The organism is Paenibacillus profundus, assembly GCF_021369635.1.
GTDB classification, from domain to species: domain Bacteria; phylum Bacillota; class Bacilli; order Paenibacillales; family Paenibacillaceae; genus Paenibacillus_B; species Paenibacillus_B profundus.
In genome coordinates this window covers 32,579-90,249 of the sequence record NZ_JAJNBZ010000014.1, presented here as the reverse complement: position 1 = coordinate 90,249, position 57,671 = coordinate 32,579, and the positions used below count along the sequence as shown (strand labels likewise).

General features: G+C 49.1%; 51 protein-coding genes and 1 other RNA gene (1 of these 52 cut by a window edge). 40 read left to right on the top strand and 12 right to left on the bottom strand.

Features of this window, described 5'->3' with window-relative positions; translation table 11 throughout:
• Positions 1-594, bottom strand: partial view of an MFS transporter gene (locus LQV63_RS17080; protein WP_233697635.1) — the beginning only. It extends 603 nt beyond the left edge of the window; only the first 594 of its 1,197 coding nucleotides appear in the window; its start codon is at positions 592-594; its stop codon lies beyond the left edge, outside the window.
• Between the two features lie 395 nt (positions 595-989).
• Between LQV63_RS17080 and LQV63_RS17075 the strand changes: the two genes are divergently transcribed.
• From LQV63_RS17075 to LQV63_RS17060, 4 genes are all read left to right on the top strand, one after another.
• A complete protein-coding gene (locus LQV63_RS17075) occupies positions 990-1,307 on the top strand; it encodes a hypothetical protein (protein ID WP_019424265.1) in 318 nt (105 codons plus the stop codon).
• A 106-nt stretch (positions 1,308-1,413) separates the two neighbouring features.
• Positions 1,414-2,496, top strand: a complete 1,083-nt coding sequence (locus LQV63_RS17070; protein ID WP_019424266.1) for a tetraprenyl-beta-curcumene synthase family protein — start codon at positions 1,414-1,416, stop codon at positions 2,494-2,496.
• A gap of 21 nt (positions 2,497-2,517) precedes the next feature.
• A complete protein-coding gene (pfkA, locus tag LQV63_RS17065) occupies positions 2,518-3,489 on the top strand; it encodes a 6-phosphofructokinase (protein WP_019424267.1) in 972 nt (323 codons plus the stop codon).
• 1,262 nt (positions 3,490-4,751) lie between these two features.
• Complete coding sequence (locus tag LQV63_RS17060) at positions 4,752-8,396, top strand: glycosyl hydrolase family 18 protein (protein ID WP_233697634.1); 3,645 nt, start codon at positions 4,752-4,754, stop codon at positions 8,394-8,396.
• A 155-nt stretch (positions 8,397-8,551) separates the two neighbouring features.
• On the opposite strand, the gene LQV63_RS17055 is transcribed toward LQV63_RS17060, so the two are convergent.
• Complete coding sequence (locus tag LQV63_RS17055; RefSeq protein WP_233697633.1) at positions 8,552-8,722, bottom strand: hypothetical protein; 171 nt, start codon at positions 8,720-8,722, stop codon at positions 8,552-8,554.
• Positions 8,723-9,340: 618 nt separating this feature from the next.
• Here LQV63_RS17055 and LQV63_RS17050 point away from each other — a divergent pair.
• Positions 9,341-9,625, top strand: coding sequence for a hypothetical protein (locus tag LQV63_RS17050; RefSeq protein ID WP_233697632.1), 285 nt, complete (start codon positions 9,341-9,343; stop codon positions 9,623-9,625).
• A gap of 10 nt (positions 9,626-9,635) precedes the next feature.
• Positions 9,636-9,773 carry a carbohydrate-binding protein gene (locus LQV63_RS31810; protein ID WP_407672936.1) on the top strand — a complete coding sequence of 46 codons (138 nt, stop codon included), beginning with the start codon at positions 9,636-9,638 and terminating at the stop codon, positions 9,771-9,773.
• A gap of 124 nt (positions 9,774-9,897) precedes the next feature.
• On the opposite strand, the gene LQV63_RS17045 is transcribed toward LQV63_RS31810, so the two are convergent.
• Positions 9,898-10,281 (bottom strand): DUF3899 domain-containing protein, encoded by a 384-nt coding sequence (locus LQV63_RS17045; protein ID WP_233697631.1) that lies wholly within the window; start codon positions 10,279-10,281, stop codon positions 9,898-9,900.
• Between the two features lie 478 nt (positions 10,282-10,759).
• Here LQV63_RS17045 and LQV63_RS17040 point away from each other — a divergent pair, with 478 nt between their 5' ends.
• The 8 genes from LQV63_RS17040 to LQV63_RS17005 all read left to right on the top strand — a co-directional run bounded on the left by LQV63_RS17040 (position 10,760) and on the right by LQV63_RS17005 (position 19,922).
• Positions 10,760-12,535 carry a peptide ABC transporter substrate-binding protein gene (locus LQV63_RS17040; RefSeq protein WP_233697630.1) on the top strand — a complete coding sequence of 592 codons (1,776 nt, stop codon included), beginning with the start codon at positions 10,760-10,762 and terminating at the stop codon, positions 12,533-12,535.
• A 73-nt stretch (positions 12,536-12,608) separates the two neighbouring features.
• Positions 12,609-13,556 carry an ABC transporter permease gene (locus tag LQV63_RS17035; protein WP_233697629.1) on the top strand — a complete coding sequence of 316 codons (948 nt, stop codon included), beginning with the start codon at positions 12,609-12,611 and terminating at the stop codon, positions 13,554-13,556.
• Positions 13,556-14,689, top strand: coding sequence for an ABC transporter permease (locus tag LQV63_RS17030; protein ID WP_233697628.1), 1,134 nt, complete (start codon positions 13,556-13,558; stop codon positions 14,687-14,689). Before LQV63_RS17035 ends, LQV63_RS17030 begins: the two co-directional genes overlap by 1 nt.
• Positions 14,690-14,707: 18 nt before the next feature.
• Positions 14,708-15,757: an ABC transporter ATP-binding protein gene (locus LQV63_RS17025; RefSeq protein WP_233697627.1), complete on the top strand. Its 1,050-nt coding sequence runs from the start codon at positions 14,708-14,710 to the stop codon at positions 15,755-15,757.
• Position 15,758: 1 nt separating this feature from the next.
• Positions 15,759-16,712: an ABC transporter ATP-binding protein gene (locus tag LQV63_RS17020; RefSeq protein ID WP_233697626.1), complete on the top strand. Its 954-nt coding sequence runs from the start codon at positions 15,759-15,761 to the stop codon at positions 16,710-16,712.
• 894 nt (positions 16,713-17,606) lie between these two features.
• Positions 17,607-19,025 (top strand): sulfatase family protein, encoded by a 1,419-nt coding sequence (locus LQV63_RS17015; protein WP_233697625.1) that lies wholly within the window; start codon positions 17,607-17,609, stop codon positions 19,023-19,025.
• A 109-nt stretch (positions 19,026-19,134) separates the two neighbouring features.
• Positions 19,135-19,365 carry a DUF3906 family protein gene (locus LQV63_RS17010; RefSeq protein WP_233697624.1) on the top strand — a complete coding sequence of 77 codons (231 nt, stop codon included), beginning with the start codon at positions 19,135-19,137 and terminating at the stop codon, positions 19,363-19,365.
• Between the two features lie 17 nt (positions 19,366-19,382).
• Complete coding sequence (locus LQV63_RS17005) at positions 19,383-19,922, top strand: NADPH-dependent FMN reductase (RefSeq protein ID WP_233697623.1); 540 nt, start codon at positions 19,383-19,385, stop codon at positions 19,920-19,922.
• Between the two features lie 144 nt (positions 19,923-20,066).
• Here LQV63_RS17005 and LQV63_RS17000 read toward each other — a convergent pair whose 3' ends face one another.
• Positions 20,067-20,894 (bottom strand): YitT family protein, encoded by an 828-nt coding sequence (locus LQV63_RS17000; protein WP_019424278.1) that lies wholly within the window; start codon positions 20,892-20,894, stop codon positions 20,067-20,069.
• 271 nt (positions 20,895-21,165) lie between these two features.
• Here LQV63_RS17000 and LQV63_RS16995 point away from each other — a divergent pair, with 271 nt between their 5' ends.
• The 4 genes from LQV63_RS16995 to LQV63_RS16980 all read left to right on the top strand — a co-directional run bounded on the left by LQV63_RS16995 (position 21,166) and on the right by LQV63_RS16980 (position 24,793).
• On the top strand, positions 21,166-22,764 hold the full coding sequence (locus LQV63_RS16995; protein ID WP_019424279.1) for a DEAD/DEAH box helicase: 1,599 nt from the start codon (positions 21,166-21,168) through the stop codon (positions 22,762-22,764).
• 280 nt (positions 22,765-23,044) lie between these two features.
• On the top strand, positions 23,045-23,869 hold the full coding sequence (locus LQV63_RS16990) for a YesL family protein (protein WP_233697622.1): 825 nt from the start codon (positions 23,045-23,047) through the stop codon (positions 23,867-23,869).
• 199 nt (positions 23,870-24,068) lie between these two features.
• Positions 24,069-24,251: non-coding RNA, 6S RNA (gene ssrS / locus LQV63_RS16985), on the top strand.
• A gap of 146 nt (positions 24,252-24,397) precedes the next feature.
• Positions 24,398-24,793 (top strand): DUF1499 domain-containing protein, encoded by a 396-nt coding sequence (locus tag LQV63_RS16980; RefSeq protein ID WP_233697621.1) that lies wholly within the window; start codon positions 24,398-24,400, stop codon positions 24,791-24,793.
• Between the two features lie 163 nt (positions 24,794-24,956).
• Here the strand turns inward: LQV63_RS16980 and tpx are convergent, their stop codons facing one another.
• Positions 24,957-25,475, bottom strand: a complete 519-nt coding sequence (gene tpx, locus LQV63_RS16975; RefSeq protein WP_233697620.1) for a thiol peroxidase — start codon at positions 25,473-25,475, stop codon at positions 24,957-24,959.
• A 168-nt stretch (positions 25,476-25,643) separates the two neighbouring features.
• Here tpx and LQV63_RS16970 point away from each other — a divergent pair, with 168 nt between their 5' ends.
• Positions 25,644-26,240 (top strand): rhomboid family intramembrane serine protease, encoded by a 597-nt coding sequence (locus LQV63_RS16970; RefSeq protein WP_233697619.1) that lies wholly within the window; start codon positions 25,644-25,646, stop codon positions 26,238-26,240.
• A gap of 37 nt (positions 26,241-26,277) precedes the next feature.
• Positions 26,278-27,228 (top strand): LysR family transcriptional regulator, encoded by a 951-nt coding sequence (locus LQV63_RS16965; protein WP_233697618.1) that lies wholly within the window; start codon positions 26,278-26,280, stop codon positions 27,226-27,228.
• A gap of 107 nt (positions 27,229-27,335) precedes the next feature.
• Here LQV63_RS16965 and LQV63_RS16960 read toward each other — a convergent pair whose 3' ends face one another.
• The 4 genes from LQV63_RS16960 to LQV63_RS16945 form a co-directional block, all read right to left on the bottom strand.
• Positions 27,336-28,016: a zinc metallopeptidase gene (locus LQV63_RS16960; RefSeq protein ID WP_233697617.1), complete on the bottom strand. Its 681-nt coding sequence runs from the start codon at positions 28,014-28,016 to the stop codon at positions 27,336-27,338.
• 138 nt (positions 28,017-28,154) lie between these two features.
• Positions 28,155-28,604, bottom strand: coding sequence for a helix-turn-helix domain-containing protein (locus LQV63_RS16955; protein ID WP_019424286.1), 450 nt, complete (start codon positions 28,602-28,604; stop codon positions 28,155-28,157).
• Between the two features lie 372 nt (positions 28,605-28,976).
• A complete protein-coding gene (locus tag LQV63_RS16950; protein WP_233697616.1) occupies positions 28,977-29,525 on the bottom strand; it encodes a Mov34/MPN/PAD-1 family protein in 549 nt (182 codons plus the stop codon).
• Between the two features lie 109 nt (positions 29,526-29,634).
• Positions 29,635-30,843, bottom strand: a complete 1,209-nt coding sequence (locus LQV63_RS16945) for an MFS transporter (RefSeq protein ID WP_019424289.1) — start codon at positions 30,841-30,843, stop codon at positions 29,635-29,637.
• Between the two features lie 326 nt (positions 30,844-31,169).
• On the opposite strand from LQV63_RS16945, the gene LQV63_RS16940 reads away from it, so the two are divergent.
• A complete protein-coding gene (locus tag LQV63_RS16940) occupies positions 31,170-31,739 on the top strand; it encodes a TlpA family protein disulfide reductase (protein WP_233697615.1) in 570 nt (189 codons plus the stop codon).
• Between the two features lie 171 nt (positions 31,740-31,910).
• Here LQV63_RS16940 and cimA read toward each other — a convergent pair whose 3' ends face one another.
• The gene (cimA, locus tag LQV63_RS16935; protein WP_233697614.1) at positions 31,911-33,524 is read right to left on the bottom strand and encodes a citramalate synthase; all 1,614 of its coding nucleotides are present in this window, start codon (positions 33,522-33,524) and stop codon (positions 31,911-31,913) included.
• A gap of 319 nt (positions 33,525-33,843) precedes the next feature.
• On the opposite strand from cimA, the gene LQV63_RS16930 reads away from it, so the two are divergent.
• The 14 genes from LQV63_RS16930 to LQV63_RS16865 all read left to right on the top strand — a co-directional run bounded on the left by LQV63_RS16930 (position 33,844) and on the right by LQV63_RS16865 (position 52,209).
• Positions 33,844-35,148: a DNA polymerase IV gene (locus LQV63_RS16930; protein ID WP_019424293.1), complete on the top strand. Its 1,305-nt coding sequence runs from the start codon at positions 33,844-33,846 to the stop codon at positions 35,146-35,148.
• A gap of 152 nt (positions 35,149-35,300) precedes the next feature.
• Positions 35,301-35,534, top strand: coding sequence for a ferredoxin (locus LQV63_RS16925; RefSeq protein ID WP_019424294.1), 234 nt, complete (start codon positions 35,301-35,303; stop codon positions 35,532-35,534).
• Positions 35,535-35,731: 197 nt separating this feature from the next.
• The gene (locus LQV63_RS16920) at positions 35,732-37,576 is read left to right on the top strand and encodes a CHASE2 domain-containing protein (RefSeq protein WP_233697613.1); all 1,845 of its coding nucleotides are present in this window, start codon (positions 35,732-35,734) and stop codon (positions 37,574-37,576) included.
• Positions 37,577-38,164: 588 nt separating this feature from the next.
• On the top strand, positions 38,165-40,183 hold the full coding sequence (locus LQV63_RS16915; protein ID WP_407672935.1) for a FecR family protein: 2,019 nt from the start codon (positions 38,165-38,167) through the stop codon (positions 40,181-40,183).
• Positions 40,184-40,320: 137 nt separating this feature from the next.
• Positions 40,321-41,967, top strand: coding sequence for a stalk domain-containing protein (locus LQV63_RS16910; RefSeq protein WP_233697611.1), 1,647 nt, complete (start codon positions 40,321-40,323; stop codon positions 41,965-41,967).
• Between the two features lie 29 nt (positions 41,968-41,996).
• Positions 41,997-43,442: a L,D-transpeptidase family protein gene (locus tag LQV63_RS16905; protein WP_233697610.1), complete on the top strand. Its 1,446-nt coding sequence runs from the start codon at positions 41,997-41,999 to the stop codon at positions 43,440-43,442.
• Between the two features lie 486 nt (positions 43,443-43,928).
• Positions 43,929-45,023 carry a quinone-dependent dihydroorotate dehydrogenase gene (locus LQV63_RS16900; RefSeq protein WP_019424299.1) on the top strand — a complete coding sequence of 365 codons (1,095 nt, stop codon included), beginning with the start codon at positions 43,929-43,931 and terminating at the stop codon, positions 45,021-45,023.
• Between the two features lie 82 nt (positions 45,024-45,105).
• On the top strand, positions 45,106-45,915 hold the full coding sequence (locus LQV63_RS16895; protein WP_019424300.1) for a GTP pyrophosphokinase: 810 nt from the start codon (positions 45,106-45,108) through the stop codon (positions 45,913-45,915).
• A complete protein-coding gene (locus LQV63_RS16890; RefSeq protein ID WP_233697609.1) occupies positions 45,912-46,334 on the top strand; it encodes a DUF309 domain-containing protein in 423 nt (140 codons plus the stop codon). The genes LQV63_RS16895 and LQV63_RS16890 overlap by 4 nt, the downstream gene beginning before the upstream one ends.
• A gap of 294 nt (positions 46,335-46,628) precedes the next feature.
• Positions 46,629-47,405 carry a DeoR/GlpR family DNA-binding transcription regulator gene (locus LQV63_RS16885; protein WP_233697608.1) on the top strand — a complete coding sequence of 259 codons (777 nt, stop codon included), beginning with the start codon at positions 46,629-46,631 and terminating at the stop codon, positions 47,403-47,405.
• Complete coding sequence (locus LQV63_RS16880; RefSeq protein ID WP_233697607.1) at positions 47,398-48,630, top strand: MFS transporter; 1,233 nt, start codon at positions 47,398-47,400, stop codon at positions 48,628-48,630. Before LQV63_RS16885 ends, LQV63_RS16880 begins: the two co-directional genes overlap by 8 nt.
• A gap of 231 nt (positions 48,631-48,861) precedes the next feature.
• Positions 48,862-50,061, top strand: coding sequence for an FAD/NAD(P)-binding oxidoreductase (locus tag LQV63_RS16875; protein ID WP_233697606.1), 1,200 nt, complete (start codon positions 48,862-48,864; stop codon positions 50,059-50,061).
• Positions 50,062-50,125: 64 nt separating this feature from the next.
• The gene (locus LQV63_RS16870; RefSeq protein ID WP_233697605.1) at positions 50,126-51,571 is read left to right on the top strand and encodes an MBL fold metallo-hydrolase; all 1,446 of its coding nucleotides are present in this window, start codon (positions 50,126-50,128) and stop codon (positions 51,569-51,571) included.
• 260 nt (positions 51,572-51,831) lie between these two features.
• Positions 51,832-52,209 (top strand): hypothetical protein, encoded by a 378-nt coding sequence (locus LQV63_RS16865; protein WP_019424306.1) that lies wholly within the window; start codon positions 51,832-51,834, stop codon positions 52,207-52,209.
• Between the two features lie 150 nt (positions 52,210-52,359).
• Here the strand turns inward: LQV63_RS16865 and LQV63_RS16860 are convergent, their stop codons facing one another.
• Positions 52,360-53,166, bottom strand: coding sequence for a DUF1836 domain-containing protein (locus LQV63_RS16860; RefSeq protein WP_233697604.1), 807 nt, complete (start codon positions 53,164-53,166; stop codon positions 52,360-52,362).
• Positions 53,167-53,391: 225 nt separating this feature from the next.
• Between LQV63_RS16860 and LQV63_RS16855 the strand changes: the two genes are divergently transcribed.
• From LQV63_RS16855 to LQV63_RS16835, 5 genes are all read left to right on the top strand, one after another.
• Entirely contained in the window at positions 53,392-54,678 is a 1,287-nt protein-coding gene (locus LQV63_RS16855) for a hemolysin family protein (RefSeq protein ID WP_019424308.1), read from the top strand.
• 193 nt (positions 54,679-54,871) lie between these two features.
• Positions 54,872-55,513, top strand: coding sequence for a GNAT family N-acetyltransferase (locus LQV63_RS16850; RefSeq protein ID WP_233697603.1), 642 nt, complete (start codon positions 54,872-54,874; stop codon positions 55,511-55,513).
• A 100-nt stretch (positions 55,514-55,613) separates the two neighbouring features.
• The gene (hxlA, locus tag LQV63_RS16845) at positions 55,614-56,246 is read left to right on the top strand and encodes a 3-hexulose-6-phosphate synthase (protein ID WP_019424310.1); all 633 of its coding nucleotides are present in this window, start codon (positions 55,614-55,616) and stop codon (positions 56,244-56,246) included.
• Between the two features lie 5 nt (positions 56,247-56,251).
• Positions 56,252-56,809: a 6-phospho-3-hexuloisomerase gene (hxlB, locus tag LQV63_RS16840; protein ID WP_233697602.1), complete on the top strand. Its 558-nt coding sequence runs from the start codon at positions 56,252-56,254 to the stop codon at positions 56,807-56,809.
• Positions 56,810-56,928: 119 nt separating this feature from the next.
• Entirely contained in the window at positions 56,929-57,309 is a 381-nt protein-coding gene (locus LQV63_RS16835; protein WP_019424312.1) for a winged helix-turn-helix transcriptional regulator, read from the top strand.
• A gap of 176 nt (positions 57,310-57,485) precedes the next feature.
• Here LQV63_RS16835 and LQV63_RS16830 read toward each other — a convergent pair.
• A partial coding sequence (locus LQV63_RS16830; protein WP_233697601.1) for a hypothetical protein occupies positions 57,486-57,671 on the bottom strand: 186 nt, incomplete at its 5' end.

Here is a 57,671-nt window from a genome sequence, read left to right as displayed (position 1 = left end):
CCATAACCCTGAAAACTCCATTTTCTTCAACGTAGCGCGTTTATCGGTCAAGAAGAAGGCCAGCACAAGGGAAAGGATGCCTAACATTACGACGACCCATACGCTATAATGAGCGCCCACAGAACGCAGCACCATGCCGAAGATGATCGCTGATACGGCAAAGCCGATAGAACCGAAGACACGGATCCCGATGAAGCTCTTGCCTTGAGATTGGGCCGTAATAATTGCGAAGCTGTCGCTTAGCGGGTAAATCGGAAAGTAAAAGAAGTAAAAGCAAATCAACATGGCAACAACCGCGCCAAAGGAAGTGAATTGGCTCAATACGACAGACAGCACAATTTGAGCTGCGAGCAGCACGATAAGCACTTTTTTTACGGTACCGAGCTTGTCGCTTGTTACGCCCCAGAACAGGTTGGATACAATGGATACGAGTGGCCCGATGGAATAGAGCATTCCAATCTGCACGCTCGAAAAGCCAAGCGCTTTGTAGTACAGCGGAAAATAGGAGACGACTACCGAGGTCGTCATAAATATCGTAAATGTAAAAGCGCGCAGCCAATGCGCTTCATTATTTCTCTGCGCTGTGTGTAGCATTGTGAGCTCCTCCTATGCAGTCTTGACCAGCTGGTATGAAATGATGATTTCGTAAAAGTTCGTGATCAATAGGTGATTTTTTGAACAACCTCTAAAAAAGATTACGGTCTAGTATAGCATGCTTCTGGCAGGAGGTAAGCTTCTTTCCTTGAATAATAAGGGACAAGATTCATGTTATAATAAGTTTACTTATTCCTGTTGAGGTTATTTAGTTGTCATGAACGGCACGCTGATCCGTGTGAGCAGCGTGCGCGATGTCGTTTACTTTATCCATGGTCAATGATACATTCCTGCTAAGTTGCTCTAACCTGAACGTTCAGGCACATCTTACCGACATATCCACGAATCGGGTCAGCGTCAGCTGGTCCTTCATTTTAAGAGAGAGGGTTGTCAGCATGGGGAGTTTTGTATTTGAACGGGACGGCCGGTTAGGCATACAAGTGCCGGTTCTGCATGTCGCTTGGGAATCGCTCCATTGGGATGAACGATCGGCTATTTTGGCAAAATGGGAAGAGATTCGAGGGTTGATACCGGATCGGATAAAAGCGCTGGAGCGGGATATCATAGGCAAGCAGAACGCTCTGTATGACGAGGAGCAATTCGAAGTCTCCTGCCGTCTCAATTCGGAGATTGCCGAGCTGGCCAGCATCATCAACGATTTGCATCTGTGGTACAACAGCCATCAAGAGATGGATGCCAAAATCCACCACTAATATAGAAGCCATCAGAAGGTTTGTGCAAACTGTCACTTCGTAATATAATAGTTGTGGCTAAAATGAGTGCATTCACAGCTAGACCGATGGAGAACGGAGGTTATCCTTGAACCAGCAAAGCCAACGTCGTACATCTGCTCCGAAAGAACCGATCGGGCTCATGTACCGCGTATATAAATACATACTGCCGGAAGTTCGTTCCGCATTGTCGGCATGGCAGAAGCGGGCGGAACTTATACCGAATGAGGAATTGCGCAAGCAGGCGCTGGCGAGCATTGCTAGCAAGCAATTTCACTGTGAAGGCGGTGCGGTGTATGCTGCAGCTCGGTTAGAGGTGCGTGATGTGTTAATTCCGCTCATTGTAGCATTTCAGACTATTAGCGATTATTTGGACAATTTATGTGATCGCAGCACCTCTATGGATCCGGATGATTTTCGATTGCTGCACCAGTCAATGCTGGATGCGGTTCAGCCGGAGGAGCCGCTTAAGGATTATTATGCGTTAAGAGAAGATAAGGATGATGGCGGCTACTTGCATGCGTTAGTGGAACAATGCCGTGCCAGTATTGCAAGATTGCCGGGATATTCAACCGCACAGTCAAGTATTGTGCGTCTCGTCGGGCTTTATACTGACCTGCAAGTCTATAAGCATATTCATCCAGACAAGCGGGAAGACGCGCTGCTCACGTGGTGGCAATCCTACGAGGCTGAATATCCAGAACTGGCATGGAATGAGTTCGCGGCGGCAACAGGGTCCACACTCGGTGTGTTTCAGTTGTTTTTAGCTGCGGCGGACGAGCATTTGACGAATCGAGAAGTGGAGCAAATTCGCGAGGCCTATTTTCCATACGTATGCGGATTGCATATTCTGCTTGATTACTTGATTGACCAAGAAGAAGACAGAGTCGGCGGGGATTTGAACTTCTGCAATTATTACGATGGGCAAGGCAAGGTAGTGGAGCGGATCGGCCATATTGCAGAAATTGCGACGGTGCGAATTAGTTCACTGCCGGAAGGACGCTTTCATCGTATGATCATCGAAGGGCTCCTTGCTCTATATTTATCCGACTCAAAAGTGAGAGAACAAGAAGAAGTGAAAAACGTATCCAAGCGATTAATGAGAAATAGTCCGTTGATGCGATTGTTTTTTTGGCTGAACAGCCGCTGGATACGTAAACATATGTATTGAGGATTAGAGGGAGGAAACAACATGACTGCTGTAAAAAAGATTGCCGTATTGACAAGCGGCGGAGACTCTCAAGGAATGAATGCTGCTATCCGTGCGGTGGTTCGCACGGCGCTGTACAATGGAATTGAAGTGTATGGAGTTCAACGCGGTTATCAAGGGCTTATCAATCAAGATATTCGCCCAATGGATATTCGCAGCGTCGGTGATATTATCCAACGCGGCGGAACGATATTGCAATCGGCACGCTGCCAAGAGTTCAGAACGGCGGAAGGCCAGCAAAAAGGCGCGGAAATTTTGCGTGCTCACGGCATCGACGGCCTTATCGTCATCGGTGGAGACGGTTCCTACCAAGGCGCTAACAAATTGAGCAAGCTCGGCATTAAGACAATGGGGCTGCCAGGTACGATTGATAATGATATTTCCTTCACGGACTACACAATCGGCTTCGATACAGCGGTTAGCGTTGTCGTCGATGCGGTCAACAAGCTTCGCGATACGATGAGCTCGCACGAACGCTCTTCCGTCGTGGAAGTGATGGGACGCCATTGCGGCGATATCGCGCTGTATGCTGGGCTGGCAAGCGGTGCGGAGTCGATTCTCGTGCCGGAAGTGGCATTCAGCATCGATGAAGTGGCGCAGCGCATGAAGGAGAACTTCGAATGCGGCAAACGCCACAGCATCGTCATTGTGGCCGAAGGTGTAGGTCGTGGAGAAGATGTCGCGCAAGGCATTATTGAACGCTGCCCGACTGTCGAACCGCGCGTAACGGTTCTCGGACATATTCAACGCGGCGGCGCGCCTACGGCGGTTGACCGTATTTTGGCAAGCCGTCTCGGCGACTTCGCGGTTCGTAAGCTGATGGAAGGCGAGTCTGGCAAAGGCTGCGGTATTATCAAAGGAGAGCTTGTGGCGACGGATATCGATTTGGTCGTCAACACGAAGAAGGAATTCAACATGGGGCTGTACGATCTGGCTACCCGCCTCTCTCAGTAAGTGGAGCGGGCTTGCCGGCAACTCGGACAAGCGCTGTGAGAGCCCGGCTGACTGCATGAATGCGGTTGGCCGGGTTTTTGTTGTGTTGTTCAGTGGTAATGATTGGATTGTGTCCAATGATTTGGCGGTTTGGGCGCGATTGCATGTTAATCCATTGGAAATGATCCAGCAGAATCTTGCTTAAACGGCGCTGTACAGCGGGAATCCCGGTTTTGATTGGACGATTTCCAGCGGAAAGGCGATCTTGCCCTGAAACCCTGGCAGAAGACTGTATATTTTCCAATGGAACGAACGGTGACTGAAGTAAGAATCAAGGGACAAGGTATGCTGTTTGTCTGCTTTGCATCAAATGGTATGTTTCCCCCTATCATCCTTTGCTTCACTCTCCCAATGATTCAGATACTGCCAGAAAAACGTTGTATAGCAAGCTTAACCTCCGTGACTCCCACATTCTGTACCCGAAGTCGTAACACGAGAGCGGTTGACGGGCTTTTTGCTGTGCCGTTATTAGGTGGCGACTGAAGAGAGAAGCAAGAGGCATGAGGAAATGGTCCGCTGTTTGCCTGCATCATCAGATGGTATGTTCTCTCCTATCATCCTTTGCTTCACTCTCCCAATGGTTCAGATACTGCGAAAAAATCGTGTACACGCAAACAAGACCCCCCGTGGAACCCACATTCTGTACCCGAAAGTAGTTAACATGGAGTGAAGAGAAGAGGAACATCGAGGGTGATAGTGGCCTTGCGCTGGAATGGTGCGCTCGATTTGTATGGTCTCTTTACACCATGATGGTGTACTAGCTTTGGAGTAAATGTCCTTACAGTTATGGTACTTGCTCTGAATGGTGTCTTGCACTGGAAGGTTTGACGCCTTAATAGGGTTGCTTGATAGCCCGGACTGCCACGAAGTTTTTGAATGCTGTGGAGTAATCTCCCCCTCATAGTAAAATGTTATCCCTTTAACAACAGCTTGTATTCTAAGTAAATTAGTTGTGTTATCAGCTTTTATGTTTCAACATTCCGAAACGGTTCTAACCGCAGCCCTCTTCACGCTCTCTCCCTTACTCTTCATATTTGCAGCTTCTATCGTAATGTATGCCTTTTAATTTAAGCGGTTTGCTTTTGAACTCTCATTGCAAGGAGGTGATGCCGAGCGTCCAATCTCTGTTATTGCCTGTGCAGCCGGTTCGGCGGCAATTAGCCGACTTATGGTCTGTATTGGTGAACAAGTTATTTTACTTATAGAAGAGGAGGAATTGATGAATGCATTTGCAGATGGCTGTGGTGCGTAAGTTCACTACTATTGTGCTTGCTGTAATGATGTTGTTTACACCGTTTACGGCAATGGAGTCGGGAATCGCCAAAGCGGAGGAGGCCGCTGCAGGGGCGGGGTATAAGGTTGTTGGCTACTATCCTTCCTGGGGGGCATACGGCCGCAATTATCAAGTCAGCGATATGGACGTGTCCAAGGTGACGCACGTTAACTATGCGTTCGCGGATATTTGCTGGAATGGAATTCACGGCAACCCAGAGCCGACGGGACCGAATCCGCAAACGTGGACGTGCCAGGATGCGAATGGAACTATAAATGTTCCGAACGGCACTATCGTCCTGGGCGATCCGTGGATCGATGTTCAGAAGAGCTATCCCGGCGATACGTGGGATGAGCCAATACGGGGAAACATCAAGCAGTTGAACAAATTAAAGCTAACGAATCCCCACTTGAAAACGATTATTTCAGTTGGCGGCTGGTCATGGTCCAACCGTTTCTCCGACGTGGCGGCGAGTGCGGCTACGCGTGAGACTTTTGCTAACTCGGCCGTTGATTTCCTGCGAAAATATCAATTCGACGGTGTCGATCTTGATTGGGAATATCCGGTTGGCGGCGGTTTGAAGGGCAACAGCGCCCGCCCAGAGGACAAACACAATTATACGCTGCTGCTGCAGGCGATCCGCGATAAGCTGGATGCGGCCGGAGCGGTCGATGGCAAAACCTATTTGCTAACGATTGCATCCGGAGCGAGTCCGACATATGCCAACAACACAGAGCTCGGCGAAATAGCCAAAGTCGTCGACTGGATTAACATCATGACGTATGACTTCAACGGCGGCTGGCAAACCATCAGCGCGCATAATTCACCGCTCTACTACGATCCGGCCGCTGCGGCGGCAGGTATCCCGGCAGCAGCCGCGTTCAATATTGAAGCTGGCGTGCAGGGACATATCAATGCTGGCGTTCCAGCTGGGAAAATTGTGCTGGGCACCCCGTTCTACGGCCGCGGCTGGGGCGGATGCGCAAATGCGGGCAATGGGCAATATCAGCAATGTGCAGGTGCGCCAAATGTAGGGACATGGGAGAAGGGCGTCTTCGACTATAGCGACTTGGAGAGCAATTATATTAATCGTAACGGTTATACACGCTATTGGAACGACGTTGCCAAAGTCCCTTATTTGTATAATCCTTCGAATGGCATCTTCATTACGTATGATGACGTCGAATCGTTCGGACATAAAACGGCGTTCATCAAGTCGAAGCAGCTGGGCGGCGCCATGTTCTGGGATTACAGCAGCGATCGCAAAAAGGTGCTGCTGAACAAATTGACCAGCGATCTGCAAAGCGGAAACCCAGGTGGCGGCAACGACACGACACCGCCAAGCGCGCCGACGAATGTAATCTTGACCGCAAAAACCGCTACGAGCGTGAGTCTGAGTTGGACGGCATCCACGGATAACGTCGGAGTTACGGGATATACGATAACTTACTCATCCGGCAGCAAGAATACACCGGGCACGACCGCAACCATCACTGGACTGACGTCTGGCACGGCGTATACGTTCACCATTACAGCAAGAGATGCGGCCGGCAACGTCTCGCCCGGAACGAGCATACAAGTGACGACCGATTCGGGTGGCGGAACGCCTTGCTCCGCTCCGAGCTGGGGGGAAAACACCGTCTATACGGGCGGGCAGCGCGTATCTTACAGCGGGAAAATATATGAAGCCAAATGGTGGACCCAGGGCGATCGACCGGATCAAAGCGGCGAGTGGGGTGTATGGAAAGTAATCGGGGATTGCGCCGCTGCTGCCTCTGAAGTTGCTGCAGACGATACCGGGGGCGGTAATGTGCCGCCTGCGGCCATTGAACCGACTGCGGCCATTGAACCGACTGAATCGGGATCGGCAGCGGAACAGCCTTCCGCTCCGCTTCCGGCAGACAAAAAAATAATCGTCGGCTATTGGCACAACTTCGACAACGGTTCTGGCTTCATCCGCCTGCGTGACGTGTCGCCCAATTTTGACGTCATCAACGTGGCGTTCGCAGAGCCGGCCAACGGGCCGAAAGGCGGCTCGATAGGCTTTACGCCTTACAAGTACACGGACTCCGATTTCAAGGCGGACGTGAAATACTTACAGAGCCAAGGAAAAAAAGTAATCATCTCGATTGGCGGGGCGAATGGTCAGGTGCAGTTGGAGACGGATCAGGCGCGCAATAACTTTGTCACATCGATGAAAAGCATTATTTCCACTTACGGCTTTGACGGGTTGGACATCGACTTCGAAGGCCACTCTCTCTATTTGAACCCGGGCGATACTGATTTCCGTCATCCGACGACTCCTGTCATTACCAATCTGATTGCAGCCGTGCGTGACTTGCATAGTCACTTCGGCGATTCGTTCATGGTGACGATGGCTCCGGAAACGTTCTTCGTGCAGGTAGGATATAGCTTCTACGGCGGGAACGCAACTGGCGCAGATAATCGGGCGGGCGCTTATTTGCCGGTCATTGAGGGATTGCGCGACATATTGGATTGGGTGCAGGTGCAGCATTACAATTCGGGCTCTATTACGGCGCTCGATGATACGTATTATGCGATGGGCGATGCTGATTTTCATGTGGCGATGGTTGATATGGTGCTGACAGGATTCCCGGTGGCGAAAAATCAGGATCGCATCTTTGCGCCGCTTCGACCCGATCAGGTAGTCATCGGACTCCCTGCGAATGTGAATTCAGGCGGCGGATTTACGCCGGTGTCCGAAGTCCATAAGGCGCTTGATTACGCAATGAAGGGACAATCGTTCGGAGGACGCTACAAGCTGCGCAACGCAGCGGGGTATCCTGGATTAAGAGGCTTGATGACCTGGTCCATCAACTGGGACCGCTTCAATAAGTCCGAATTTTCCGAAAAACACCGGGCGTATCTGGATGAAACGAAGCCAAACCCGCCAATTCCGCCGGCGCCAGGGCATCTACGTGCTGCCAAGGTAACGGCGAACAGCGTGTCGCTTGAGTGGGACGCATCGACGGAAGCAGTGACCTACGAGGTGTACAACGGCGGAAGCTATCTGACGGCCGTCCAGCCGACACATCATGTTGTTGCAGAGTTAACTTCAGGCACGACATATACGTTTACGGTTAAAGCCAAGAATGCAGCAGGTCTTTTGTCGGATTCGAGCAATGCAGTGACGGTCACAACGACGGCAGATGCTGACAACACGCCTCCAACCGCGCCCTCGCAATTGCAGGTGACGGGGAAATCATCGACAAGCGTGAGCTTGAGCTGGACTGCCTCCACCGATAACGTCGGGGTCGTTGCTTATACCGCAGCGTACGGTTCCAAAAGCGCAAAAGTGACCGTTCCATTTGCGGACATCACAGGGTTGAGTCCGAATACGGCGTATAACTTTACCGTCACGGCGCTGGATGCAGCAGGCAATGTATCGGAAGGCGCGTCCATCGAGGTGACGACGGATGAACAATCCGGATCGGGAGCTTGGTCAGCAGGAACCGCCTATCGATTGAATGATGAAGCGATTTACAACGGCACAGTGTATAAATGTGTGCAAAGCCATACCTCGCTGCAAGGCTGGGAGCCGCCGAACGTGCCGGCGCTGTGGAAGCTCAAATAGCAGCGCAGCGAAAGCAGGGCGGTCTGATGATACGCGGCCGTCTATAAAAGTCCATAACAAAGTCTCCGGCCCTGCTGATGGCAGCAGGTACTCCGGAGGCTTTTTGTCTTCACCGTTGCATGTGAATCATACTTTCATCTTATGTTGAAATACGATTACATCGAAGCGAACGCCAAAACGCACGAGTAGAGCAGCAACGGAATCGAGAACAAATAGAATAATTTGTTTGACCATTTATTGGCCGAGGTGAGCGGTGTATTCATGTAATGCAATCTTCTTCTGCCGATGCTGCTCTGGTGTGGCGCCTGCAGCATTGAGGACGTCATTGTGCTTGTCGGCCTGTCTTTTTCGATACAGATGGTAGCTCAAAGCTTTGAAAAAACCGATATTCCGCACATAACTGAACAACGCAATAAACAAATAGAGATGAGCCCGCAAATAAAAAAAGTATTCGAGAGATTTACGATAATCGGGGAGTGGTTCCTGTTTTTCGCCAATTAATGAGATACGTTTACAAATTAGTATTTTGAATCCAAAAATACTGATGCAACAACACCACGTTTCCCAACTACTAAACCAAACGTATAATTTAAAGCCATTTCAAATAAACCTCGCCAGAATGATTTTATGATACTTCATTCTACTAGGGGGATTTGAACATGGCTCTCTTCATTATTTGAACGAAGCAATGTACATAATTATTTGAACGAAGCAATGTACATAATTATTTGGACAAAACTATAGAAAGAGGGAACTCGTCCCAAGCTGCAGAACTTATTAAGCAGTAAAAAATGAAGACAAATAAGGAACTATAGTTACTTTGTTTATGTAAAGAGAATCTAGGTTACTGTAAGTCTTCCCTTCGGAATAGTAAACTGACCGGAAAATTATAAACGTGATCACTATAAAGGGTGGGATTAATATTATAATATTGGAGGGATAGGATGATGAAAAGAATAAATGAAATACTTCTTGCTATTTATGGAATCATGATTTTAATATTTGGAGTTTTATATGTTCCATACCATCTTATATGGGGGCCAGAAGAAAATATTTATGACGTGAAATACGCACCATTATGGAAAACCATTGATTATAATAAATACATTAATGGTTTCCAACCTATATATCAATTACAGCTGCCAAAATTGGTATACGAAATATTCATTATAACTTTAGTGTTTTTAATAATTTATTTACTGTTTAATAATAGAAAATCAAACAAATAGTTGAGTCTATATAAAGCTCCGAACCTTCTACTATCAACTGAATGATGAAGTGATCCACAACGACACAGTGTATAAATGTGTGCAAAGTCATACCTCGCTGCAAGGCTGGGAGCCGCCGAACGTGCCGGTGCTGTGGAAGCTCAAATAGCAGCGCAGCGTAAGCAGGGCGGTCTGATGATACGCGGCCGTCTATAAAAGTCCATAACAAAGTCTCCGGCCCTGCTGATGGCAGCAGGTACTCCGGAGGCTTCTATATCGTTATCGCTGCAAAGTTACATCGAAGCGAACGCCAAAACGCACGAGCAGAACAGCAACGGAATCGAGAACAAATAAAATAATTTGTTTGACCATTTACTTTTGCCGAGTTGAGCGGTGTATTCATGCAATTCAATCTTTTTCTGCTGATGCTGCTCCGATGTGCCTCCTGCGGCATTGAGGGCGTCATCCTGCTTGTCAGCCTGTCTTTTTCGGTACAGATGGTAGCTTAAAGTCTTGAAAAAACCGATATTTCTCACATAACTGAACAACGCAATAAACAAATAGATAAGTCCGCTAATAAAAAACGAATTCGATAGATTTAGAATAATCGGGGCGTGGCTGTTATAAGCCGTATAAGCAACTGTAAACAAAACGGTAATGAGCAATAGACGTTTCATTTTCCGGCTCCTCTATCGGCACTTGGTTCTCGCTCTATCGATGATGTCACATCTTTAGATTGTCGTGGCGGATAAGCGCTTATTTTTTTGATACATTTTGAACACATTCGCCAAATAGATACAATATTCCTGCCAGACCTCATATTTAGGAATATCCCCCTTTCGGCACACATATTTATATCTTGACTACTATTAGGGACTTTGATAGGATTTTAAATAATTGCGTTCCAAATATTCCCTCAAGAGTATACTTCATGTGGCTTGCAATGGCTTGTTTTCGACAGTTTTCTCCCACTTCTCAGCTATTGACCTATCATCTCAACTAGACAATTAACATGATGGCTACAGATTGGCATCAACTGACGCATTTTGACGATTATTAACACCTTGTCAATTTATGCGGTTGTCCGTATGTTCATTTCCATTGTTACTCACACAAATTTACATAAAACAACAATATTATCAGGAGGGGATATTTATGAAGCAGCCAAAAAAACCGTTCTTGGTTATTTTGGCCATGATGATGGTGCTGACGTTTACCGGTTGCACCAGCGGAAATGGAAATAACGCCAACCAAGAAAGCAAGGAGGACAAGGATAAGGTTGTTACCGAACAAAAGCAGCCTTCGGACAAGCCAACCGTGGTAAGATTTTCGGGGATGTCCGCAGAGACGTTCAACCAACATACGAGTGAAAGCGCTGAAACGTCCATATTACTAGAATATATAAATGGGAATTTGTTAGATCTCATTTACGATGAGACTTCAGATAATATTAAATTCGTAAGCAATCACGCCACAGATTTGCCAGCGACCACTGACAACAAGGTGTGGACCTTTAAATTGAAAGAGGGCCTCAAGTGGACGGATGGCACGCCGATTACGGCGCGAGATTATGAATACTCGTATCAAATGCTGCTCGATCCGAAGCTGACCAACCGAAATGCGTTTGTACTGTTTGACAACATCCCCATTGTAAGCGCTAACAAGTATTTTAAAGGTGAAGCGAAGTGGGAAGAGGTCGGCATTAAAGCGAAAGATGATTTGACGCTAGAGATTGCGTTGGAGACAGAAATGCCGGAAATTGACGTTTACTCCGTCTTTGCGCAAGGAGGTAGCACGTCTCCCATTCATAAACAGCTGTATGAAGCGGGGATGAAGCCAGACCACAGCGAGACGACCTACGGGACCACGTTGGAGCAGGTTCCCTCAAGTGGCACGTATCGCTTAAGCGAATGGGTTCGTGATCAATACCGCGTGTTCGAGAAAAATCAAGATACACCGATGAGTGCGGTATATACACCTGACCGCATTGAGAGCAGAGTCGTCTCGGAGAGCTCCACCCGCATGCAGCTGTGGGAGAAGGGCGAAATCGAAAATGTCTCAATAAGCGGGGAGCAATTTGACAAATACGGCGAAGATCCAAGGGTCGTATACACCGAAGCGGAATCCGTGTGGGGATTTTATGTAAATACCGAATCGAAGAAAAATCCTATTTTGGGCAACAACGATCTGCGCAAGGCGCTGTATTACGGGATCGACCGAGACAAAATAACAAAAGGCATTTTTAAAACCTTTAAATCGGCACCGTATTACATTTCGACCATTTGCATGGTCGGTGACTACTCAGATGGACAGAGATACCGTGAAACGGAAGCGGCCAAAGCAAATATTCCACCGGGAACCGGGTATGAGCCGGAGAAGGCCAAGGAATATTTCGAAAAGGCATACCAAGCGAATGGCAACAAAAAGATTACAATTGAGCTCACTTATTTCGACTCGCAGGAAACGATGAAGCGCACAGCGGAAGTTGCAGAAGAACTGTACGAGAACTTGTTCGGTAAAGATAAGCTCGATATTAAATTAAGAGCGATGCCGCCTTCGGCAGCCTATGATGCCTATAGAGATGGCAACTTCGAATTGGGCATCGGGGCCATCACGCAGAATGCCTTTAATCCATGGTCAAGCATGAAGGCATGGAGAACAGACTTCCCGAACCGTTCGCACCGCTTCAGCAGCGCCGAATTCGATGAGCTGCAGAAGAGAACGACAACAGGTGATTTGCTGCTGAAACCTGAGGAAAGATTGGACGCATTGGTGAAAATGGAAAAAATGTTGCTGGACTATGTTCCGCAAATTCCATTATTCCAAAATAACAACGCGGTGCTGTTTCAAGACCGGATGGATTTAAAAGGGAAAGGGAAGTACTTCCCTGTTATCAAATTTGCACCGCTGCAAGTGAACATTTTGGAATAATGACAGTCAGAGACCTTGTGCGTGCTTCAGCCCGCGCAAGGTCTCCGAATTTGCGAAAAGGAGCTTCAGGCCCATGCTACGATACATATCGCAAAGACTGATTGCCATGGCAATCACCTTATTTTTGATTATTAGCCTGCTTTTCTTTCTGGTTCATTCCATGCCTGGCAGCATAGTGAACGATCCGATGCTGCCGATAGACATTAAGGAACGCATTGAAGCGAAGTACCATTTGGATAAGCCGTTAGTCGTGCAGTATGTATATTTTTTAGGGGACTTTCTAACCTTTAATTTCGGTGATTCCATTAAGGTGCAGCCCAAGGTGCCTGTATTCGATATCATCAAGGACAAGCTTCCGATTACGATTCAGCTCAATATTTTAGCGCTTTTATTTACGCTGCCGATAGGGGTCATATGCGGGATTATGGCGGCCTTGAAGAAGAATACCGCGACGGATCACGGGCTCAATATGATGGTTGTTTTGTTTATATCCGTACCCTCCTTCGTTATTGCGGCTTTGCTGCAGTATATCGTGGCTTTCAAGTGGGAGCTGGTTCCGATTTTGCTTTCAGCCGAACAGGCACTGACATGGACGAAATTTAAATCGATGATTTTGCCGATTCTAGCCCTGTCCTTCGGAGAAATCGCGATCGTTACCCGCTATTTGCGTGCCGAATTATGCGAAACGCTGAATTCAGATTATATGCTGTTGGCTAGGACGAAAGGGCTATCACAAATGCAGGCGACGCTGCGGCATGCGATCCGCAACTCTTTCATTCCATTGGCCAACATCTTTATACCGATGATTTTCTCGATTTTATCGGGTGCGATCGTCATTGAGAATATATTTAGCGTGCCGGGTCTCGGTTCCTTATCTATTAACGCCATCAATGCTTTGGATCATCCGCTTACGATTGCCGTCATGTTCTTTTATTCCTTAATCGCTCTGATCAGTATTTTAGTCGTCGACTTGTCTTACGGCATCATTGATCCACGGATCCGCATGGGAGGGAAGAAGTGATGAAATTGGAAACGGACAACAACAGGGAGCAGAACCCATTTGAGTTTGTACAGCGTGAAAAGCAGCTTGCGGACGAGAAGTTCGAAGGGAAGGCCATCGGCTTCTTCAAAGACGCTATGCTGCGATTCCGGAAGAACAATGCGTCCTTCGTCGCCGCCTTCTTCATCGGATTGATTATTTTGATGGCAATTATCGCTCCGTTATTGAGCTCATTTTCGTATCGGGAGCAGCATATTGAATGGGCTTTGCTGCCGCCGCGCGTGCCGGGCATAGAGAAGATCGGAATTTGGGATGGCACGAAAGTGATGGACATTAAGAAGACAAGTCTGGATGAGAAATATAAAGGCAGTATCGTCAAAGTGATGGAAGAATACGACATGGATTACCGCGGCCGGAAAATACCGATGGTGAAAGCCAAAGTCGATATGTATGAATTAAAAGGGGCGAAAGATACTTATTTTTGGATGGGAACGGATGCCCTGGGACGGGATCAATGGACGCGTTTGTGGAAAGGAACGCGCATTTCCTTGTTGATCGGGTTCATGGCTGTAACGATAAACGTGCTGATTGGGGTCACATACGGTTCGATATCTGGATACTATGGCGGAACTGTTGACATGGTAATGCAGCGCATTATCGAAATTTTGAGCGGGGTTCCACCGCTGGTGTTAGTTATCCTATTCGTCATGTATTTGGGCGCGGGCATACTTCCCTTCATATTGGCGATGATTGTTACCGGATGGATAGGTATGAGCCGTATGATCAGGGCCCAGTTCTACAAATACAAAGGGCAGGAATATGTATTGGCATCCAGAACGATGGGGGCCAAAGATCGGCTGCTCATTTTCCGGCACATCTTGCCGAACGCCATTGGACCGATCATTACGCAAGCTACTTTTGCCGTACCGGGAGCCATCTTTATCGAGTCATTTCTCTCTTATTTGGGATTAGGACTTGGCGCGCCTGAGCCTTCGATTGGGGTATTGTTGGCGGAAGGACAGAAGGTGCTGTTGGAGCATCCCCATTTGACGCTATTCCCGGCGATCGTCATCTCGATATTGATGCTGTCGTTTAACTTGTTCGGCAATGGCTTGCGAGATGCCTTCGATCCGACATTACGAGGCCAAGAATAAGAGCGGGGTGGGGGAAAGATGACAACTAACAACGAAGCAATCTTGCAGGTGAACGACTTGCATATTACGTTCAATACGTTCTCCGGAAAGGTGCATGCGGTGCGGGGCGTTCAATTCGATCTGCGCAAAGGGGAAACGTTGGCTATTGTTGGCGAGTCGGGATCGGGGAAATCTGTAACCAACAAAGCAATTGTGGGTATTTTATCTAAAAACGCAAACATTGAACGCGGGAACATCATTTATCGCGGCGCGGATCTGACCCAATATTCGGAGCGCCAGTTTACGCAAATTAGAGGCTCCAAAATTTCGATGATTTTTCAGGATCCGATGTCATCTTTAAACCCGATCATGAAAGTCGGAAAACAAATTATGGAAGCTTTGAGAGTACGCAACATCAGCAAGGCAGAAGCCAGACAAAGAGCGATCGAGTTAATGATTGCGGTCGGTATTCCCGATCCAGAGAAGCGCTTCGAGCAATATCCGTTTCAATTCTCCGGTGGCATGAGACAACGAATTGTCATTGCCATTGCTCTTGCCTGCGATCCGGAAGTGTTAATCTGTGATGAACCAACGACAGCTCTGGATGTGACCATTCAGGCGCAAATCTTGGACTTAATCAAGCAGATTCAGAAGGAACGTGATCTGTCGGTCATTTTCATCACTCATGATCTGGGCGTCGTCGCTAATGTGGCTGACCGGGTGGCTGTTATGTATGCGGGGAAGATCGTAGAATACGGTACGGTGGATGAGATTTTTTACAATCCGAAGCATCCGTATACGTGGAGCTTGTTAGTATCGATGCCTGATCTGGATACGAGCTCTTCAGACGAACTGCTCGTCATTCCGGGCACGCCTCCGAACATGCTGTATCCGCCCAAGGGAGATGCATTTGCGCCGCGCAACCGTTACGCCATGCGAATCGACTACGAGGAGGATCCGCCGATGTACAGAGTGAGCGATACGCATTACGCTGCCACCTGGCTCCTCCATCCGAATGCGCCCAAAGTGGAAATTCCCGACGTGCTGAAGAAGAGAATTGCGCAGCAAACCGAAAGGCTGGTGCGTTGAAATGATAAATTCGACATTACAGCCAGTGTTGGAAGTGAAAAATCTGAAACAGTACTTCTCAAGCGGCCGCGGACGCAGAAAAACGGTGATGAAGGCTGTTGACGATATCAGCTTCACGATCTACAAGGGGGAAACGTTCGGTCTGGTCGGTGAATCCGGCTGCGGCAAAACAACGACCGGCAGAACGATTATCCGGTTGTATGAGCCGACGGACGGGGAGATCTATTTTAACGGAACGCTAATCTCCGGGGAGCTGACCAAAGAAATAAAAAAAGAAGTTACGCGCGGCATGCAAATGATATTCCAGGACCCGATCGCTTCTTTGAATCCGCGCATGACGGTAAAGGAGATTATCGGAGAAGGTCTGAAAATCAACAAGCTATGCAGAAATGAACAAGAAATGCTCGATATGATATATGACATATTGGAAACGGTCGGTCTGACAAGAGAGCATGCAGGCCGTTACCCTCATGAATTTTCCGGGGGCCAACGCCAGCGGATCGGCATTGCGCGTGCGTTGATTACAAGCCCGGATTTGGTTATCGCAGATGAGCCGATATCTGCTCTTGACGTATCCATTCAGGCTCAGGTATTGAATTTGCTGAACAGATTGCGGAAGAAGCTGGGGTTAACGATTTTGTTCATTGCGCATGATCTGTCGGTCGTCAAATATTTTTCCGATCGGATCGGCGTGATGTACAACGGGAAAATTGTGGAGCTGGCCAAGGCCGACGATCTGTACAAACAACCGCTGCACCCGTATACGAAGTCGCTGCTGTCCGCAATACCGCTGCCTGACCCGCATCACGAACGGAACCGCAAGCGGATTTACTATAACACGCAAATTCATAACTACGAGGCAGAGCAGCCCCAATTGGTTGAAATCAGACCCGGACATTTCGTCTATGCATCTCCTGCGGAAGTCGAGAAGTATAAGAAAGGCATTCCGCTTTAAGTAAACAGAAATACACCCTGTTTCAGATGATGTTGTCTGAAATGGCGGTGTATTTTTTAAAAAATAAGAAAGTATAGATTTTTGGGCGAAGGCGTTGGCGTATCTCCAATTTGTTTTGCGTGTTCCTTTCAACTCTGTCTCGATATGGTCTTTTATCCACTCTCCCATTACGTCAGATTGCGTAAATAAATGCTTGGTATTGAAGTGATTGACTCATACATGTAATGAATGACTAGAGAGCTGCAGAGAGTGATTCAGATGTGTAATGAATTCTTAAGGAATTGCAGAAAGTGATTTATATGTGCAATCAATCCTTAAGGAACTGCAGAGAGTGATTCAGCTGTGTAATGAATTCTTAAGGTTGTAGAAAGTGATTTATATGTGCAATCAATGACCAAGGAAACGGCAATGAGTAATTCAGATTCTGCAATGAAAGTTCAGCAACTGACAGAAGGTAAGGTAATTGGTTATTGGGATGGGAGATTGAATATCTTTTCTTTCTGATGGGTCGAGGTTCACTGGTGTTGCATGAAATTGCAGTGCGAGCGATATTAGGCACCGGAAAGACATATTGCAGATATATTGCGTACCTGAATTGAACATTAGAATTCGATATTGCGCTCATTTTCTGAATAATTGGGATAGTGGACAAAAGGACTTTTTGGTGAATCCTCCTTAGAGGAGAGAGGTTTCACATGATTGTTGGAGCAAGCCAGGGTAGGGAGAGGCATTCGTAATCTGCAGGAGGCGGCATTCTCATTGTTCCGGCAAAAAGCTAAACTATACCCGAGTATATAGTAGCGGATGAGAAACAGGTATATTACAATAGAACAATGAACGGTTGCAAACGATTACAAGAAGAGTCTAAACCTGATTCCTTAGGAGTGGAGCCCAATGACAACAAGAGCTGAGCTGCGAAGACCGAATATTTTGTTTGTAATGTCCGACGACCATGCATCACATGCAATGAGCTGTTATGGCAGCCGCATCAACAATACTCCGAATATCGATCGGATTGCCAATGAAGGCATTCGATTCGATCATTGCTTCTGTACGAATTCGATCTGTTCCCCGAGCCGGGCATCTATTCTGACTGGCCAATACAACCATCTGAATGGGGTCAAATCGATTGATGATCACTTTGACGGGAGGAAGCAGACATTCCCGAAGCTGCTGCAAGCTGATGGATATCAGACGGCCATTATCGGGAAATGGCATTTGGGACATGGCGGCTTTGCCGATCCGACTGGATTTGATTATTGGAGCGTGCTGGATGGTCAAGGAGATTATTTCAACTCTGAATTTATCGAAGAGGGCGGCAGACAGCGAATCGCAGGTTATGTAACGGATGTGATTGCCGATAAGTCGCTAGAGTGGCTGCGGAAGCGGGACAAGGATCGGCCATTCATGCTGATGTGTCATCACAAAGCGCCGCACCGGCCATGGCAGCCGGACGAACGTCATAGCCGCATGTACGAAGACGTGGAAATTCCCTATCCGGAAACATTCGATGACGACTACGCAAATCGAGCGCAAGCGGCAGTTCAAGCGAAGATGCGGATCGGCCGGGATATGGTCGTTACCGATACGAAGGGGAATCCGCCTGAGGGGCTTAGCGATGAGCAAGCGAAGCGTTGGAAGTATCAACGCTATATTAAAGACTATTTGCGGTGTGTCGCTTCGATTGATGACAATGTGGGGCGGCTGCTAGACTATTTGGAAGCAGAAGGAATTGCGGAGGATACGATTGTCATCTACACCTCGGATCAAGGGTTTTTCCTGGGCGACCACGGATGGTTCGATAAGCGCTTTATGTATGAGGAATCGCTGCGCATGCCATTTGTAGTGCGGTACCCGCGCGAAATCGCACCGGGAAGTGTGACAGAGTCGATGGCGTTAAACGTAGATTTTGCGCAGACATTTTTGGATTATGCTCACATCGAAGCGCCGGCGGATATGCAAGGCCGTTCGTTGCGGCCTCTGCTGCAGGGCACAACACCGGATGATTGGCGAACCGCGATGTACTACCGTTACTGGATGCATCTCGATGAACATCATCATGTGTATTCCCATTACGGCATTCGGACAGACCGTTACAAGCTGATATACTATTATGCGCAAGCGCTTGGCACTCCGGGATCGCTTGACGAGAATCGGCCGCCTGAATGGGAGCTGTTTGACCTGAATAAAGACCCTTATGAACTGAAGAACGTATATGGACTTCCAGAATACGAAGCCGTCACTAGCGAGCTGAAGGAAGAGCTGCACAGATTGCAAGCGGAGGTGTCGGATCTTCCGGTAGATGAAATATAGGCGAAAAGGCTTCTGGAAGATGCGGTTCGGACACGACGCATGAACGCCTTGGTATCTTGACGATTTCTTCCTGTTTTTGTATGATGACCGAAGGGGAGGGATGGTACAGATGTACATATTTCGGTTGGAAGCGTCCATAGAACAAGGTTCGTTCGTGTGTGTTCTCTTAGCGGAGACGGAAGAGCAAGCGTTCATCCATGCGGAAGCGCATTTCGAGCAGACCATGCCCGGCCAGGCGGTGCAGGAACTGACATTATTAGAGAAGAAACGCTGTCAGATCGGCAGCGGATATATCATTCCATCCCGTGACATGAATAAATGCTTTTTAACTGCAACATGATGAAGGGAGAGTGCGTCATGCGAATCGTACTCATTGCAGGCAGCAATCGCAAAGAAGCGACAAGCACGAAGCTTGTTCGTTATATGGCTACACAGTTAGAAGAGAAGGGGCACGAAGCAATCGTTATTGATTTATATCAATTGCAGCTGCCGCTTTATTGTCCGGATTCGAACGAAGATGATGCGAATGTCATTCGACTGAAGGAGAGCGCGTCATCGGCGGATGCAATCGTGCTGGCAACACCGGAATATCACGGCAGTATGTCAGGCGTGCTGAAAAATGCGCTGGATTACTTAAGCTTTGAATACGTCAACAACAAAGTTGTGTTATCGGCAAGCTCAGCGGGAGGAGCCGTTGGCGTCAGCTCCTTGACGCATTTACAAACGATTGTCCGCAATCTGCATGGAATCAACTGTCCGGAGTGGGTGTCTATTGGCGGAGATTTCCGTCAGTTTACGGAAGAAAACCAGCCGCAGCATGCCAATGTCATTCAGCGCGTCAATAAGACGCTTGATTATTTCTTGACACTTGCAGAACAGACACGTCCGTTAACATAGGACAGCGAAGCGAGGGCATCGTTTAATGATTTGGTGATTCCGCTCGACAGAAAAGAGCCCGTCCATTTAGAGGACGGGCTCCTTCATATATCCAACATTTTAGGATAAAGCTTACGGCTTGATTTCACGAATACATGCAAGAGGTCACATGCTCTTCGGACGGCGGAAATTCCCGATGACGCCTACTGTTTCCACGATATTGACGAAGGCCTTCGGGTCGATTTCCATAATCGTTCGCTTCAGTTCCGACAGCTCGTAGCGCGTCGTGACCGTCATAAGCATGTCCTTTTCGATGTCCGTAAAGGCCCCTCTCGTCTTAATGACCGTAACCCCGTGCGGGAGACAGAGCAGTTTATTTATCAAGGTATCTTTTTCCCGCGTAATAATAAATACGGTCACTTTATAATGGTTAATATATATGGTGCCGATCACTTTTCCCGTAGTAAAGATGGACACCATGGAGTAAAGCACCAATTCCCACTCTTGAGAAATGTATCCATGCGATACGATGACGACCGCATTAAGAGCAACCAGAATGTTGGAAATGGAAAAATCATGGTAACGAGTCACGATAGAACCAATAATATCGAATCCGCCGGACGAGCCTCCGATGCGCAGGGATATTCCGCTTCCGATTCCGACAAGCGTTCCACCGAATACCGCCGCAAGCAGCGGTTCATTCGTGACCATCTTCACCGGAATAATGGAAATGAAGCACGTCGTAGCCACGACGCTAATAATGCTGTATACGATAAATCGTTTACCGAGAATGAACCATCCCCAGACGATAATCGGCAGATTAAAAGCGAAATATAAAATCGACGGATCCCATTTTGTTATGTAATTGGTTACGAGCGACAGGCCTGATACTCCACCGCTTAACAAATGGTGCGGCATGAGGAACAGATTGAAAGATACGGCGATGCACGCTGCGCCGATAATTAAAATAAAGGCGTGTAAAATTCGTTTCAAGCAAATTCACCTCAAAACGTAGTATTTGGTCATATCTCTGCTGGTATTCTTTAAGGCGTTTGTGTTATAATATGCTGGATATTCTTGAGTAGGCTATTGTTATCCACGATGTTCATGATAAATCCGCGGAGTTAAGCGTTTCAAGTGAGGATCACCTCCGCATTGTATATGAGAAGACGGTCGGCTGAATGTGCCATTCGTCACCATTGTCGCGCTACTTAAGAATACAGACAAGGCTGTGGATTGTCCACAACGAAGGAGTATGAATATATTGAAGACATTTGCAGAATTTGGCTTGGAGACGAAAGTGCTGCAAGCAATTACGGAATTAGGGTTTGAAGAAGCGACTCCGATCCAAGAGAAAGCGATCCCTGTAGCGATGACAGGACGTGACCTTATTGGACAAGCGCAGACGGGTACAGGGAAGACGGCCGCCTTCGGTATTCCGTTGATTCAGAAGATTGACCCTACAGATGAGCGCGTGCTAGCGCTCATTATGACGCCGACACGTGAATTGGCGATTCAAGTTGCCGAGGAAATCGGAAAATTGACTCGATTCAAAGGCGTTCGTTCGCTCCCGATATACGGTGGTCAAGATATCGGAAGACAAATTCGCGCTTTGAAAAAGCACCCTCAAATTATTATCGGAACGCCTGGACGTCTATTGGATCATATTAACCGGAAGACGATCCGACTGAATGATGTAACAACGGTCGTTCTGGATGAAGCTGATGAAATGCTGGATATGGGCTTCATGGAAGATATCACATCGATTCTGAGCCTGGTACCGGATGAACGCCAGACAATGCTCTTCTCCGCTACAATGCCACCGAACATTCAGAAGCTTGCTAATCAATTCCTGCGTGAGCCTGAGCATGTATCGGTAATGCCGAAGCAAGTTAGTGCGCCGCTTATCGCTCAAGCATACATCGAAGTGCCTGAACGTGTTAAGTTTGATGCATTAAGCCGTCTTTTGGACATGGAATCTCCTGAGCTTGCTATCGTCTTCGGACGTACGAAGCGTCGGGTTGATGAATTGGCTGAAGCGCTGCAGAAGCGCGGGTATTCTGCTGACGGGCTGCATGGCGACTTATCTCAGAACCAACGCGATAACGTTATGCGCAAATTCCGTGACGGCAGCATTGACGTGCTCGTCGCAACGGACGTAGCAGCGCGCGGCTTGGACGTATCCGGCGTAACGCATGTCATCAACTTTGACTTGCCGCAGGATCCGGAATCATACGTGCACCGTATTGGTCGTACGGGTCGTGCAGGTAAGGAAGGTAGCGCTTGGTCCTTCGTCACTCCGCGTGAGATCGACCACCTGCACTTTATCGAACGCGTCACGCGCCATCGCATTCCTCGCAAGCCGGTGCCAAGCATGGCGGAGGCAATTGAGGGCAAACAGCGCATTATCGCGGAACGCATGCTCGAAGTGCTGCAAGACGGTGATTTGACCGAGTACAAAGGCATTGCGATTCAATTGCTTGAGCAATACGATTCCGTCCATTTGTTGTCGGCGGCATTTAAGCTGATGACAGGTGAGAAGAAAGATGTTGAAATTTCCTTGACGCCTGAGGATCCGATTCGTGCGAAGCGTCGCAAGCCAGATGTGCGTACAAGCGGGCGCAAGCTGTCTGCACCTTACAATCGTGGCGGACGCTCTGGCGGTTCCGGTGGATCCGGTGGTTCGCGCAGCGGCGGACGCGATAACCGTGGAGGATACGGCGGCAACCGCGACCGTGACAACCGTGGAGGAAGCAGCAGCAGCAGCAACCGTAGTGGTGAATGGCGTGACCGCAGCGGAAGTGGAGATCGTCGTCCGCGCCGCAGCAATGATGAAGGACGCCGCAGCCGCGATAACGAATAGTACAGGTGTACAGGTTATAGAATAGATGCAACATGTATCTTGACATAAGCCTGTTCGACAGAGACAAAGAGACCGCCTGTGGCGGTCTCTTTGCTTCATGAATGAAATACGCCCATGCGCAACCCCCTTAGAACAAGCGTGGATTTATATTAAGGCAACATCATATGCCATAAGGTGAGCACCTTTAAACGGCTACCCAGCAGTAAGAAAATAGGCACTGGCATTACATGACCCATTTGTATTATAGTTATAGGACAGGATGCATGAGGGGGAATGACCTTTGGAATTTCGAGGGATAATGGGCGGCTTTTACCGAATTTCGGAATGGATTATGCGATTTTCGGTTACGAACGTGCTGTGGCTGCTCTGTTCGTCTCCGTTTTTCTTTTTTTTATTGATGAAATTGCTTGTTATGCAGCAGAACTTCTTGAACGAATCCATTACGATGAACTGGGCGATGGGGATTGTGGCACCGTTTACACTGTTCCCGGCCACAGCAGCGATGTTCTCCGTTGCACGGAAATGGGTGATGGGGGAAACGGACGTGAAGCTGCTAAGTACGTTCTTCAAATCATATAAAGAGAACTACAAGCAAGCTATGATCGGCGGTATCTTCTATACGTTCTTGTTCGTCATTATGTATGTAGACTATACCGTATACATGACTCAGCTGAAGTCTTTCCAAGCGATTGGATTCGTCATGCTCGGATTTCTAATCGTGCTGTTCGTGTCGTTGTTTAACTTTTTCTCGATGGTATCGCACTATCATATGAAGACGGTGCAATTGGTGAAGAACAGCATCTTGCTCACGCTTCTCAGACCGCTGCGCATCATTATGACGACGGTTGTGAGCGGAGCTATTTTATATTTCAGCTTGTTCAAATGGCCGTTCCTTATCATTTTCTTCTCAGGAGCCGTTATTGCCTATTATGCGTTCTTTAACTTTTATGCTGTGTTCCAGAAGATGCAGGACCAGCATGAGCGCGCACAAGAGCAGACGAATGAGGGGGAGGAAGCGGATCCGGATGCGGAAGTGCCATTTGATGAAGTGGATAACGCTCCGGTCAAAGAAAGTGTGGAAGAGAACAGATACACATCCAAGTAAGTGCTCAAAAAGGTCACTGTTCGGCACCGAGAAGCTTGCAAGAACGCGAAATGTGTTGAACAAATCGTACGGAGGTACTTGAATTCATATCTGGTCCTGTGTTATGATGAGTTCCCGAAGCATACGGACCGTGTCAGGGACGGCTGAATTGGGCTTGAAGCTAGGTTTACTTTTGGGTATGAAAACATTATAATAAGATTACATCCTGCGATGTGCGTGTAGGCTTTCGTTGTTTTGAACCAATGGTTGTTTCTTGGGAGTTCAATATCGAAGCACGGCTGACAGGCCCTCTCCGAAGGGAAGTCATAAGTACTTTTGCGGACACCCACCTGCGAGAGCAGGTTCAGAAACATAGAAGCCAAACGGCATAGGCGGGTATACAACAACCGAATCACCTTCAAAGCGTACCTTGGTCCGCCCTGAAGGTGTTTTTCTTTTTCTATATGAAATCCTCTTTCGTTAACCTTCGAACAGTGTTAGACTATAGATTAGTGAGCAACGGCTGTCATGAAAAGGAGGAACACGCTTTTGTCACTCAAACGTGTGTTGGTTGGCATCGTTCGCAGCTTTGAATCGAGCGGCGATCGGGCAAAGGACCCTAAATTGAAAACGCATTACTACCAGATGTCTCGGGATAAAGTCTGGGAAGAAGTCGCATCGACTTTGAAGAAGATACAAGGATACAAAGTGTTGCATGAAGTGCCTTCGGTAGGCGAGATTACTCTGGAGAAACGTACGATGACCGGACGAACGATGGATATTACCGTTTCCGTCATCAACGTTGGACCAATGAGAACGGCAATCGATATTTACTCGGCTTCTCGCGGAGGAATGGGAGACTTCGGTGCAAACTACCGGGTCATATTGGACCTGTATGCCGTCTTGGATAAGAAGATGGCAGCAGTTAAAGTTAATAATAATTAAAGTGCGTGTTCAAAAAGACTTCTTGGAATGCTTCGTGATCCAAAAGGGGCTTTTTGAATTACCTCTTAAGCGGCTGCCGATGAGGCACAGTAATAAGCTCGTACATATAAAAGCGAGAGAGGAGCCGAAACTCTTCTCTCGCTTTTACTCTATGCGCAGAGGATTACAGCAGAGATTTGACTGCTTCAATCGCTTGCTCGTAGTTCGGATGCTCCGTCATTTCGCTTAAATATTCGACATACTGGACTGTGTCGTTGACATCCAGTACGAAGATAGAGCGCATGTCGAGGCGCAGCTCTTTAATGAGCACGCCATAAGCTTCGCCGAAGCTGTTGTCTTTGTAGTCGGACAGCATGACGACGTTCTCCACACCAGCAGCTCCGCACCAGCGCGCTTGTGCCATTGGAAGGTCTACGCTTACCGTCAATACGGCTACGTTGTCACCAAGCTTAGCGGCTTCTTCATTGAAGCGGCGCGTCTGTGCATCGCATACACCAGTATCGATGGATGGAATAACGCTAATGAGTTTCACTTTTCCTGCAAGATCTTTCAGGCTGACAGCTTCGACAAGCGATTTGTTTAATTGAAAATCAGGCGCTTTATCGCCTACTTTAAGTTCTGGACCCAGCAATGTGATGGGATTGCCTTTAAGTGTTGCCACACCTGTACGTTCTACGGACATGGTTGGAACCTCCTTCTTACATAACGGTCTAATATTTGGTAAACCTAATTTCCATTATAATGTTTAACTCGCACAGTTGTCCAATGTCGCTTCGTGATTGGTTGCGTGCATCATTGAGAATGATTGAGCGAGAAGTAAGATATAAGGTGAGAAAGCGAGGGATAGCGTATGATTTTTATTCGTTACGAGAATTGGCGCAGCTATGTGAAAAACTATCCAGTAACGACCCTCCTTATTATCGCTAACTTGGTGATGTTCGCCGTGTTAGCCGTAAGCGGCGGTTCGCAGAATGGAGAAAATCTGTTCCGTTTCGGTGCGATCTGGAAAGAAGAACCGTACATCCATGAAACGTGGCGCATGGCGACGGCGATGTTTCTTCATTCCGGCTTTGAGCATCTCCTGTTCAATATGTTCGCGTTGTTCGTATTTGCACCGCCGCTGGAAAAAATATTGGGTTCTTTTAAATATGCCTTACTGTATGCGGCAAGCGGGCTGCTTGGGAATGGAGCTGCGCTTATGCTGTCGGAATGGGGCACGCTTGCTGTCGGCGCTTCTGGAGCGATATACGGCTTATACGGAGCATATTTGTTCATTGCAATATTTCAACGCTGGACGCTTGATGACGCTTCGCGCAAGACCCTCTTAATCATTCTAGGGATTGGTATTGCACAGTCGTTCATCATCAGCGGGATTAGCTGGAGCGCCCATATCGGCGGGTTGGTGGCCGGGTTTGCGGTGTACAGCATTCTGCGGTTAATTCGATAATTATACAAGCATAAATCGAGATCGGAGCGAAGGAGTCGTGGAACTTAGGCAATTGCACTACTTTGTTAAGGTGGCGCAAAAAGAGCATGTGACGCAAGCGGCGGAGGAACTGCACGTCGCTCAGTCAGCGGTAAGTCGGCAAATTCATCAATTGGAAGAAGAGCTTGGAGTGAAGTTGTTTTTGCAAAAAGGCCGCAACCTTCAGTTGACTCCAGTCGGTCAGCTGTTCTGCAAGCGGGCGGAAGTGATTTTGAAAGAGCTGGAACGAGCAGTCCAAGAGGTGCAGGAGTTTATGGACCCGGAGCTTGGTGAAGTTCGAATCGGATTTCCCCACAGCTTGGGAGTTCATCTAATTCCAAAGATGGTGGCTGAATTTCGCAAAAGGCATCCTAATGTCAAATTTCGTTTTAAACAGGGAATGTATCCGTCTTTAATTCGAGATGTGGTATCGGGTGAAGTGGATTTGGCTTTTATCTCGCCGTATCCGAAAGAATGTGATCAAGTCACCGGTGAAATCGTGTTGACGGAGGAGCTGCTTGCCATTCTGCCACCGAATCATGCGTTGGCAGGGGAAGAGTCCATTTCATTGAAGCAGTTGAAGGATGAGACCTTTGTGATGTTCAGTCCAGGATATTCGCTGCGTCCCATTGTGTGGGATGCTTGCATTGAAGCTGGATTTACCCCTCGCATCAGCTTCGAAGGGGAAGAGACGGAGACGATACGAGGGCTCGTCGCTGCGGGGATGGGAGTCAGCTTGCTGCCGGATATGGCGCTCAAGCATACGTCCGAGCTAGAGCCGGCCCGTGTTCGTGTCGTTGATCCGGCCGTCACGAGAACGATTGGATTGATTCGCCGGGTGGATGAGAAGCTGCCGCTCGTCGCACAGACGTTCCATGCGTTTCTGCTGCGATATTTCGAGCAGCACGATCTGTATGAGCTTGCGCGTTCAAAAAAGTCTGCATCCTCTTCGAATGCTTCATCAACGTAAATGAAGTTGGCATTGTTGGGAGTCGCCAACGCAAGTAGCCCCTTCATCCTCTCTACAAGGCAGGGGATGAAGGGGCTTTGTTATATATTATAGGAGCTAAGCCGGTCTTAGTCGTCGCGGCTTGTAAAAATCATAATGTACTTCAGCAGCTCGAGGACGGAGATGAGTGCGGCGGCGACATAAGTGAGTGCAGCTGCATTCAGAACCTTAGCCACACCGCGTTCCTCGTCATTCGTGATGAAGCCTTCTGAAATCATAATGTCTCTTGCCCGGTTGCTCGCGTTAAACTCCACCGGCAGCGTCACCAGCTGGAAGAAGACGGCTGCGGAGAAGAAGATAATACCAGCGAGCAGCATTCCAGACCATTGGAACAGAAAACCGGCAATGATGAGAAACGGTGCAAACCCAGAAGCGAAGTTGACAACCGGGAAGATACGGTGACGGAGCACAAGCATCGGATACGATTGCTGATGTTGGATCGCGTGACCGACTTCGTGGCAGGCAACTGAGACCGCCGAAATGGAGTTCTCATAGTACACTGGCTCAGATAGTCGAACGACACGGTGAATCGGGTCGTAGTGGTCTGTCAGTGCGCCTTGCACCGGTTCGACCGGCACATCGTACAGGCCGTTGTTGTCCAGCATGCGGCGGGCGGCTTCGTAACCAGTCATCCCGCTTGATATAGGCACTTGTGAGAAGCGACTAAACGTACCTTTAACACGGAATTGTGCCCACAGAGAGAGTCCAAAAGCGATGATGATTAAAAAATCCATTGGGTGAAAAAACATATGGCTTACCTCCTATTAGTTCGTGTTCAAAAGTTCGCTTTTTGAACACCCTCTATTACGATTTGATCTTGAAAATAGTAATGAGTATAACTTTAGCTAGGCGACTGTGAAAGGTCATTTCATGATACGTACTTTCATTTACATCATAAAGTGGTTGTTCCCTTTGTCGATGAAGGTGAGAAGCACTTCTACACAAGCTGCGCTTTGTGTCGCCAAGCGGTTGAACAGAGAACTGGTATGCTTCGCCTTGAGCTTATCGATCATTGGCTGCAGTTCCTTGGCTTCGCGCTCCAGCTTCTCCATATGAAGCTGCAGTTCGGTAAGTCTTGCAGCAATATCGTGCTCCGCAATTACTTTGCTTAGCTGAGAGAAATATTGTTTGATCTCCTCTAATGAATATTTCTCTTGTTTTAATTGATTAATACGTTTGATTCGCTCGATCGTTTCATGGCTGTACAGACGATAGTTGGTATCCGTGCGCTGCACAGGCTCAAGAAGACCGATCGTCGTGTAATAGTCTATCGTACGCTGACTGACGTTAGCAGCACGAGCGAGCTCACCAATTCGAATTAAATTCCTTCTATCCATCGTCATTCACCTCACTTATCTAATGTATATGATACTAAAAAACAAACCATACAGTCAAACGTTATGGTTTTATATATGTAATATAAACTAACATAATAGACGAGTATATTTAAAACAAACACAATGAACATTAAATGAACATTATTTAAGTAAAAATATATCACATATATTTGTCGACATACTCATTTATAGCTTATAATGACTCGAATAAATTAACAATATGTTGGATTATCTAACATATTGTTCGAGGTATCGTTTATAAATTTAGAATGAGTGAAAGAGAGGAGTTCAACAGTACGGATGAAGAGGATATGGGGACTATGGATCGTATAGATAAAGATATTCGGAGAAGATAAGCGCGATAATTTGGTATCAGCACGTAACCAAGCGCTCCGAGTCATCTTTCCTCTCCACAATTGTGATATGGGCTAGCTCAAACAAAATATGACGGCTGCCATGTCTGTGCTGCGTACTAGAAGCGTGGAGGCGATATGCTCGTGTATCGGGAGGATCGCCATCCGTTATTTTGTGATGAGTCCCATCCTTATGGAAAGAAACAATGATATAGGCGTCAAATAGGGCAGCGCTTAATGCTATGCCATCCGTATCCTCTGTAGAAGGGATAGGAGGCCTTCCAGGGTGAGAATGGACGAGCAGCAGCGTGTGCTGTTCACGCTCGGCTTGCATGACGAGAGCTACCCATTCTTGGGCATCGGGCTGGAAGGAGTGAAGCCGCTCAGAGGCCCGATTCATAAGCGGTCTAAATTCCCTGTACATCCGGCAATGACGCGGTTTGATAAGGACGCCGCACGTTTCGAATGGCAGCTGGGAGCGTGCATGGTTCACCATCGCCTCCCAGACGGCGCACTCGATATGAATCGGATCTCTCGTATCCGGTTGATTGTTGATGGAGTCGTGCATTGCTTGAAACCCCCTCTTTGTCCTTGACTTGTCCCAATGAGTGACGAAATGTCTAATCTCATGCAGACATCCAAGGTAAGTGTATCATAAATCAAGACTCCTTTTTAGTTTAGCGTACTTCTTTGTCCGGTTTGATGAAGAGGAACACTAGCACGAACGCGATTACAGATAGTGCGGTTACTGTAATGAAAATAACACGGTGTGAGATGTCCATCATCCAACTAAAGAGCGGGGGACCGAACGCAACACCGAAAAAGCGCAAGCTGTTATACAGTGATAAGATCATGCCGCGCTCGGCCTTGTCTATAGAACCGGTAATCATCGTATTCAAGCACGGCAGCAGCATTCCTGTTCCGATACTGCTCACGGTAATGAGACTGATAAAGCCGTACACATTTTTATTGAAGAAAATCGTGAATCCAAGCGAAATCGCCATCATCAACAATCCGATATTCATTAGCCAACGAATGAGCACGCCATTCTTTTTAATTAAATTCCCTGTGATGTAAGCCGTCGTCACCATGCCCAACAGCGGGATGGCGAGCACCAGACCTTTCATGATGCCTTTAATCGAATAGGGCTTCTCTTCCAAAATATCCGACAAATAAAATAAAATGCCAAACAAAATAAATAAGGCTAATGATCCTGCAAAAAAAGCCGGAATCAACCAGCGTCCCTTCTGCTTAAAGATGACCTTAATATTTTGCAAGTACTTCTTAATCGGAACCGGCTCTGGTCTCTGATCCGGCTCATGGATCAGCCAAATAACGGCCACTAAGGACAATGCACAGAAGAAAGGAAAGGCAAAAAAGGGAGCCGTCCAAGTCCACAATGCAAGTGCCGAGCCAAGTATGGGGCTTATTACCTTTCCCGCACCGTTCGAAGCTTCAATCAAGCCGAGAGCTTGGCTTTCCTTCGCATCTTTATACAAGTCCCCGACTAACGCCATGGCGATCGAGGAGGTTCCTGCTGCTCCCAGGCCTTGCAAGGCTCTAGAACCGATGAGCATCCCGTAGGAGCCCCACAGTGCGCCAAGTCCAGTCAGGATACCTGCAATCCCGTAGACGATGAGTGACGGAATGATGACCTTTTTACGGCCAAAGCGATCGGATAAGTACCCGGTAAACGGTATAACGATGCCTGCCGTGACAGAGAACAATGTAATGATAAGACTTGTTTGCAACTGCGTTAAGTGAAGATGACGTTTTACTTCTGGCAAGATCGGCACGAGCATCGAATTGCCTAAGACAAGCACGAGCGGCACGGTAGCGAGTGCAGCATATTCCAGCCACATGGACCGAGCTTGTTGTTTCTCCATTATTCCTCGTTCCTCCGTTTCATAACATTTACCTCGTTACTGTACCCCTGATAATGATGTGTCATTCGATTCGTTACATTACAGGATCGTATTTTTGTTGGAAAAGGGGTACAATAACTGTAAATGGATGATTAAAAAGGTCACTTTTCAGCACCGAGAAGTGCAGAGCAAGTTTTCGCAAGAAAACTGCATCGGAAGCACGGAACTTCAAGAGTAAAGGCAAGATTCGATGCCTAATCACATCCTGAGATGCATCGTGAACAAAAGGGGACTTTTGAATAACGAATAACCTCTGTAAGGAGTCCAGCAAAGGAGAAGCAGGTTTTATGAAAAAGAGCGTACTCGTACTTATACTGGGCATTGGACTCATTGGCTTTGGGGCATGGCAAAATCAAATGGGCAAAGCCGCAGATACGTCTGGGCGGGAGCAAGGTTCTGGATCCAGTACAGTCCTGCCTACAGAAACAGGTCCCCAAGTCGGGAAGCTGGCGCCTTCTTTCTCGTTAACAAGCACGAATGGAACGACTTTTCAGGTTGGCGGCAAGCAGGAGAAGCCGATCTTTATTAATTTTTGGGCATCGTGGTGCGATCCATGCCAAGCCGAAGCGCCTGATCTGGTGAAGCTGTATGCGAAGTATAAGGATCGAATGGAAATGCTGTCAGTCAACGTCACCTCCTACGATTCAGAAAATAAGGCGAAAGCATTCGTGGAGAAATATGGTCTAGTCAATCCTGTGCTGATGGATGAGAAAGGCAAAGCATTTAAGCTTTATAACGGAATAGCATTTCCGACAAATGTGCTGGTTGACAAGAATGGGGTCATTCGTGAATTGTTCGTTGGGCTTCGCCCACCGAAGGATCTGGAAGAGGCAATCGAGAAGCTGATCGAGGAATGAATGTGCAATCAGAAAAGTGCAGGGAATGGATAAGGAACGGCCGCCTCTACGGAGAGAAGCGCCGTTCCTTTTTGGCGTTGCGGAGCATATGGAACATATAAGTGCGTGTTCAAAAAGGCCACTTTTCAGCACCGTTTTCAAAAGGGGGACTTATTGAATAACCTCTATAAGCTAATGATTGACTAGACCGATTTGCTCTTTCCGTTCTGGGGTGAGCTGACGCTTCTCTCTGCCTATTAAGGCGTAGCGAATACTGTCTACGAGCGCCTCCCAGCTTGCTTCGATAACGTTGCTGGAGACGCCGACGGTGCTCCAAGCATTTTGTGAATCCGTAGATTCAATTAGAACACGGACTTTGGCTGCTGTCGTATCGTTTTCATCCAAGACGCGCACTTTATAATCGGAAAGATGCATTTCTTCAATATAAGGATAGTGGCGGATAAGCGCTTTGCGCAACGCGTTATCTAGTGCATTTACTGGACCGTTGCCTTCTGCAGCCGTATATATCGTCTCGCCGTCAATATTAAGCTTCACGATGGCTTCCGACACGACGGAGCGCTGTGCGGACTTCTCCACCAAAATCTTGAAGGATTCGAACGCAAATGGCTCCTCCGTCTGACCGGTCGCTTGGCGAAGCAGCAATTCGAGCGAGGCGTCAGCGCCTTCGAATTGGTAGCCTTGATGCTCAAGTTCCTTGATTCGTTCCATGATGGAGCGGGTCTCCGGCTTGCTTGCATCCAGTTCGTATCCGAGCTGTTGCGCCTTGGACAGCACATTGCTCTGTCCTGCGAGCTCAGATACGAGCACGCGCTGCTTGTTGCCTACAAGCTCCGGCTGAATGTGCTCATAGGTGCGCGAGTCCTTCAAGATGGCCGAGACGTGGATGCCGCCTTTGTGCGCGAAGGCGGCATTGCCGACGTAAGGTTGATTGACAGGCATATGCACATTGGCAATTTCACTTACGTAGCGCGCAACTGTGGTCAATTCTTGAAGCTGCTCATCTTTTACGCACGAATAGCCCATCTTCAACTGCAGCGTCGGAATGATGGAGCACAGGTTCGCGTTGCCGCAGCGTTCACCGTAGCCGTTCATCGTTCCTTGAATCTGGGTGACACCGGCCTCTACGGCTACTAGGGTATTCGCTGCAGCCAGCTCGCAATCGTTGTGCGTATGGATGCCGAGCTTCACTTGCACTTGAGTGCTGATTTCACGAATAATGCGCCCGATTTCGTTCGGCAGCGTGCCGCCGTTCGTGTCGCACATGACGATCCAGTCCGCTCCAGCTTCTTGTGCCGCCTTCAGCACCGCGAGCGCATATTCGGGATTGTGCTTGTAGCCGTCGAAGAAATGCTCGGCATCGAGCATCACTTCCATCTGCGCGCGTTTAAGGTATGCAATGGAATCAGAAATCATTGCCAAATTTTCTTCCAACGTTGTCTGCAGCGCCGTATGAACGTGAAAGTCCCAAGACTTCCCTACGAGTGTCGCTGCCGGCACGCCAGCTTCAATGATCCGATTCAAGCTCGTATCATGCTCGGCCAACGATTGTTTGCGACGTGTGCTGCCGAATGCGGTCAGCTTGGCATTCCAAGCGTATGATTTGACTCTCTTGAAGAATTCAATGTCCTTGCCGTTGCTGCCCGGAATGCCGCCTTCAATATAATGAGCGCCAAATGCGTCAAGTTTGCGTGCAATTTTTATTTTGTCGTCCGCGGAAAGGCTGATGCCTTCTCCTTGGGTGCCGTCACGCAGCGTAGTATCAAAGATAGAGATGACATTCGACATTCTAGGTACCCCCTTAGGTTATGCAAGGATGAATATGGAAAGAAACTATTTTCCTATTATAGCACTGCTTTCAGCGTTGTATAGAGCCGATTTTTTGGATCGCGGGTGAATGGGGAGTCTATGAGTGCCGGACGTATGTCCTCTCCAACGCTCCATTGCGTGCATTTTCAGCTTTATTATGCACTAGGGATTTTAAATCAACCGCTCATTATTTCATTTTTTTGCCTGTTATTTCTTGCATAGAGAAGCAAGTGTATGTAAGCTATAAATAGAACAGGGGTTCTGTTTTGGTTCATAGGTGTAAAGGATGTGAGAGGTTGTGAGCGGCAACGATAGAACCGGTGACGAAGTTCGTCAATATTACCCTTCCAAAGGACGTGTCATCCTGCACCTCGATATGAATGCGTTCTACTGCTCCGTCCATGAAGCGGAAGACCCGGAACAATATAAAGGGCAGCCGACAGCGGTGGCAGGCAGCATTGAGCTGCGCAAAGGAATTATCGTCACTTGCTCCTATGCGGCAAGAAGGCTTGGCATTCGCACCGGCATGCATGTGAGACAGGCGCTTCGCCTTTGTCCTCATTTAATGCTAATCCGTCCGGATTTTCATTTATACCGGCGGTATTCCCGCGCATTTATCGAAATCGCGAAAAGTTACACACCGCTTGTCGAAGTGATGTCAATCGACGAATGCTATATGGATATTACCGGTTCCAAAATATTCGGCACGCCTTTATCGATCGCAGACGAACTGCAGCAGCGGATTCGGGAGGAGCTGTCTTTGCCTTGCTCCATCGGTGTCGCGCCGAATAAGCTGCTGGCGAAGATGGCTTCGGATATGAAGAAGCCGAACGGAATTACGGTGCTGCGGATTCGGGATGTTCCGAAGCTGCTGTGGCACAAGCCCTGCGGGGAAATGTTCGGCATTGGACATAAGACGGCCACGAAGCTGTCGCGCTCAGGCATCCGCACGATTGGAGAATTAGCGCAAGCGGATGAAGAGCGGTTGGTGTCCATGTTCGGCGTACATGGCCATTGGATGAAACGGGCCGCGAATGGTCAAGATGAAGGTGTGGTGAATCCCGAAAGGGAACAGAGCAAGTCCATAGGCCATACGACTACGTTGCCGAAGGACGTCGAGGCGGTTGAAGAAGTACGACGGGTGCTGCTTAATCTAGCTGACCAAGTAGCGCGGCGGATGCGAAGACAGCAATTGATGGCCCAAACGGTGCAGCTGACAATTCGAACGCCGGACATGAAGACGATTACCCGTTCCAATACACTCGAAGATCCGACGGATGACGCCGCGAAATTGTTAGAAGAAGCGTGGCGGCTCTATGAGCGCCATTGGTCTGAACATAAGCCGGTTCGACTATTAGGCATTACGGCTCAGAATCTGCTCGCGAAGCAGGAAGCAGCTATTCAGCTCGACTTGTTTGATTACGAGCAGCAGCCCAAAAGAGAGCAATTGAACCAGACGATGGACAAGATACGGGACAAATATGGAGAAAACGCACTCGTCACGCTGGGAATGCTTGGTGATGATCCATCTACACTGTTGAGGAACCATCGTGTTCGGGGAACTTCGCTGCAGACTGATTTTTTGCGAGATCAAGACGAATGAGGCAGATTGCAAGTGTTATTCTGCAAGAGCTGCATAGATTGTACAAACGTCTCTAAAAAGTTGGAAATCGTTTGAATTTCGGACTTGTTTGTATTATATTGATAACGGAGGAACCAAGAAGATCTGTACTTTTACAGGAGGGAACTAAACCGATGGCAAAATACACTTGGGTTGATAAAGACACTTGTATCGCATGTGGAGCTTGCGGCGCAACGGCACCAGATATTTATGACTACGATGATGAAGGAATTGCGGAAGTCATTTATGACGGCGACAACAACCAAGGGGTAACCGATATTCCGGAAGATCTGTTCGACGATCTGCAGGATGCTGCAGACGGCTGCCCAACAGATTCTATCAAGATTGCGGACGCACCTTTTAACTAACCTGCTGCACGAATCATTTATAGAGAGAACCTACAGCATCCCCGCGGATTCGCGGGGTTTTTATTTTTTTACAGCTGGAAATTGCCAACGATGCGCTCCTCGTTCTACAATGAGATAGATTGTGATCAAACGAAATGACTATATCATTCTATCAGTATTACGTTGTAGGTGTGGTTCATGTTGTAAAGGAGAAGCGAATGAAAAAAATAGCTGTACCGATGCTAATCGTTGGCGTCTTGAGCATGATTACGGCGTACTTGTACAGCTACGGCAATGGCGGCGTGTTCCAAATGGTGGAGCATGCGTTTCGGGACGCCTTGCGTACGAAGAGTGTCGAAGAGCAGATCCCCGACGACAGAATCAAGATTATTGCTATTGATGAAGCGTCATTGCAACAATTGGGACCGTTTCCTTGGCCGCGAGCGGTGTATGCCGAGCTTGTAGGCGAACTTATGCAAGCCGGCGCTCGGGCGGTCGCGTTGGATCTGCTGCTGATTGATCCATCCGAAGAAGTGGAAGACGATCGCGCCTTATCCGAACAATTGAGCAAATATGCACACATCTACTTGCCTGTGCAAGTGACGCTGCGCTCGCTCCAGCCGGATGGCCAATCGCTTGTCGTGGAGCGCGTCGATCGGCCCGCCCCTTCCATTCAGATTGATCCAGGACAACTCGGGCATGTGAACGTGCTTCCGGATTCCGACGGCGTTATCCGCAATATGAGCTTGGGACTGCCTGACGAGCAGGGGATGATGCTCCCGTCGCTCGACATACTTATGGCCAACCGGCTCTTGCCGAAGGATCAGCAGATTCGTTGGGACCCTAATGACAGTGGGTGGTACCAGGGGAGGGAACGAATTCCGACAGACAACCGCCACCAAGTTGCCATCGATTTCTTCTCATCACCTTATGGATACGGGGAAGAAGCGATGAACGGGTATGACCGGCAATCATTCTGTGATGTGCTGTCTGGAATTGTAGATCCTGCTTATTATAAGGACACGATTGTACTGATCGGCCCTTATGCGACTTCACTCAGCGACCGTCATATGACTCCGCTGAGCCGTTCGATGACGCTTTATGGCGTGGAAATTCACGCTAACATGATTCAATCTTTGGTGGAAGGACGGTTCTATAAAGAAGCTCCCTTCGGATGGAGCGTGTTCGCCTTAATTACGGGCATCTCTGCGGCCGCTTGGTGCGCGTATCGGATTCGCGGCGTGCGTGGAGCTCTGTGCGGATTGAGCATGGTCGTCGGTTACACTCTCATATGGGTCGGGATATATAGTATTGGGGCGGTATTTATTCCGTATTTAACGGAAGTTATCGGTATGTCCGCGGCCTATATCTTAGTTATAGCGTACCGCAGCCGGGAGGACAGGCGTGCGCGCCAACAAGTGGAAGAATTGTTCGGACGCTACGTTTCTCCGGCTGTCGTGACGGAACTGCTGCAATCCAATGTTCCGATTCGGGCGGGGGGCACGAAGTGCGACATTACGGTTATGTTCATTGATATCCGCGGATTTACTCCGCTGTCCGAGCGGCTGGAGCCGGAACGGACGATCCAAGTGCTGAACCAATATTTACACTTGTGTGCGGAGACCATTTTTCAGCATCATGGCACTCTCGATAAGTTCATTGGTGACGGAGTGATGGCTATATTTGGCGCCCCACACACATTGGATCGACATGCAGAGCACGCTGCACGTGCGGCCATGGAGTTGCAGCACCGCTCGGAAGATCTGTACCGTAAGCTATCTGCAGAGCTTGATGTATCTGTACGTTTTGGTATCGGTATCCAAAGCGGAGAGGCGGTGGTCGGCAATGTCGGTTCGGAGACGTTGCGGCTTGACTACACGGCGATTGGCGACACCGTCAATGTAGCGGCACGGTTGGAGTCGCAGGCGAAGCCGGGACAAGTGCTGGTTGGTGAAGAAGCGAACCGACGCATTCAAGATGCGTTCGAGACCCAATCGATCGGGCCGCTTCGGTTGAAAGGCAAGGCGGAAGCCGTCATGGTGTATGAGCTTATATCAAAATAATTGTAAGTCCGCTTGCTGCTGTATGAGGTAAACTAAATTGTTCTCCTCGATCCGTAGTCGAGGAAGCCCCATTGGAAAGCATACAGTAAAATGTACGGATGGACGGCTAAACGGCATGTGGACTGTATTCTGTCCAATGGAAACTTGCTGCTTTACAGCGATTGCTGTCGATGAGTGCCAAACCATCGGGAAAATTCAAATGAAGCCTGCCATGAAGTGATATATCATGCTGGTTCACTGTACATAATCCAATGTAAGATGAGAAAAGGAAAATAGGGTTAAGGCTGTAAACTTGCTTTTTCTCTTAGCGGAGGAGATAGATTGGGTGAGTATGGATGTCGTCCAATTTCGATTTAATAACTGAAAAATTTTTAGATGCAAATTGTTTAGTTCAACTTTTATAGTTGAGTCGGTAAACGCATTTTTTGGAAGATCATGACTCACGTGGTTAAAAATTTTATAAATGGAATTTTTTACGATCACAGAAACAGATGGATAGGATCAGGAGACTTTTTTACATTTTCATGAAAAGAAGAACACACATATGACGGAGATGTTCAAAATGTCCGATATGTAAAGGAGAGGAGGATGAAAGTGAAACGAATTGCAGCGTTGAGTCTGGCGTTCGTCTTCTTATTTGTCACCTTCATCGGTCCCGGTGTGGCGAAAGCCGCAGATAAAGCGGTTCGGGTTGCGGTGGTGAAAGAATGGACAGGGAGCGTGACCGTCTCGAAATCTGGCGGGAGCAAGCCGCTTCAAGTATTTAAGAAAATGAGCATCAACCAAGGGGACCGTATCGAAACCGGACCGAAATCGCGTGTCGTGCTGCAATTGGCAGGCAATGACGAGGAGGATGAGCTGACTATTGGCGCTGATGCGGATGTCAGCTTCACGGAGCTTAGTGATAAGGATGGGGTGAAGACACGAATCGGTGTATTGGCCGGTTCGGTGTTCGCTAAGGTGAAATCGATAACGGGAGCGGATGATCGCTTTGAGTTAGAGACGCCGACGGCCGTTATGGCCGTACGTGGAACGCAATTCGGCGTCTATGTGCATCCCCGGTTAGGATGGACGCAGCTGCACGTTACAGCAGGTGTTGTTCAAGCGGAATACTCGGCTGCAACCGAGATTGGCGGGAATGATCGCCCGGCAGGTGATAGAACAAGCACGTTAGAACAGGTGAATAACCAAGACAAGACAGCGAAAAGGGATGCAAAGGGTGATACGGCGCTTATTACGCTAGAGCATCAATTCGTATACCCGGCGCAAAGCGCCACGTTCCTGCCGGCGGGGGGGCATGGCATAGAGGTTCTGTACGGATATGCCAATATCAAAGCGCTGCTTGCCGATCTCGATCTGGCCGTTCTGCGAGCGATGGTCGCTGGTTATGCGGAAGCCGCCAAGGAGAACGAGCAATATGTGCAGGCTTGGCAAGCCGCTGGATGTACAGTGGATTCCTCTGGTTCAGTGAACGTGTCGTGCGAAATATTGAAATCGTTCAGTGAATTAGGCGGCGAAAGATTGAACAATCAAGCTTCAGAGAGCGAACAAGGCTATGAAATTCGCGTCGCACACAATATGAAGGCGTACTTAGCCGCTCTAGTGCATGCTGCAGTAGATTCTGGCATGCTTACTCGGCAGGAAGCAGATGCGAGCCGGATTCCATGGCAGAAGGCGGCGCTGCAGCTCAATGACAACGAGCGGCAGCAGCAGCAATGGGTTCTGAAGCGCCTCAAGCAGTGGATTAATGATCAGCATCAGCAGATAACATCTACTTATGATGCTGATGCTGCATATCAGATCTCGGCTGAACAGCAGAAAATGGACCGTCACGTTCAGGAGCAGGTAGAGCAGAAGTATGCCGATGCTTTAAGTCCGTCAGATCGGAAACGGTTCGAGCATGATTTGAAGCATGCCCGATTAGAAGTTTGCGAGAATGCATATGAGAATGCGGTATGCCGATTGGAGTCACCGACAACAGACAGTTCTTCGGGAAATGGAAGCGGGGGAGTGATTACTCCGAACCCGGATCCTAAACCCGATCCGAAGCCAGATCCGGATCCAAAGCCAGACCCAGACCCAAAACCAAAACCAAAACCCGATCCGAACCCAGATCCAGATCCGCAGCCCCAAGCTCATGTATTGGAGCTTGCCAGTGGTGTCGATCACACAGCACCCAACAGCAGGGTTGTTGTTGATACGGTGCTGAAGCGATTGACGGCGAAGTTGGATGTAGTCGCTGTGGAGTTCACGGTGGAAGTATCCGGAGGCACGTTGGATACTGTGGAATTGAATGATAATAAAGCGCGCTATCGTCATGGCGGAAGCAAATTCGAAATCGCTCATCATCCTGACGATTATGACAAGAGCAACAGCGTAGATTCAATAACGCTTGCGGGTAACCGGTTCGTGTACCGATTAATCATAACGACACCGGATGCGGTATCGCTTGAAAGCGATGATCAAATCCTTAGTCTGCCCTATATAGCAGGCGGCAGCGGCACGATGTCTCTGAAGCTGTCTGAGGTCCGCTTCTATAATGCGACCGGAACTCTACTAGAAGTAAACACGATGGACAAGCCGCTTGAAATCAAGGTGAATCCGTAACAATGGAGGGATAATCACGGATGAATCCAAAACACAGTAAATTTAGCTGCTGTTACTGTATGACTATACTGCTAGCAGTATCTGTTCTCGGTATGAGTATCGAAAGTACGGGATACGCATTAGGGGCAACTACAGACTTGAACCAGCGTTCGACGGCAAAATGGGACGACAAATCGATGGAACGTTTTGAAACGCCAGCGGTGAATTGGAAGTGGTGGAAGACGGGACCACAGTGGTATGAGGTCGTTCATTGGGCCGGAACAGGTGTATCGGGTTGGAAGGATGGTCTGAAAGGAGAGGCTGAATTCCGCTTCCCTACCGGACTGATGGCCGAGCCAGACGGTTCGCTTCTCATAGCAGATACACGTAATCATCGCCTGCGGAAGGTGAATGAAGGAGGTCAAGTCCGTACGGTTGCGGGGACGGTAGCTCATACCAGCGCCGACACAATACCGAAGGGGGGCTTACGTGACGGGGGCGCCTCACAGGCGATGTTCAATGAACCTGTCGGTATGGCGAAGGATAAAGCGGGAAACCTGTATATCGCAGATTCAGCAAATCATGTTATTCGTAAGCTTGACCGGGATGGCCGTGTTACGACTGCAGCCGGAGACGGAGTGGCGGGTTGGCGTGATGGATCAGGGACGTCAGCACGCTTCAATCAGCCTCGCTCCATCGTCGCAGCCAATGACGGTACGCTGTATGTGGCAGATACTCTGAATCACGTTATCCGCCGCATCGATCCGAAGGGGAACGTCAGCACCTTGAATGCGCGCTCGGAGCGGATAGTGGAGTATTCACCAGGTGCGGTAGCTGCAGCTGGGGATTATCTCGACGGAGCGCTTGCGCAGGCCCGATTCAATGAACCAAGCAGTCTTGTTATGAACGCCGACGGTCAACTGATTGTAGCCGATACGGGCAATCATCGGATCCGCCTCATTGACGTAGCGAAGCAAAGCGTTACTACGCTTGCTGGGAACAGTTCAACCGCCAACTATTCCAAGCATTTTCCTAATGCGTCTTTATATGCGGCGGGTGGCTACCGGGATGGAAAGGCGAGCGAAGCGCTCTTCAACGGCCCAACAGGAATCGCGCTCACGGATGAAGGCGGTGTTGTTGTGGCGGATCGTTGGAATCACGAGATCCGTTATGTGTATAAGGGAAGTGTGTGCACGCTGAGTGGGCAAGCGGAACAAAGCGGGGATGCGGATGGGGTGGCCTCATTCGCCGAATTCCACGAACCGGCAGCGGTCGCCGTGCTGCCGAACGGCACGATTGCTGTAGCGGATGCCTTTAACAACGCAATCCGCCTCATTCGCCGCTACGAGCTCCCGCAAGGTGTCATTCCTTCGGGCAGAGAGCTTGGCGTAAAGGACAAAGATATTCAGCTTGTCTATAATCGGCGATTAATCAAGACGGATGCAGCACCCGTCATTCAGAACGGCCGCACGTTTCTGCCATTGCGTGTGGTGGCGGATACTCTTGGTTACAAGACAGAATGGTCAGCAGACGGTCAGGTTCGTTTCTCGTTCGGAGAGATAGAATTCGAGATGAAAGCAGGGAGCAAGCAGGCAGTGCGACGGGAACACGGAACGGTATCGGAATTGCAATTGCAGGATGCCCCGTTCGTTCATGAGGGCCATATCGTCGTTCCCGTACGGTTTGTCGCCGAACAATTCGGATTTCATGTTCAATGGATTACTGAAGCGCGAGCGGTTGTTATTCGCGATCAGATCTATGTACGCTACGCAGCAACGGGATCACATTTTCCGCCGCGTCGTTAGCAAGCAGACAATAGAAGGAGGGGAGCGAAGTGCCGCCGGAATCAGACGCGAAGCATCCGCAATGGACCGAGAAAGACCAAGCCTATATGAAACAGTACATCGAGGCGCATCCGGATAACCGTATGGCGTGGTACTTGTTGGGCAAACAGTACGAGCGCTCCGGTGAGCAAGGCAAAGCCAATTACTGCTACAATCAAGCAGGCGAGATTTACAAAGCATTCGAAAATGTGCCGCTCCCTTCCGAGACCGTCGAGGAATGGGCTAAAAAGCGCGAAGAGCAGGAGAAACTCCGCCGTTCTCGCCGCAGTCTGGTGCGTCTAATTCTATTTGTACTCTTGTTTTTCATTATGATAGGAGCCATACCGGGCGGACAAGCATCGGCACCGTCTTGGCCGATGAAGGCAGCCGGAGAGCAGGCCCCCTCTGACAAGCGCGTCGGGAAATCTAAGGCTGCCGCAATATCCAACGGTGAATCCAATGAAGCGGCACAGCAAGCCTTTCTGGTTCCGGCTTCGGATGATGGCGCGTATGCCGCTGCGGTGAAGCGGGTATTCGGAACTTCCGTTGATGGAGAGTGGAAGAAATACCTTGTGAATATCCCAACTTATGATTCGTGGTGGCTATGGTCGCACTCGCTCCATGCGATTCTTCAGGCTGAGTCAAGCGAGGAAATGAATCACATTATGGTCACGCCGCTCCAGGATCCTAAATGCAATTGTGGCGAGGAGCAGGAGCAGGCAAGTTCATTTGTGAGCGGTTGGATACAAGCCAGCGAACAGCGGTTAGTTGCCAAGTCGGCATTGACCGCTATGGTTCGCCGTCACGGAACCTCTCCGAACGAGTGGGGGAAGCTTGCTAAAGGCTATCCTTCCAATGTGGTGTCTGGTACGTCAACGGAAGTCGAAACGGCATATGACAGCGTATATAAGCAATACAAGGACGGGGTGCAAGGGAAGAAGGCGGACCCGAAAGCAGCAAAGGAACACGCGTTGAAGCGGGTATGGAGCGACCAATCTGATCCTTTCCGGGAGCCGTTGCGCATCGTAGTAGACAAGAAGCGCCATCGATTGGCGGTCGTGAGTGGGAACATTATCGTTCGCAATTATAAAGTTGGGCTTGGAGGAAAGCGGACGCCGGAAGGGCGGTTCCAAATTACAGAAAAAGTTGTGGATCCGAACGGTTCTTCTACCGGTGACTTCGGAAGCCGCGGCATGACGTTATCCGACTCGTTATATGCCATACATGGTACGAATGAGCCAGATAGCATCGGTAAGGACAGATCTCTAGGATGCATTCGCATGCTGCGTGAAGATGTTGAGGAGTTATTCGATATGGTTCCTATCGGTACGGAGGTAAGCATTGGAACGGATCTGCTTCCGGAGCAGCCAATCGTGCCTGACACAGAGAAGCGCTATCGCTTGGATTTAACGCCGAAGCAGGACAACCCGAAGAAGATTTACCGTTGGTTGGATTAAGAAGTAAGAATGTGAAAGAGCCGGGTCCACAAGGAAACTTGGAACCTGGCTCTTTGTCCGTTCGTTGTATTAAATTATCCATTCGTAAAAAGTAAAATTGAGACGATAATGACAATAAGCACCAGAACTCCCCCGAGCCAATACAGAGCTTTCTTGTTCATTACTTCATTTGATTTGGTCGGTATTGTTGGAGGTTTTCGTTTCGTTGCCATAGGTCATCACCTTTCATCGTAGTAACCCTATCTATAGTTGTATTGTAATCGGTTTCTAAGCAAAAGGCCAGACATGTCTTAGGGACAATACAGACTTTTCTTTTTAGGAAGAAAGCTTTAAACTATTTCATAGAGCCTAATGCCGCTAGAAGCTATGTATACATATACCACCATTTGGGAAAAATGAGAGGCGCATCTTCTGCGGTATGGTAACTTCACGCATGCTGTCAGTACCATGGCTTGAATGTATGGCATAATGAACGGAGTGGAACCTTTGTTGTATCGCACTATTGCTAAACCGTTATTTTTCAAAATGGATCCTGAACAAGCGCATCATCTTGTCATCGGAGGAATGTCAAAGGCCGCTAAAATACCGGGAGGGCTTGCCCTGATGCGGGGAATGTACGGTATCAAGCCGGACCCTGCCTTGACGAGTTCCTTGTTCGGCTTAACCTTCGACAGCCCGATCGGACTTGCGGCCGGACTCGATAAGAACGCGGAAGCCGTGCGCGGATTTTCTACCATCGGTTTCGGGTTCATGGAGGTAGGAACGGTGACGCCGCAAGGACAGCCGGGCAACGACAAGCCGCGCATGTTCCGACTGCCTCCGGATGAGGCACTCATTAATCGCATGGGCTTTAATAACGAAGGAGCGAACGCGATGCGCGCGCGCCTCTCTTCCTTAACGGCAAGACCAATTCCGATATGGGTGAATATCGGTAAAAATAAAGTGACTCCGAATGAGGAGGCACATGAAGACTATTTGAAGTGTGTCCGGGCTTTATATGACGTTGCGGATTTATTCGTCGTGAACATCAGTTCTCCGAATACCCCGGATCTACGCAATTTGCAGCATGGAGATGAACTAAAAGCGCTGCTGCAGGCGGTTGTGACAGAAATGAATGAGCAGAATTCGGCACGTGGCCGCAGCAAGGCCGTCCTCGTAAAAATTGCTCCGGATGTGTCCGACAGCGAGCTGGAGCATATGACCGAGACAATTGTGAATAGTGGCGTATCCGGTATTATAGCTACCAATACGACGTTGTCACGCATGGGGGCTTCCCATGTGCACCGATTGGAGACGGGGGGCTTAAGCGGCAGGCCGCTGGCGGAACGGTCTACCGAAGTGATTTCACAATTGTATCAAATGACGAACGGATCGATACCGATTATCGGCTCTGGCGGGGTCTTCACCGCTGAGGATGCTTACCGCAAGATTCGGGCTGGGGCTAGTCTGGTGGAAATATATACAGGGCTCATATATAGAGGACCGGGTATTAATCGGGAATTGGCATCGGGGCTTAAGCGGCTGCTGGCGCAGGACGGGTTTCAGCATATTTCCGAGGCTGTCGGCGCGAATCATCGTTGAACGGGGCATAGACTTCTGCAAGCTAGTCATAGACATCGCCTATAACATAAAGTAACGGGTGGAATGGACAGGAGGCGTTCACATGGACGGAAGAGATTGGGGAAAATTTTTGCTGCCTTATGAACAGGCCGTCGAAGAACTTAAGGTCAAATTCAAGACGATGCGCTCTGAATTGAAAAAACGTGAGGAGTACTCACCGATTGAATTTGTGACTGGACGCATTAAACGTATCTCCAGCATACTTGACAAGGCGAAGCGATTGAACGTTCCACTTGAAGAGTTGGAGCGGGGGATTGAAGATATTGCTGGTATACGCATTATGTGTCAATTCGTTGATGATATACATCGAGTGGCTGAGTTTATCCGCCACCGCAAAGATATGAACGTTCTTTACGAGAAAGATTATATTACGAATTACAAAGAAAGCGGGTACCGCAGCTTTCATATGATTGTAGAATATCCCGTGCAAACGGCGCTCGGCCAAAAAGTCGTGCTGGCAGAAATTCAGATTCGAACGCTAGCCATGAACTTCTGGGCTACGATTGAACATTCGCTTAATTATAAATATAAGGACAGCCTGCCGGACGATGTCCGCGACCGGTTGAAGACGGCAGCCGAAGCCGCATTTATTCTCGATAATGAAATGTCCAGCATCAGACAGGAAATTCTGGTCGCGCAGAGCAGCTTTGAAGACAAGTCCAAAATTGTGCATAACTGTTTGGCATTTATTCAAGAGCTGTATTACTATCATCGAATCTCCGAGGCGATCCAGCTTCAAAATCGTTTCAATGAGGTGTGGGAGCGGAACGATATAGACGAGCTCAAGCGGCTGGAAGAGGATATTATCGCTGAAATGCAACGGGCGAAGAAGAACGGAGATCCGATTGAATGAGCGAAATGGCAGATGAGCCGTTAATCGCATATGACTGCTTGTATGTCCAGTTCATCAAGCTGTTCAATGAAAAGCGGGACTACTACGCTTGTCACGATGTCATGGAGGAACTGTGGCTGGAGGAAGGGCGCAAGCCGTTGCTGCAGGGGCTTCTGCAGATAGCTGTCGGGCTGTATCATTTTCAGAATGGCAATCATCGGGGTGCCATTAAGCTGCTTGAAGCAGCCCTTGACAAGCTGAGCTTGCATCCTGAATACATAATGGGCATTCATCTGGAGAAGCTTCGTCATGACGCGGGGGAGATGCTGGCGCTGCTGCTGCGTTCACCAGAACTTCCACCGTTCTGCGACCTCACGATCGTCATTGCGGACGAACGATTGCAGCAGGAAGTCGATACCGCGATTCTCCCGCCCGAATAATGTGAAGGGACGCTGCACGATGTGCGCCGTCTTAGCCTGTTGAGAAATCTCAACAGGCTATTTTTTATTTGTTTTCTTTGTTTATTCACCGCATTAATGTATTGCGCTGAGTTTGGTTAAGTCATGGTTATGCAACAATCGCAACAATATTTAGTCATGTGCGCATACCATCATCCTAGAACATTTCGCCTCTTGACAGCTGCCGGTTCTTACTTATAATCATTACTATCACTTATTATTGCTTAGTATAACTTATTAATACTTAAATTAACTTAATTGATGGGAGAGAAAGGCATGTTTCAAGAGGAACGGCTCGTCGCTATTCTGCAACATTTGCAGGTCAATAAGCGCATAGAAGTCGACGAAATCTGCGAGCTGCTGAGCGTGTCGCGCGATACGGCCAGACGGGACATCATCAAGCTGGAAGAACGGGGTTGCATCGTCCGCACCCGCGGCGGAGCCATCCTGCCGACGATATCGAAGGAAATGCCGAACTATGAGCAGCGTCTGCAGAAGGAGACGACGTCCAAGCAGGCGATCGGCCGCTTGGCTGCCTCCTTGCTTCATGATGAGGATTACCTGTACGTCGACTCTTCCACGACCGTTCGTTATGTAGGGGAATATATGACGACCAAGCGGAACGTCGTCGTTACCAATTCCATCGACATGGCCGGCATGCTGGCGTCAAAGGACGAAGCGCGGATTCATCTGCTCGGCGGTCTGCTGTATAACGGACAGCGCATGGTTTATGGCGCCCGTGCCATCGAAATGATGTCCGACTACCACCTCGATAAGGCGTTTCTCGGCACGTGCGGCCTTTCGCTGGGCGGCCTGACGACAGACTTCGAGGAGGAGAGCTATCTCATCCGTCAAGTCATACGGAAGGCCGATCAAGTCATCGTGCTGGCCGACCATTCCAAGTTCGGCAAAACGATGTTTCACCGTGTGACCGGATTAGAGGACATCGACCTTATCATTACGAACCGGGAACCGGACGAGGAATGGAAACGGCAGCTGCACGAGGTCGGCGTGGAACTGGTGGTAGCGGACGGAGGTGAGCGGCATGATTAATCGGCTCATTTGGATGGGCTGTCTATCGTACGTCGTAACTGGCGTGACGCTCGTTATTATGGGTGCCGTCCTTCCCGAGCTGCTCGCCCACTATGGGTTGAACTACACCGATGGCGGGGTGCTTATATTCGTGCAGTTCATCGGGATGCTCATCGGCGTGCTCGGCATGCCGGCCGTCTCCCGCAGGTTCAGCCGCAAACGGGGCGTCATGCTGGGGCTTCTCCTTATCAGCGTTGAACTGCTGCTGTTCTTCCTTCCGCCTTGGCCGGTCGTCGTTCTGCTGGCCGGACTGGCCGGTGCCGGAGCAGGGCTGGTGGAATCATGCATAGGCACGATTATTCTCGTGGCCGTTAAGGAACGGCAGGCCGTCGCCATGAGCAAGCTGGAGGTGACTTTCGGCATCGGCGCTTTGACGATTCCGTTCGTGGCGAGTTTCTTGATTGCGCGCGGCATATGGGCCTACTCGTTCCTGCTGCTGGGCGTGTGCGCGCTGGTGACGGTCATCGGGTGGCAGAGGCTGTCGTTCGGCAATATCGATGCAATGCTGACCCGCACGGTGGAACGGGGCAACCGAGAGACGAAGCCGACTGCGTATACTGGCAAGGGCCTGCCGTTTCTTGTGCTGTGTGCCGCATTTTTCATGCTTTACGGGGGAAGCGAAGTATCCGTTGTTCATTTCTTCCCGTCTATTTTTATCGAAAAATGGGGCATCGCCAGCTCCCAAGCGACGCTGACCGTTACCGTCTACTGGCTCGCGATGGTTATAGGGCGGGCGTTGTGCGGCGTGCTCGCGGAGAAGCTGACGTATTACCGCTTCCTCTGGCTGACCACTTCGGGGAGCTTGCTTGTGCTGCTTCTGTTGCCGTTCAGCACGCAGGCATGGGGCGGCTTCGCTATCAGCTTCCTGCTCGGGCTCGGGATGGCGGGCATGTTCGCGGTCATGCTTATCTATGCCAACCAGGCGCTGCCTGGCATGACGGAGCGGACGACAAGCATCCTGCTGGCTGCCAACGGGCTTGGCGGCTCGCTCATGCCGATTGCCGTCGGATGGATGATGGATGTATGGCCGGTGCAGACCGTGCTGTGGCTCTTCGTCGGAGTCATGTTGACGATGCTGCTGCTCGTGTTCGTCTCCAGACGCTGGCAGGGGCTGACGTCGATGACCCGTTCGACGGGCCCTATCAGCGAAGCGGGGATAGCGTGCGAGGAGGCGCTGTACGAGTAGTCGAAATGGGTAAGGACGACTAGCAATTCCGGCTGCCGGGCAACGGGAGCGGAATTGCTTTTTTGCCGTGCAATCATAGGAACCGGATTCCAGCCATATAATTTGACCATTGGTGCAATAACACTTTGCTTGCGCACATTTTCTTACAGTGGAATGCATGATTACGTCTTATCGATTCATTATCCATCCTGAAGCAGGCTAGCAGCATTTGGGAGCAGAGGAGGGCAAGTGATGCCGAGACAACTTCACTATGCCGTCGCCATCGTCGGGGCGGGCAGCGCCGGATTGTCGGTTGCAGCCCGCTTGCTGCGCGCATCGAAAGGGCTTCACGGTTCAGTCGCACTTGTCGATCCGCAGACCAAGCACTATTATCAGCCGTTGTGGACGCTCGTCGGCGGCGGGATCGTCCGCAAGGAGATGACGGAGCGCAACCAGAAATCGCTTATCCCGAAGGGCGCCGACTGGCTGCAGGAAGCAGTCGTGCGCTTCCATCCGGATGAGAACCGCTTCGTTACCGGGGCTGGAACCGAAGTCCGATACGATGTCCTCGTCGTTGCGGCGGGCATCCAGATTGATTGGGACCGGATTAAGGGCTTGAAGGAGAGCATCGGGCACGGCGGCGTCTGCAGTAATTATGATTACAACTACGTGGACAGTACTTGGAAGTCCATCCGCGAATTCCGGGGCGGCACCGCCATCTTCACGCAGCCGAACACGCCGATCAAGTGCGGGGGTGCGCCGCAGAAGATTATGTACCTGGCCGACGATGCGTTCCGCCGGTCGGGTGTCAGAGAGAAGACTGACATCGTCTTCGCTTCGGGCAATGCAACCATCTTCGCCGTTCCGAAGTATGCCGAAGCGCTCAACCAGGTCGTGGAACGGAGAAGCATTACAGCGAAGTATAAGCGCAATCTGGTGGAGCTCATCGCGAGCCGGCGGGAAGCCGTGTTCGAGCATACGGACACGAAGGAGCGGGAGACGATTCAATACGGCATGATTCATGTCGTCCCGCCAATGTCCTCCCCGGCCTTCATCCGGGACAGTCCGCTCGCAGACGCGGGTGGGTGGACGGAGGTCGACAAGCACACGATGCAGCATGTCCGGTTCGCGAACGTGTTCGCCTTGGGGGACTGCAGCAATCTGCCTACCTCGAAGACCGGCGCCGCCATCCGCAAGCAGGCGCCTGTAGCGGCCTGTAATGTGTTGAACGTGCTGGCGGGACAGCCGCTAGATGCGAGCTACGACGGATATACGTCCTGTCCGCTCGTGACGGGATACAACCGGCTCATTTTGGCGGAGTTCGATTACGATCTGTCCCCGCGTGAGACGTTCCCGTTCGACCAATCGAAGGAGCGTTATAGCATGTATGTGCTGAAGAAGAGCCTGCTGCCGAAGCTGTATTGGCACGGCATGCTGAAGGGACGCATGTAGGTGGCGGTAATGAGACAGGTATCTCGACTAATAACTGTACCAGAGAAAGGGGAGAGCGGCATCCATGCTGCTGCGTTATTTCTACGATGAGAAGCTGGCCCATGCGTCGTATCTTGTGGGCTGCCAAGCGACGGGGGAAGCAATCGTCATCGACCCGGCTCGCGACGTCACCCCGTATTTGAAGACAGCCCAGGCGGAAGGGCTAACGGTCGTCGCTGCGGCGGAGACCCATATTCACGCCGATTTCGTATCGGGCGCCCGCGAAATGGGGGCAAAGCACAAAGCAACGCTGTACGTGTCGGGCGAAGGCGGACCGGATTGGTCCTATGCTTACGTGAGTGAAGAGAACGGGCATCAGTTGAAGCACTGCCTTGTGAAGGACGGAGATCGATTCAACATAGGCAGACTTGAGTTCGAAGTGCTGCATACGCCAGGGCATACACCTGAGAGCGTATCGTTCCTATTGACTGACCGGGGCGGGGGCGCTGATCGCCCGATAGGTATCTTCACGGGCGATTTCGTGTTCGTCGGCGATGTCGGCCGGCCGGATCTGCTGGAGAAAGCGGTAGGCTTGGCAGGCACGGCCATGGAGGGAGCGCGGCTGATGTTCCAATCCCTACAGCGCTTCAAGCGGCTGGACGAGTACGTGCAGATATGGCCGGCACATGGGGCTGGCAGCGCGTGCGGCAAGGCGCTCGGCGCTGTTCCGTCCTCGACGGTCGGATACGAAAAGAGGTTCAATTGGGCGTTGTCCTTCAACGATGAGCCATCATTTGTGGACGCCCTGTTGGCCGGGCAGCCTGAGCCGCCGACCTATTTTCCGCGCATGAAGCAGGTGAACCGGGAAGGGCCTGCGCTGCTCGCGGATCTTCCCGCACCGGAGTGGATCGAAGGGACGGTTGTTGCGGTTGTAGGCAGCCTCGTGCAAAGAGGTGCGACCGTCATCGACACGAGAACTTCACCGGCGTTTGCGGCCGGCCACGTGGAGGGGACGATCAATCTGCCCTACAACCGCTCCTTTACGTCATGGGCCGGGTGGCTAGTCGATGACGAGCGGCCACTGTACGTCATGGGGGAAGCGGATCAACTGCCTGGGATCGTCCGTGATATGCGGGCCATCGGCATCGATCGAATCGCTGGAACGATAGAAGCTTCGGCGATGTGGAGCGGTGCCCAGTCGGGAGTGGCGGGCTTGCAATCGTACCCCGAGGTAACTCCTGCGGACATTGCCGGCAAGGTAAGTGAAGGGGAGGTGGTGGTCGTGGACGTGCGCTCCGGCGCGGAGTGGGAGGAAGGCCGAATTCCGGGCGCGCGGCACATCCTGCTCGGAACGCTGCCGCAGCGCATTCACGAGGTGCCTGCCGACAAGCCGGTGCTCGTCCAATGCCGGACGGGGATGCGCTCCGCAATTGCGGCTGGTATTCTGCAGGCGCACGGCATCACGAACATCATGAACCTGCAAGGGGGTATTGTGCGATGGCGTGAGGAAGGATTGCCTATAGCAAAGTAAGCTGCCTTCCTAATATTTTGCCCCCTTGTTATCTGAACCAAAAGAGAGGCTCGTCCAAATAGGTCTAAATGACCTATTGGAAAGCCTCTCTTTTTATTCGCTCTATTGAAAGAGTTGTGAGACAAGGCGAATTCCGTCTATAATTCCTATAAAAAAGATAGGAATTTACTGTTTACAAGATATTATATTTTTGTTATATTTAAGAAGAGACAACTTCCAGAATATTGCATCAAATACAAAAACCTAAGGAGTGATTCAAAATGAAGAAATTACTTATTTCCCTGTCAGCGCTGGCCGTTCTGGCTGCAGCTTCGCCGGCGTATGCTTCCCCTGTCGTACCTTCCGAATCGGCGGTTCAGAAAGCCCAACAATTTACCAAGTACTATGCGCTGCGGCCGAATGAAATCAGTGCGCTGGAAGGGATTTATTTAAAGAAAGGCCAGCAACTTACTATTTTTGCCCAAGGCAGCTATGCCTACTATTCGGTGTATGATTCAAGCAATCATCTAGGGACCTTTTTCAATAGCAACGTTGGAAGAATATTCACTGCCACGGAAGACGGCTATCTTTATGTTCAATTTGCCGCCCCTTCTTCGTATACGATTAATCACATCACCGCTACATACCAAATCAACTGAACAAGGGCTCTATTATTATCAAGCTGCATGAAGCAGAGTGCAGCTTGCCGCTAATGAAAAAAAGGTGAATCAGGGATGTCCCTGATTCACCTTTTTCCATATTTTCCGTTATGATTAACAGGCTTGTCTCTCCACCATGTGGGCTGCAGCTCATTCATTCTTTCGGCTGGTTTGGCAAGACAGCAATGTGGCGTTCATATACTTTTTGGCCAAATATTGAAAATAAGTCGTCTGCACGGAAGTGATCGCAATGACAAGCGCATTGCGGATAAGAGTACGGTGGCAGTGAGATTGCGGCGCCAGCTTGCTCATGTGATCATCCGTCTTATTGGAGATAATCAGCTCCAGCATATGGTCATGACGCAGCCGCAGCGGGTCGTGTCCGTGAACGTCAAGCACTTGGTCGTTGTTCCGATCGAGCTCTTCGTAGAGTGTGGCGTAGGCAGCATAGAAATCAAGCGGATGAATCACGTCATCCTCATCCTGCTCCGGGTTCATAAATAGCAGCGCTAGCAAGCTTCGTATCGAATCAAAATGAAGGGTTGCCCGTAGATCCTCTACAATAAGAATGAGGGCGGCTTGCTGCAGTGAATACTTCTTGCCAAGCCGGGGGGAGCCTATAAAGTCTTTAATGTCACGCTTGACCCAATTCTGTATGGATGTGATCGAAAAGTTGGAATACTCTACTTGGTTTCCGAGAGCTGCGATTTCATTCAGGGACAGCCCCTCTTTATGGGAGCGCCCACGCAGTAACTTTTCATAAATGGGCGGTAATGTTGCAGACAGCATAGGAGAAGCGGTTATGTCGAGACCGCTCAGCTGCTGTTGGAATTCCTCCCATGCCTTTTGCAGTATCGCTTGCGGTGCTGGAGATTGCTCCCTTGCTGTATTGTCAGCAGGTTGCAGAGCCATGAGAAGTTCAGACATTTTTTTGCGTGTAATGACGAAGCTATCCATCTTTTAACCACCTGATTATTTTGAAATTGCAATAAGCCTATCATAAGATTTTATCGAATTGAAAGTCAAAGCTGAAAAATAAATAAGAGAACTCGGTTTCGTCAGTGGATTGAACTCATGAAGTCAGATTTGACCCAAAACGACTGGATACTCCCTTTGTTTTCTTAGTTATAAGTTCTTATAATAAGTTCAGATGAACTCGAAATGATAAAGGAGAAATTAAATTTGTCTACAGGTGTCAGTTTTTTCTTGTTTGCTATCTTGATATTATTAACCGGTTTCTTTGTCGCAACAGAATTCGCCATTATTAAAATCCGATCCAGCCGAGTGGATCAGATGGTTATTGAAGGACGCAGGAACGCGCTTGCCGTCAAGCAGGTCACCAGTAACTTGGACGGATATTTGTCCGCCTGCCAGTTGGGCATTACGATTACCGCACTGGGACTAGGATGGTTGGGAGAACCGACGATGGAGAAGGTGCTGCATCCGCTCTTTAACTATTTTGCGCTTCCTGAGCAAGTGAGCTCTGTGCTTTCATTTGCTATCGCGTTCATCGTCATTACGTTCCTGCACGTAGTCGTCGGCGAGCTTGCGCCCAAGACGCTTGCGATACAGAAGGCGGAAGCAATCAGCGTGTTGTTTGTGAAGCCGATTATTTGGTTTTACAAACTGATGTATCCGTTTATATGGATGTTGAACGGGTCGGCGAACGCCATCATCCGCTTGTTCGGTCTCAAGCCTGCGAAGGAGCATGAAGAAGCACACTCCGAAGAAGAGCTGCAGATCATTCTGAACGAGAGCTACGAGAGCGGTAAGATCAACAATACGGAGTACGGTTATGTGAGCCGGATCTTTGCCTTCGACGAATTGCATGCCAAGGATATTATGGTTCCCCGTACGGATATGGTTTGTCTCGAAGTGATAGATACGGTGCAGGACAGCATCTCGACGATCAAACGGGAACAATATACGCGTTATCCAGTTATCCAGGACAGTAAGGACCATGTAGTCGGTATGGTCAACACGAAACAATTGTTTCTCCAGTTCGAAGAGATTGCCGATGCTCCGTTATCAGAAGTGATGCATCCCGTCCTGAGCGTGTCAGAGGCAATTCCGGTGAAGCAACTTTTGAAGCGGATGCAGCAGGAGCGCGTGCATATTGCGATTCTCATTGACGAATTCGGCGGTACATCGGGCATGGTTACGATTGAAGACATTTTGGAGGAAATCGTCGGTGATATCCGGGATGAATTCGATGCCGAGGAGAAGGCTGACATTGAATATATTACGGAAGACCAGATTATCGTGGACGGTAAAGTTCTGCTCTCCGACATCAACAACATGCTCGGAACCGATATCGAGAGCGAAGATATCGATACGATTGGGGGCTGGCTATACGATCGCATTCCCGACAGCAGGAAGGGAAGTCAGTACCAAATCGATGGTGTACAGTTCACCATTCTAGAAAAGGATAAACACCGCGTCCGCAAAATTGAGATCGTAAAAGGATAACATAAATTGCCGCTTTATTCCATCATAGGAACAAAGCGGCTTTTTCTTGCCAGGGCGACGGTGATATGCAACAATTAGGGCGTGTGCGTTCTGTAATTGTTGCGATGCTGGTCTCGAAGCCCCGCATGAGGTTTTTGACTTCATTGTTTTTGCCATAGGCAGCATTATCGGGATCATGTTGAAAAGGAGTGGTATGATGATACAGATAAAAGGATTAACAGAGCTACAGATATATGGGCTCGCCGAAAAGATTGCGGATGGATTTAAAGATAACGCCGGATTTTATTGTTGGGGAGATAGTCCTGAACAAAGAAAATATGTGTTGACTCATTTTTTTAATCTCAACCTTCAGATATTGATCGAAAACGAAATGGCCTACGCGACCTCAGAAAATTATGAGGGGATTTGCGGATTTTGGACAAAAAGCAACGAATTAAAGCTATCGGAAAAGCTGAAGCTGCTTAAGCTGGCAAAAGTGATTTCAGTTAGCAGTTTCTTGAAAATTGCAAAACAGTTTTCTAAATTGAAAAGAGCAGAAAGCTTTGTCAAGGGCGAAAAAGATTACCTTTTTGTATTTATGATTGTGGTGCAGGAACAGTACAGGCATAAGGGGTATATGCGGCAATTGATGGAGTTTGTGATGGGACAGGCGGATGAGAAAAATATACCCTGTATTTTGGAAACGGACAGCCAAAAAAACGAACAAATTTATAGCCACTATGGAATGAAAACGTTGAGCGTTCAACCGTTGGCCGACGATTTAACTTATTATATTATGGCTTACAATATGGATGGCGATCTTTCTGATCAACCTGCAATAGTATCCTCTAAGTAACTACCTCACTTGAAAGTGCCTACTTCCTAAATTGACAGTAAGGCTCTACAATGAGCGTGTAATTCATAATAAATTGACATGCAAAAGGAGTGGCACAATAATGGAACTTCAATTGGCATTGGATCTGGTAAACATTCCTGAAGCCAAGCAGTTGGTAGCAGAGGTTGCAGAGCATATAGATATCGTCGAAATCGGAACACCGGTCGTCATTAACGAAGGGCTGAGAGCGGTCAAGGAAATGAAAGAAGCGTTCCCGTCCTTGCGCGTGCTGGCCGATCTGAAAATTATGGATGCAGGCGGATATGAGGTCATGAAGGCGTCCGAAGCAGGAGCGGATATCATTACTGTTCTGGGCGTATCAGACGACTCGACAATCAAAGGCGCGGTTGAGGAAGCCAAGAAGCAAAACAAAAAGATTATGGTGGACATGATCAACGTGAAGGACATCGAGGAAAGAGCGAAGGAGATCGACGCGCTTGGCGTTGATTACATCTGCGTCCATTCCGGTTATGACCACCAAGCGGCAGGCAAAAACTCCTTCGAGGAGCTGACGGCCATCAAACGCGTGGTCAAGCATGCGAAAACGGCTATTGCGGGCGGCATTAAGCTGAGTACGCTGCCAGAAGTCATTAAGGCCAATCCAGACCTCGTCATTGTAGGCGGAGGTATCACCGGTCAGGGAGATAAAAAAGCGACAGCAGCCGAAATGCAGAAATTGGTTAGACAGGCCTGATTGCTATGGAAACGGTAAAATATGCAGCAGAGATCGTACAGGAACTGCATCACGCGGTAGAACGGATCGCGGAAGAAGAAGCTGAGCAATTGGCCGATATCATTTTGCAGTCGAAGCAGGTGTTTCTGGCAGGCGCCGGAAGATCGGGTTTAATGGGACGGGCTTTCGCGATGCGCCTTATGCATTCGGGGATGAATGCATATGTGGTCGGAGAAACGGTAACTCCCGGCATATCCAAGGATGATGTCCTCATCATCAGCTCGGGTTCAGGGGAAACGAAAAGCTTAATTCCGATGGCCCAGAAAGCGAAGAGCTTGGGGGCATCGGTTGTTACCGTCACGATTAATCCAGAGTCGACAATCGGCAGATTATCGGATGTAGCCGTTATGCTGCCAGGGGCACCGAAGGATAAAGCAAATGGCAGCTATGCCACCATTCAGCCTATGGCGTCATTATTCGAGCAGACATTGTTGGTGTTTTATGACGCGGTTATTCTCCGAATGATGGATAAACGGGGACTGGATTCTGACCGGATGTACGGCAGACACGCCAATCTGGAATAGAGTCGCTCCTCAAGATCGACAGCCATAGGGCAGAGCATGTCAGAATCTCGAACCTCAGCTATACATGAGAATAAACACTTCGTGTTATAGTATTCTACAGAAAGGAGGGGCCGGTACGAATGGCAACAGTAATTAAAGACCGCATTAATCTCAAGGAAATCAATTGTGAAAAAGAACTTACCTTGGCCGTCATCGGGGGCAAATGGAAGCTGATTATATTATGGCATCTTGGGCTTGAGGGCACGAAGCGGTTCAGCGAGTTGAAGAATTTGATCCCGCATATTACGCAGAAAATGCTGACGAACCAGCTTCGAGAATTGGAGGAAGACCAATTGATCTCCAGAAAGGTCTACCCGGAGGTCCCTCCCAAAGTAGAATATTCTCTTACCGAACACGGTCAAAGTCTGATGCCGGTATTGCGGATGATGTATGACTGGGGCAAAAACTACGGTGAGAATGTGATCTGGAAAGGTTCAAAGCCATCTGTTACATGTGAATAGCGGTAGCAAGCTCATGTAATACTTTATTTTAACTCCTCATGTTCGCCTTTATTAGGTTGAAACGTGGGGAGTTTTTTGTAGCGAGAAAATATATTGTCACTGGCTTTCCCTAGCCAAAATTTGCAGCCTGATCCATAGAGTTTTCACGCTTCCGTTTAACGTATCTCGACACTTTTTCACGTATTCTCATCAACCCCCAACCTCGCTGTACCCTTTTGTTCATTCTCCCAGTGGTTCAGATTGAGCAGGCAAGAGTCGTCAAAAGCGTTCTTTAGTTCACTCTCCCAGTGGTTCAGATTGAGCAGGCAAGAGTCGTCAAAAGCGTTCTTTAGTTCACTCTCCCAGTGGTTCAGATTGAGCAG

Coding starts and splice junctions, on each gene's coding strand:
- LQV63_RS16955 (WP_019424286.1), bottom strand. CDS start 28,604: ATGGATAGAAGGAATTTAATTCGAATTGGTGAGCTCGCTCGTGCTGCT.
- LQV63_RS16875 (WP_233697606.1), top strand. CDS start 48,862: ATGCCGAGACAACTTCACTATGCCGTCGCCATCGTCGGGGCGGGCAGC.
- LQV63_RS16885 (WP_233697608.1), top strand. CDS start 46,629: ATGTTTCAAGAGGAACGGCTCGTCGCTATTCTGCAACATTTGCAGGTC.
- hxlA (WP_019424310.1), top strand. CDS start 55,614: ATGGAACTTCAATTGGCATTGGATCTGGTAAACATTCCTGAAGCCAAG.
- LQV63_RS16960 (WP_233697617.1), bottom strand. CDS start 28,016: ATGTTTTTTCACCCAATGGATTTTTTAATCATCATCGCTTTTGGACTC.
- LQV63_RS17050 (WP_233697632.1), top strand. CDS start 9,341: ATGATGAAAAGAATAAATGAAATACTTCTTGCTATTTATGGAATCATG.
- LQV63_RS17040 (WP_233697630.1), top strand. CDS start 10,760: ATGAAGCAGCCAAAAAAACCGTTCTTGGTTATTTTGGCCATGATGATG.
- LQV63_RS17030 (WP_233697628.1), top strand. CDS start 13,556: ATGAAATTGGAAACGGACAACAACAGGGAGCAGAACCCATTTGAGTTT.
- LQV63_RS16865 (WP_019424306.1), top strand. CDS start 51,832: ATGAAGAAATTACTTATTTCCCTGTCAGCGCTGGCCGTTCTGGCTGCA.
- tpx (WP_233697620.1), bottom strand. CDS start 25,475: ATGTCCGTAGAACGTACAGGTGTGGCAACACTTAAAGGCAATCCCATC.
- LQV63_RS17010 (WP_233697624.1), top strand. CDS start 19,135: ATGTACATATTTCGGTTGGAAGCGTCCATAGAACAAGGTTCGTTCGTG.
- LQV63_RS16950 (WP_233697616.1), bottom strand. CDS start 29,525: ATGCACGACTCCATCAACAATCAACCGGATACGAGAGATCCGATTCAT.
- LQV63_RS16970 (WP_233697619.1), top strand. CDS start 25,644: ATGATTTTTATTCGTTACGAGAATTGGCGCAGCTATGTGAAAAACTAT.
- LQV63_RS16835 (WP_019424312.1), top strand. CDS start 56,929: ATGGCAACAGTAATTAAAGACCGCATTAATCTCAAGGAAATCAATTGT.
- LQV63_RS17045 (WP_233697631.1), bottom strand. CDS start 10,281: ATGAAACGTCTATTGCTCATTACCGTTTTGTTTACAGTTGCTTATACG.
- LQV63_RS17015 (WP_233697625.1), top strand. CDS start 17,607: ATGACAACAAGAGCTGAGCTGCGAAGACCGAATATTTTGTTTGTAATG.
- LQV63_RS17035 (WP_233697629.1), top strand. CDS start 12,609: ATGCTACGATACATATCGCAAAGACTGATTGCCATGGCAATCACCTTA.
- LQV63_RS16940 (WP_233697615.1), top strand. CDS start 31,170: ATGAAAAAGAGCGTACTCGTACTTATACTGGGCATTGGACTCATTGGC.
- LQV63_RS17060 (WP_233697634.1), top strand. CDS start 4,752: ATGCATTTGCAGATGGCTGTGGTGCGTAAGTTCACTACTATTGTGCTT.
- LQV63_RS16945 (WP_019424289.1), bottom strand. CDS start 30,843: ATGGAGAAACAACAAGCTCGGTCCATGTGGCTGGAATATGCTGCACTC.
- LQV63_RS17005 (WP_233697623.1), top strand. CDS start 19,383: ATGCGAATCGTACTCATTGCAGGCAGCAATCGCAAAGAAGCGACAAGC.
- LQV63_RS17020 (WP_233697626.1), top strand. CDS start 15,759: ATGATAAATTCGACATTACAGCCAGTGTTGGAAGTGAAAAATCTGAAA.
- LQV63_RS16915 (WP_407672935.1), top strand. CDS start 38,165: ATGAAAGTGAAACGAATTGCAGCGTTGAGTCTGGCGTTCGTCTTCTTA.
- LQV63_RS16860 (WP_233697604.1), bottom strand. CDS start 53,166: ATGGATAGCTTCGTCATTACACGCAAAAAAATGTCTGAACTTCTCATG.
- LQV63_RS17055 (WP_233697633.1), bottom strand. CDS start 8,722: ATGACGTCCTCAATGCTGCAGGCGCCACACCAGAGCAGCATCGGCAGA.
- LQV63_RS16920 (WP_233697613.1), top strand. CDS start 35,732: ATGAAAAAAATAGCTGTACCGATGCTAATCGTTGGCGTCTTGAGCATG.
- pfkA (WP_019424267.1), top strand. CDS start 2,518: ATGACTGCTGTAAAAAAGATTGCCGTATTGACAAGCGGCGGAGACTCT.
- LQV63_RS16925 (WP_019424294.1), top strand. CDS start 35,301: ATGGCAAAATACACTTGGGTTGATAAAGACACTTGTATCGCATGTGGA.
- LQV63_RS16890 (WP_233697609.1), top strand. CDS start 45,912: ATGAGCGAAATGGCAGATGAGCCGTTAATCGCATATGACTGCTTGTAT.
- LQV63_RS16880 (WP_233697607.1), top strand. CDS start 47,398: ATGATTAATCGGCTCATTTGGATGGGCTGTCTATCGTACGTCGTAACT.
- LQV63_RS17025 (WP_233697627.1), top strand. CDS start 14,708: ATGACAACTAACAACGAAGCAATCTTGCAGGTGAACGACTTGCATATT.
- LQV63_RS16850 (WP_233697603.1), top strand. CDS start 54,872: ATGATGATACAGATAAAAGGATTAACAGAGCTACAGATATATGGGCTC.
- hxlB (WP_233697602.1), top strand. CDS start 56,252: ATGGAAACGGTAAAATATGCAGCAGAGATCGTACAGGAACTGCATCAC.
- LQV63_RS16895 (WP_019424300.1), top strand. CDS start 45,106: ATGGACGGAAGAGATTGGGGAAAATTTTTGCTGCCTTATGAACAGGCC.
- cimA (WP_233697614.1), bottom strand. CDS start 33,524: ATGTCGAATGTCATCTCTATCTTTGATACTACGCTGCGTGACGGCACC.
- LQV63_RS16870 (WP_233697605.1), top strand. CDS start 50,126: ATGCTGCTGCGTTATTTCTACGATGAGAAGCTGGCCCATGCGTCGTAT.
- LQV63_RS17075 (WP_019424265.1), top strand. CDS start 990: ATGGGGAGTTTTGTATTTGAACGGGACGGCCGGTTAGGCATACAAGTG.